The organism is Wenzhouxiangella limi (assembly GCF_010499265.1).
Taxonomy (GTDB): Bacteria; Pseudomonadota; Gammaproteobacteria; order Xanthomonadales; family Wenzhouxiangellaceae; genus Wenzhouxiangella; species Wenzhouxiangella limi.
Map to the genome: position 1 here is coordinate 336,481 of NZ_JAAGSC010000041.1, position 56,732 is coordinate 393,212.

Here is a 56,732-nt window from a genome sequence, read left to right on the forward strand (position 1 = left end):
AGTCCTCGGCGGTCTCAACCTGGCGATCGCCGTCTTCGCTTTCGTTGTCTCGGCCGGATGCATCGTCGAACTCGCGGTCTTCGGGACGCTCAAGCAGTGGGTTGGCGTCAAGGACGTTCTGGATGTGGTCTTTGAGTTCGAGCCGGTTGAGTTGAAGCAGTGCAATCGCCTGGCGCAGCTGCGGGGCCAGCTTGAGTTTCTGTCCGAGCTTGAGCTGCAGGCGAGCGCCGGGTTTCATGCAGCCATTCTAGCCACTTCCGCCGATTCCGGGACCAGTCGGGTGGAAGCGGCGCGACCGACCTGCGCTAGAGACGGAATTCCTGTCCCAGGTAGACCCGACGCACGTTGTCGTCAGCGAGGATTTCGTCGGGCTGGCCGTGGGTGAGTACGCGACCCTCGGAGATGATGTAGGCGCGGTGGCAGATGCCCAATGTTTCGCGCACGTTGTGGTCGGTGATCAGGATGCCGATATTGCGCTCGGTCAGCTGGCGCACGATCTGCTGGATTTCGCCGACCGAAATCGGGTCGACCCCGGCAAAGGGCTCGTCGAGCAGAATGAAGTTGGGGTTGCCGGCCAGGGCGCGGGCAATCTCGACCCGCCGGCGCTCGCCGCCCGACAGCGATATCCCGGTCTGGTCGGCGAGATGGGCAACGTGGAATTCATCCAGCAGTCGGGCCAGTTCGTTGCGCCGGCCCTGTCGGTCCAAGTCCTTGCGCAGCTCGAGTATGGCCATGATGTTGTCGGCCACGCTGAGCTTGCGGAAGATCGAGGCCTCCTGCGGCAGGTAGCCCAGGCCTTTTCGGGCCCGCTGGTGCATATTGGCGCGGGTCAGATCGGCCTCGCCGAGCAGGATGCGGCCGCCGTCGGCCGGGACCAGGCCGACGACCATGTAGAAGGTGGTGGTCTTGCCGGCGCCGTTGGGGCCGAGCAGGCCGACGATCTCGCCGCGCGAGACTTGCAGGGAAACGTCGTGAACCACCGCGCGTCCGCGGTAGCGCTTGACCAGCTGTTCGGCGATCAGCATGGGTGGGTCAGGCCTCGGGGTCCGGCGGCGGTTCGTCGTTCGGGTTGTTTTCGCCGTCGCCGTCTTCATCGGGCGGCGGGGTCGAATCCTGGCGCGTGCGGCGCTCGCCCGGTTCGATCACCAGCTCGACGCCGCCGGCGCCCTCGATGCGCTCCGTGACCAGGTTGTAGGTCAGGGTGGCGCCTGCGAACGTGCCCTGCGCGTCCTGGATGCGGGCGTCATCGATCATGGTGATCTGGTCGCTGGTCAGGTCATAGATGATTTGCTCGGACCGGCCGCGGGTTTCGGTCCCGTCTTCCATGACCATGCGCCAGGTCGTGGGCGCGCCGAACAGTTCGACCCGCTGCCACTGACCGTCGACGTTGTAGGCGCGGCCCTCGTCGGCCTCGACCACCAGCTCGCCCTGGGCGATACGCACGTTGCCGCGCAACTCCTGGATGCCGGTGCGCATGTCGTAATCGCCGCTGTCGGCGTTGATCTGGATGCGTTCCTGGCGCTGATCAGGAACCTGGGCGAACGCGCTCAGGGTCAGGATCAATCCGGCCAGGAAGCAGCTCGCCCTGTACATGGTCGAAAAACTCCACGGTGTCGTCGTCGAGCCGGATCTGAAGACGTCCGGCCCGGATGAAAGTGCCCGGCCGGGTCATTTCCACCGGCCCGGGTGCCTCGATTGTACGCCGGCCGAGATGGTGATGCAGTCGCTCGGTCGTCACCGTGACGGTTCCATCGGGACCGGGATGCTCGAGCACCACGTTGCCTTCGAGCACCATTTCGTCGGCATCGCGCAGCAGCAGGCCGCGGTCTGCGCGGCCGATCCAGTCCGCGCCCTGTGGTTCGACGTGGAACTCCGGCGTCTGGATGGTGGCGATCCGGGTCGCGGCGTCGTGCTCCAGGCGCGGCCCGGAAAGCAGCAGCTCAATGCGCCCCTCCGGATCGCGGAAGCGGGCGTCGAAATCGGTCAGGGCGTAGTCGAAGCGGCTATCGGGCAGGTTGGCCGTTATCCGCTTGCTGCGATCATCGGGAAACTGCCAGCGCACGACAAAGACCAGGACCAGAGCGAGACAGGCCGCGAGCACGACCCGCCGCTTCACTGGTACCCGGCCCGCCAGTCTTCGAGCACGCCGCGCGCGGCCAGCAGCCGCTCGCAGAACTCGCGTACGGCACCGAAGCCGCCGGGTGCCTGGGTCACGATGTCGACCCGCGACCGGATCCAGGCGTCGGCGTCGGCCGGTGCCGCGCTCAACGCACACTCGCGCATGGCCGGCCAGTCGATCAGGTCGTCGCCCATGTAGCTGGCCTGGCTGCCGGGCACGTCGAGTTCGGCCAGCAGCGCGCGCATCGCCAGGCGCTTGTCGGACTGGCCCTGGCGCAGATGTTCGATACCCAGCTCGGCCATGCGTCGTTCGACCACGGATGATTCCCGGGCGGTGATGACGGCCACCGCGATGTCGTGGTGCATCAGCGCTTTCAGGCCCAGACCGTCGCGCACGTGGAAGGCCTTGGTCTGGACGCCGTGGTCGTCGAGAATCAGCCGGCCGTCGGTCAGCACGCCGTCGACGTCGAACACGGCCAGGCGAATCCCTGCCGCGCGCACTTCAAGCTCGCCCGCACTCATACCACGCCGGCCTGGAGCAGGTCCTGGAAGTTCAGGGCCCCGACCAGTCGGTCTTCCTCGTCGGTGACCAGCAGACCCTGGACGCGATGATGCTGCATGATCTCCACGGCCACCGCGGCCAGCTCGTCGGCGTGGACGGTGCGCGGGTCGCGGCTCATGATGCTGGCCACGTGCTGGCTGCGGATGTCGGCCAGGGTCTCGGCGTGCCGGCGCAGGTCGCCGTCGGTGACGATGCCGACCAGGCTGCCTGTGGCCGAGACCACGGCGCACAGGCCCAGCCGTGAGCGGGTCATCTCGAAAATCGCTTCGGCCACCGGGGCGGAATCTTCGACGCGCGGCAGTTCGTCCTCGCCGTGCATGACCTCGCGAATCGTCAGCAGCAGTTGCCGGCCCAGCTTGCCGCCGGGGTGGGAGCGGGCGAAATCCTCCGCGGTGAAGCCGCGCGCTTCCAGCAGCGCGACGGCCAGGGCGTCACCCAGCGCCAGCTGGGCCGAGGTCGAGGCGGTCGGCGCCAGCCCGAGCGGGCAGGCCTCCTGGTCGACGCTGGTATCCAGGTGGCGGTCGGCGTGCCGGGCCAGGGTGGAATCGGGGCGTCCGGTCATGGCGATCAGGTAGATGCCTAAGCGCTTGATGACCGGCAGCAGCCTCAAGACTTCCTCGGTCTCTCCCGAGTTTGACAGCGCCAGCAGCACGTCCTCGCGCCGGATCATGCCGAGATCGCCGTGGCTGGCCTCGGCCGGATGGACGAAGAACGCCGGCGTGCCGGTCGAGGCCAGGGTGGCCGCGATCTTGTGGCCGATGTGGCCGGACTTGCCCATGCCGGTGACGATGACGTGTCCGTCACAGTCGAGAATCCGGCCCACGGTAGCCACGAACGCGCCGTCCAGCCGCGCGGCCAGCGCCTGGATGGCCCGGGCTTCGGTGGTGAGCACGGCGGCGGCGCTGGCGAGGATTTTTTTTCCAGAGATATCCATCTTGGCGAGTGTACCGCTATGCAACGCTTTCAGCCGGCCAAGGCGGTGGTGATGACCACGGCCTGGTAGCTCAAAAAGGCGACAAACAGCAGCACCGCTGCCGGACGCGTGATCAAGCCCGGTCCGCGCCGGCGCCAGATCAACGCAAACAGCGCCAGCGTGATTGCGAACATGACGGCGACGTCGCGATAGAGCAGGATCGGTTCGATGACCAATGGATGAACCAGGGCAGCAATGCCGAGCACGCCGAGCAGATTGAACATGTTCGATCCAAGGATATTGCCGATGGCCAGGTCGTCTTCTTTTTTCAGCGCGCTGGCCGCAGCTGCCGCCAGTTCCGGCAGGCTGGTGCCCAGGGCGACCACGGTCAGTCCGATCACCGCTTCGGAAACCCCGACGATGGTGGCCAGGGTCACCGCCCCGCTGACCAGAATGTGGGCGCTGACCGGCAGCACCAACAGCCCCACCAGCGTCCACAGCGCCGCTCGGCCTGTCGGCATGCTCTCCGGCACGCTGTCGGCCAGCGAACTGGCCAGCGGATCTTTCTCGCCGCGCGCCAAGCCCATCGCCACCATGCCGCCGATCAGCAGCGCCAGTCCGCACGCCAGCACCAGCCCATCCAGGCGGCTCAGGTAGAGATTGCCCATCACGCCCAGGCTCATTAGCATGATGACCGCCAGGATCGGGAACTCGCGTTTGAGGGTCACCCGTTCGACGGTGAGCGGGTAGATCATGCCGGTCAGGCCCAGGATCAGGCCGACGTTGGCGATGTTGGATCCGATGGCGTTGCCGACCGCCAGTGAAGGCTGGCCTTCGAGCGAGGCGATGGCTGAGACCAGCATTTCCGGAGCTGACGTGCCGAAGCCGACGATGGTCAGACCCACGATCAGCGGCGAGACCCCGAAATTACGGGCCAGGGCCGAAGCACCGGCGACCAGCCGGTCGGCGGACCAGATCAGCAGGATGAATCCGGCTGCCAGTTGAAGCAGGGCAATCAGAAGCGAGGTCGACACGTGCGGTGATGGGTCCGATGATGGGGGGGTGTGCGTTAGACTACTGGTTCCACGTCATTACCGTCACGACCGGCTCATGGATCCAGAAAAAATTCAAGGCCTGATTTTACAGGCAATGCCCGAAGCCCGGGTCAGCGTTGATTCTGACGACAACGTCCACTTTACCGCCCGCGTGGTCTGCGAGACTTTCAAAGGCATGTCGCGGCTACAGCGCCACCGGGTGATCCACGATGCGCTGGGGCCCACGCTGGGACGCGAGATACACGCGTTGAGTCTGGTGCTCAAGAGTCCGGACGAAGCCTAGAGCAGGGGAGAGCAGTCGGTGGCGCGTATTCAGGTTACGGGCGGTCGGCCCTTGCACGGTACGGTCGAGATTTCGGGCGCCAAGAACGCCGCGCTGCCCATCCTGATGGCGGCGCTGCTGACGCCCGATCCCTGCCGGCTTGGCGGGGTCCCGCATCTGAAAGATGTGACGACCACGATCGAGCTGCTCGGTCAGATGGGCGTGGACATCGGACTGGGCGAACGCTCGGACGTAGAACTCCACGCTGCTGAGCTGCAGACGGACCTGGCACCGTATGACCTGGTCCGAACCATGCGTGCATCCATTCTCGTGCTCGGGCCGCTGCTGGCGCGCAACGGCTCGGCCCGGGTCTCGCTGCCCGGCGGCTGTGCGATCGGCGCTCGGCCGGTTGACCTGCACCTGAAAGGGCTGGCCGCGATGGGCGCCGACATCAGCGTCGAAGGCGGCTATATCCAGGCCCGGGCCGAGCGCCTGAAGGGCGCACGCGTGGTGTTCGATACGGTCACGGTGACCGGCACCGAGAACCTGCTGATGGCCGCCACCCTGGCAGAAGGCACCAGCGTCATCGAAAATGCCGCCCAGGAGCCCGAAGTGGTTGACCTGGCCGAATGCCTGATCAGCATGGGCGCCGAGATCAGCGGTCACGGCAGCAACAAGATCACGGTCCAGGGTCGTTCAAGCCTGGCCGGTTACGACTACCAGGTGCTGCCCGATCGCATCGAGGCCGGCACTTTTCTGGTGGCGGCGGCGATGACCGGCGGGTGCGTGCGCGCGGCCCGGGTTCGCCCCGGGATCATGGATGCGGTGGTCCAGAAGCTGGAGGAGTGCGGGGCCGAAATCGCTTTGGGCGAGGACCACGTCGAGCTGGATATGGGCGGCCGGCGGCCGCGCGCGGTCAACATCACGACCGCCCCGTATCCGGGATTTCCCACCGATATGCAGGCCCAGTTCACCGCGCTCAACGCCGTTGCCGAAGGCACCGGGGTGGTGCGCGAGACGGTGTTTGAAAATCGTTTCATGCACGTCCACGAGCTGCAGCGGCTCGGTGCGGACATGCAGGTCGAGGGCAATATGGTCGTGACCCGCGGCGTGCCCCGCCTGACCGGTGCGCCGGTCATGGCCACCGACTTGCGCGCCTCGGCCTGCCTGGTGCTGGCCGGATTGGTGGCCGAGGGCGACACCCTCATCGACCGCGTTTACCACATCGATCGCGGCTACGAGAACATCGAGGAAAAGTTCGGCCAGTTGGGCGCCGCCATCCGTCGTCTACCGGCCTGATGGCGCGCCGCCAGCGCCTGCGCTAACGCCCGGCGCCCATCTCGGTCAAAGCCCGGCGCGCTCTTTGCCCGGCGTCGTCTTCGGAGCGGGCAGCGATGCGGTAGTTTTCGATGGCAAGCTCTCGGTTGCCGAGCGCGCGCTCGGCGTTGCCCAGAAAAAGGTGCCCCTGGGCGGTGGGCAGGCGCTCGATGCTGGCCTGAAGGTCGGATCTGGCGCGGGCGTAATCGCCCAGCTGTTCGCGCACCATGCCGCGGCGCAGGTGGTGGTAGAACCAGCCCTGATCCTGCGCCAGCGCCTGGCTGTAGGCCTGCTCGGCTTCTTCGTTCCGGTCCATCGAGGCCAGGGCGTCGCCTTTGAGCGAGTGGAACAGCGCCTCGCCGTCCTCCATCGCGAGCGCTTTCTCGGCCTGCTGCAGGGCGGTCTGGAAATCCCCGTCTGCGAGTGATTCTCGGCCTTCATCATGCGCCTCGTAGGCCGGCTGCAGGGCCTCGAGGCGCGCGATCATGTCGCGGTAGCGTTCGGCGCCGATCTCGCCCTCGCGGCCCAGCTCGTCGGCCAGGCGGCTGTTGTTTTCCACCCGCTCCGGCGACGGCGGATGGGAGGCGAACAAGCCCTCGACAAAGCCGGGGTTGCGGCCTTCTGACAGGCGCACGAAAGAGCGCTGCAGGGAGACTGCGCCCTCCGGGTTGTAGCCGGCGGCGTCCATCCAGCGGGTGCCCCAGAGGTCGGCCTCGCGCTCGGCCTCGCGCGAGTAGCGCTGGCCGATCAGCTGGGCCCCCAGCATGCCGCCGAGCACGGCGACGGTGGCGTAGTCCTCGCGCTCGGTCGCCACGCCCACCGCCACCCCGCCGAGCAGCACCGCGCCCTGGGTGAGCGCTGTACGGGACTGCTGCTGGGCGCTGTGGCGCACGGCCGCGTGGGCGACCTCGTGGCCCAGCACGGCGGCCAGTTCGGCTTCGGATTCCATCTCGGTCAGCAGACCGCGGTTGAGCGAGACCTTGCCGCCGGGCAGCGCCCAGGCGTTGGGCACCGAGCTGTTGATCACGGCGAATTCGTAGGGCAGATCGCGCGGCGCGTGGACTGCGACGCGCTGGCCGACCTGCTGGACGTAGGCGACCAGTTCCGGGTCGAGCACGAAATCGCCGCCCTGCTGCTGGCGCAGCGGCGCGTAGTACTCCTCGCCGGTCGCAACTTCCCAACCCTGGTCGTAGAAGTTGAGCTCTCTTTCCCCCGTCACCGGGTTGACCGCGCAGCCGGCGACGACCATCAGCAACAGGGCGGCAAACAGCAGCCTATCAGTTGGTCTCATCGCAGATCTCCTGTGCGCCATTCGGGAACCGTATTTCAGTATACGGCCCGGGCTCAAGGCGAGTAGCCGTAAAGCGCTACAAGCTGGCGATGGATGTCCGGATGGTGGGCACTGAGCCATCGCGGTGCATCGAAAAAGCACTCGCTGGCCACGGCGAAGAACTCGGCCGGGGATTCGGCCGCATAAGGGTCCAGCCCGGTCTCCTCGCCGCGCTCGAGTTCGGCCAGCAGGCGGTCGTAGGCGGCGCTGAATACCCGGGTCCAGGTGGCTGGCTGCATGCCGTCCGGCAATGGCGGAAAACCATTGGCCTCGCCGTTGCGGTGGTCGATCTGGTGGGCCAGCTCGTGGACGACCACGTTGAAGCCGTCGCCCTGGCCGGAGGCGTGGACATCGCTCATGGCCAGGATCACCGGGCCGCGGCTCCAGGCTTCGCCGACGCGCAGATCCTGGCCGGAGTGGACCAGTCCATCGTCGTCGGTTTCATCGAGTTCGGTCACGAAAGCCTCCGGATAGAGGACGAAGGTATGAAAGTCCTGGTACCAGTCCAGGCCGCGGCGGAGAACGGGCAAGGCCGCGAGCAGGGCGACGCTGAGGCGGTCCTCGCGGCTGGGTTCATAGCCGCTGCCGCCCAGGAAGGTCTTTTGTTGCATGATCTGGGCGGCGCGCTCCTGCAGACGATCAAGCTGTTGCTCGCTTAAAACCTGCAGCGCGGGGAAGTTGTCCAGTGCGGCGTTGAAGGTCCGGCTGTCGCAGCGCGACTCGGCCGGCGCGCGCTTCGGCCGAAAAAAATCCAGTACTCGATTCAGCATTTCCGATCCAGCGCGTACACTTTGCGTCATGACCGGCAAAGCTTACAACGTCAACCCCTCTTCGGACGTCCTGGCCCTGGCCAAGGCGCTGATCGAGCGACCGTCGCTGACACCCGATGATGGCGGCTGCATGGATCTGATCGAACCGCGTCTGGTGGCGGCGGGCATGGCGATGGAGTCTCTGGATTTCGGTGACGTGCGCAATTTGCTCGCCGTGCACGGCGCCGGCCCGCCGCACGTCATGCTGCTCGGCCATACCGACGTGGTGCCGCCGGGGCCCCTTGAGGAATGGACCAGCCCGCCGTTCGAGCCCAGCGTTCGCGATGGCATGCTCTACGGCCGGGGGGCGGCCGACATGAAAGGATCGGTCGCTGCGCTGGTCGTGGCGGTGCAGCGGTTTCTGGCTGAGCGGGCCGATCATGCGGGCACGCTGTCGCTGCTGCTGACTTCGGATGAAGAGGGGCCAGCCGAGCACGGGGTTCGCGCCGTGGTGCCGGTGCTGAAAAAGCGACGACTCTTGCCCGATGCCTGCCTGGTGGGCGAACCTTCCAGCCGCGAGCGCTTGGGTGACGTGATGCGCATCGGCCGTCGCGGCAGCATCCAGGCCCGCTTGATCATTCGCGGCGTGCAGGGCCACACCGCCTATGCCCATCCGGCCGACAATCCGGTTCACCGCGCCGGCCCATTGCTCGCCGAGCTTGGCCAACTGTGCTACGAAGACGGCGATGACGATTTCCCACCGACCAAACTGCAGATCTCCAATTTGCGCGCCGGGACCGGCGCGGAGAACGTCACTCCCGGCCAGCTCGAAATCCGCTTCAATATCCGCAACAACCCGCACAGCCCGGCTGATGTGCTCAAAGACCGCGTCGAGGCCATCATCGAGGCCCATGACCCGGGCCCGTGGTGCCTGGACTGGCGCGTCTCCGGGGAGCCGTTCGGCCCGGCCCGGGGCGCGCTGCCGATGGCGGTTGTCGAGGCCTGTCGCGAGGTGCTGGGGCACTCGCCCGAGGCCGATACCGGCGGCGGCACGTCCGATGGGCGTTTCCTGGGCCCGGCGGGCGTGAGTGTGGTTGAACTGGGGCCGGTCAATCGCACCATTCACCAGGTCGACGAGTGCGTGTCGGTCGCCGACCTGAAGCGCTTGCCGGCTGTTTACCAGGCGGTTATGAACCGTTTGCTGGCCGACTGACCGCCTCGATGCGCATCCTGATCCTGGTGCTGATCGTGCTGCTGGCCGCAGTTCAGCTGCGTTTCTGGCAGGAGTTGTCGCAGGTGCAGGAACTCCAGGCCCAGCTTGAACAGCAGCAAGAAAACAACGCGCGACTGCAGGCGCGAAACGATGCCCTGGCAGCCGAAGTCGACGACCTGCGCCGGGGCCAGGCCGCGATTGAGGAACGCGCCCGATCCGAGCTCGGTCTGATCCGGTCCGGCGAAGAGTTCTTTCTCGTCGTTGATCCGGAAACGGTAGAAGAGGTGCCGCGCCAGACGCGCGAAAATACCGATTCCGACGGCTGAGGGCGGTGACGGTCTATCGCTTTGGTCCCTTCTTGTTCGAGCCGCTAGAGGGTCGGCTTGAACATCGCTTCTCGAGCCGCAGGACCACCCTGCGTCCGCAGGTGGCCCGGCTGCTGCGGGCGCTGGTCGAACGACCGCAAGAGGTGGTCGACCGGGAGAGCTTGTGCCGCGCGATCTGGGACGAGGGGGCCGTGGTCGATTTCGAGGCGGGCCTGGCCGCCGCCCTGCGCGAGCTGCGCTCGGAGATCAAGGCGCTGGACGCGTCTCAACAATGGATCGAGACCGTGCCGCGCCGCGGCGTTCGCCTGGCCGGCGCGGTTGAGGTGGTTGACGCTGGCGGTTCGGGGTCGCCGCGGCGAGTACGGCGCTTCATCGCTGCGACTGTGGTGATTCTGGTGCTGGTTGCGGCGACGGCGATGCTGGCCTGGCAGCAGATGCGGCTTGAGCGGCCGCCAGAGAGCGCATCGGTCACCCTGGCCGTGCTCCCTTTCAGCCAGTTTGGTGAGCCGCCCGCGGGCCGTCCCCGGCTGGATCTGCTGCTCGCCGACCGGCTGCTGGTGGAGCTGTGGAAACGCCGTCCAGAGGGCCTGACCCTGATCGGGCGCGCCTCGCTGGCGCCGTACGCCGAGCGCGACAACATCGCTGTCCTGGTGGCGCGCGATCTGGGCGTCGACCGGCTGATCGAGGGCAGCGTCGTGTTCGAGTCCGATGCCGTGGACGTTTCGGCGCGGCTGCTGGCCATGCCCGACGGGCAGATTCTGTGGTCCGACAGCCGCCGCTACCGGAGCGAGGAGATGGCGCCCCCCGGCGACATCGCTGCCGCGCTGGTCGACTCGCTGGTCCGCGCCTGGCCCCCGCCGCAGCCGTGAAGGGCTCGATTTCAGGCCGATTTCAGGGAAATTTCCGGTCCCTGCCATGGCGCCGACCCGGTCGCGGGAACAGACTGACCGCTCTTGTCGTCAACAAAGGAGTGACTTTCATGAATGCTGCCAGGACGATGTTCGCGATGCTGCTCGCGCTGTTTGTGGCGCTGTCTGCGCCGGCGGGCGCCGCCGGATTGCCCACCACCAACCCAGGACCCGATGCCGCCAAGATCAGCGGCGTGCAGGGCCAGACCCTGCAGGATCGGTTCGGGGTGCGCTTCGTCGGGATCGACGGACGCAATATCTCGCCCCTCAAAGTGATGTGGCTGGAGCCGGGTCGCTACGAGCTGACGGTGCTGGTCGATGCGGCCTATTTCCGGCCGCCGGTGGCCGGCATTCGCGGCAGCCGTCAGCAAAGCGGTGCCAACACCATCGAGGTCGAGGTCGAGGCCGGCAAGACCTACGAGATTCGCGGCTTTCTCAACCGCGAAGAGCCGGTCGAAAACGCGCTTTCGGTCATTCTCTGGAAGGTCGAGGAATGATGCTGCTGTTGAACGTGGCGCTCGGGTGAGCGAGGGTTTCGCCTGGGGCGGGCCGGCCGGGCGCGGCCTGATACGCGCTTGTCCGGATGATTTCGAGGTCGAGGAAGTGCTCGGCCACGAGCCCAGCGGCGAGGGCGAGCACCTGTGGCTGTGGATCGAAAAACGCGAGCACAATACCGTCGATGTGGCCGGCATGCTCGCCCGCGCCGCCGGGCTTCATCCGCGCCAGGTCAGCTTTGCCGGCCTCAAGGACCGCAACGCCGTGACCCGGCAGTATTTCTCGCTGCACCTGGCCGGCCGCGACGACCCCGACTGGCACGCGGCGGATCTGCCGGGGGTGCGGGTGCTGTCCGGTCAGCGTTCGGCGCGCAAGATCCAGCGCGGGCGCCTGCACGGCAACCGCTTCACCCTGGTGGTGCGAGGGCTCGAAGGTGATCGCGATGAGATCGAGCAGCGTCTGCTGTGCCTGCGCGATCACGGCGCGCCCAACGGCTTTGGTGAGCAGCGCTTCGGCGGCAACAACATCGCCCGCGCCCGCGCCCTGTTTGCCGGCCAGCTGCGGCGCAAGCCGTCCAAGCACAAGCGCGGGTTCTACCTTTCGGCGGCGCGCAGCCTGCTGTTTAACCAGGTGCTGCGCCAGCGCATCGATAACGGCAGCTGGAACCGCATCCTCGAAGGCGAGGTCGCCATGCTCGACGGCAGCCGCTCGTTTTTTCTGCCAGATCCCGCCGATCCGGCCATCCGCGAACGCTGCGAGCGGCTCGACGTGCATCCCACCGGCCCGCTGGCCGGCGCCGGCGACAGTCCGCTGTCCGGCGAGGTGGCCGAACTCGAGCAGGCCGTGTTCGCAGCCGAGCCCGATCTGGTGCTCGGGCTGCAGCGCTTCGGGCTGCGCCACGAGCGCCGGCCACTGCGCATGCGCATCGGGGCGCTTGAATGGAGCGAGCCGGAACCCAACACTTTAAAGCTTGCCTTTACCCTGGGCCAGGGCAGCTACGCTACTTCGGTCCTCAGAGAGCTGATCGACTATGACCTTTCGACTGAAAGCCGCCTCGGGTCCGCGCACGGGCGAGGCCTTTGATCTGGACGATGACACGCTGATCGGCAGCGGTCCGAGCAGTCAGATTCGCCTGGACGGCATCGCCGACGAGCACGCCCGGATCCGCTTTGACGGCGACCGGCTGACCCTGGAAGCCGGCGCCGAGACCCACGTCAACGGCGATCCGGTGTCCACCCGGGCGCTGAAATCGGGCGACGAGATTCGCTTGGGCCCCAACCGCTTCGTCCTGCAGGCCCCGGGCCTCAGACCCCCCAGCGTGCTGACCGAAACCGAACGCAGCGGCCTCGGGCCGTGGGCCTGGGTGGCGATTGGCGCGGCCGCCGCCGGCGGACTGGCGGCCGCGGCGTTCGTTTTGATCGGGATTTAAGGTTTCCGGTAACCCGAACCCGTAAACTCCCCTATTCCTCCAGCTCATTGCCCGCCATGACCGACCGCAAGCAAAATCTCGCCACCCGCGCCATCCACGCCGGGCAATCGCCCGATCCTTCGACCGGGGCGATCATGACGCCGATCTACACCACCTCGACCTACGTCCAGGCCAGCCCGGGTGATCACCAGGGCTACGAGTACTCGCGCACCCATAACCCCACGCGCAAGGCCTGGGAGGCCTGTATCGCCGATCTCGAAGACGGTGTGGCCGGCTTCGCCTTCGCCTCGGGCATGGCCGCGGTCGATACCCTGATGCACCTGCTCGAGCCCGGCGACCAGGTGCTGACGGTCGACGATCTTTACGGCGGCACCTGGCGCCTGTTCGAGCGGGTGCGGCGACGGTCTTCGGGGCTGGACTTCGATTTCATCGACATGACCGATCTGGATCGGGTCCGAAACGCGATCATGCCCAAGACCCGGATGATCTGGGTCGAGACCCCGACCAACCCGATGCTCACCGTGATCGATATCGCGGCGCTGGCCGAGATCGCGCGCGCGGCCGGCGCCTGGCTGGTGGTCGACAATACCTTCGCCACGCCCATGCTGCAGCAGCCGCTCAACCTGGGCGCCGACATCGTCTTGCACTCGGTGACCAAGTACTTGAACGGCCATTCCGACATGGTCGGCGGCGCGGTCGTGGTGCGCGATACCGATCTGGCCGAGCAGATCGGCTTTCTGCAGAACTCGGCCGGCGGCATCCAGGGGCCTTTTGATGCGTTTCTGGTCATGCGCGGGGTCAAGACCCTGGCCTTGCGCATGCAGGCCCACTGCGAAAACGCCGGCCGCATCGCCGAGTGGCTGACCCAGCGCCCGGAGGTAAAAAAGGTGATCTATCCCGGCCTGTCCGATCATCCCCAGCACGCGCTCGCCGCTGGCCAGATGAACGGCTTCGGCGGCATGGTCAGCTTCGATATCGGCGGTGACCTGGGCCGCGCACGCCGCTTCCTGGAAAACACCCGCCTGTTCGCCCTGGCCGAATCCTTGGGGGGCGTTGAATCCCTGGTCAATCACCCGGCCATCATGACCCACGGCTCGATCCCGAAAGACCGGCGCGAGGCGCTCGGCATCACCGATACCCTGATCCGGTTGTCGGTGGGCATCGAGGACGTCGACGATCTGATCGCTGACCTGACCGAGGCGCTGGCCAGCGTTTGAGGGACTGGTTTCTCAACGCGGCCCTTAAAACCCGATCGCGAACAGCCCCAGGCAAAGAATCAGCCCGAGCAAGGGGATGATCACGGTCAGCGCGCCCATGGGGGCGTAGGCGGCGGCGTGGGTTTCCTTGCAGATGGCGCGGATGGTGGTGACCACGTAGCCGTTGTGGGGCAGCGAGTCCAGCGCCCCGGACGAGATCGCGACCACCCGGTGCAGCTGGTCGGGATCAACGCCCTGGTCAATGTAGTGCGGGCCGAGGATGGGCAGGGCGATGGCCTGACCGCCCGAGGCCGAGCCGGTCATCGCGGCGATCGCCGAGACCGCCACGGCCGCCGAGACCAGCCCGGAGCCGGGCAGGCCGGTGACCCAGACCACCGCTGCATCGAAGGCGGGCGAGACCTTGGCGACGGTGCCGAAACCAACGACGGCGGCGGTGTTGCCGATGGCGATCAAGGCGCCGGTGCCGCCCTCTGCCAGGGCCTCGCCAGGACGATGGAGATGGCGCAGGTTGATCAGCGCCGCGCCGATGCAGCCGGCCAGCAGGGCCACGATCAGGGCCGAGGTGCCGAGCGCGTCGTGGGTGGTGAAAGAAATCCCCAGCACCAGCAGCAGCGGGATCATGGCCAGGGCCGGATGCGGCAGCTGGTTGCGCCCGGATTGCGGGTCGTCTGAGCGGGCCTCAAAGACTTCTCCGCGCTCAACCGCGCGCCTAAGCATCCAGCGCAGCCAGACATAGCCTGCCGAGGCCATGAAGATCGCCACCACCAGGCTGGCCTGCCAGGCCGCCAGCGGGCTGGTGCCCAGAAACTCGATCGGAATCCAGTTCTGGATTTCCGGTGATCCGGCCGAGGTCATGGTAAAGGTGACCGATCCGAAAGCGAGCGTGGCCGGGATGAAGCGCCGCGGTAGGTTGGCGCCGCGAAACAGCGCCAGGGCCATGGGGTAGACCGAAAACGCGACCACGAACAGGCTGACGCCGCCGTAGGTCAGGACCGCGCAGGCCAGGACCACCGCCAGCGCCGCCTGGCTGGTACCCAGGCGCGTGATGATCCAGCGCGAAACGCTGTCGGCGCCGCCGGAGGACTCCATCAGTTTGCCGAACAGCGAGCCGAGCAGAAACACGAAAAACCACGAGGCGATGAAGCCGGTAAATCCGTCCATGTACTGGGTGATCAGGTTGACGCCATCTTCGCCGGCCAGCGGTGGCAACAGCGGTATGCCGGCGGTCAGGGCAACGATCAGCGCGCACAGCGGTGTCGCGACGAACAGGCTCATGCCGCGCATGGTCAGCACGATAAGCAGGGCCAGGCCGCCGAGCAGGCCAAGCAGGCTAAGGGTCATGGCGATTTCCGGGCCAGGTTTGCACGATCGTCATGGTCGCCCCCTCGACCGGGCCGCGGAACTGTACCAAGGTACAAGTTACAGTTCCTGCCGCCTGCACCAAGCTGTCGACCCTGAGGAGAAGCCCCCACAACGATACAACCCAAGGGAAACGACTGATGAAGACTGCTTATCGATCTGCCCTGAGCCTGGCCATCGCGCTGGCGCTGACCAGCACACTGAGTGCACAGACGACCGAAGTCGACGACGAGAACCGCGAGGAGAGCGTTGAGACGGCCGAAATGGATACCATCCGGGTCACTGCCCGGCGCCGCGAAGAAAGTGAATTGGATGTGCCGATATCGATCACCGCGCTAAGCGGGGAAGCGCTGAACGACGTCGGGGCCCAGGACATCACCTATCTGCAGCAGGCGGTTCCGAACACCACGCTGGAGGTCTCGCGCGGCACCAGCAACACCCTGACTGCCTTCATTCGCGGCGTCGGTCAGCAGGATCCGGTGGCCGGTTTCGAGGCTGGCGTGGGGATCTATATCGACGATGTCTACCTGAACCGTCCCCAGGGCGCGGTGCTTGAGATCTACGACGTCGAGCGTATCGAAGTCCTGCGTGGCCCGCAGGGCACGCTTTATGGACGCAACACCATCGGTGGTGCGGTCAAGTACGTCACCCGCCGGCTTGGTCGTGAACCGGCCGCCAGCGTTCGTGCCAGCGTGGGTAGTTTCTCGCAGCTGGATCTGGTGGTCTCCGGCGAGACCCCGCTTAGCGATACCGTGGCCGTCGGTGGCGCCATCGCGAGCTTCAACCGCGACGGCTTCGGCACCAACCTGACCACCGGCAAGGACAATTACAACAAGGATATCGTGGCCGGACGCGCCAGCCTCGAGTGGACGCCTACGGACAACGCCTTCATCCGGCTGGCCGGCGACTATTTTGACGACAACTCCAATCCTGTTGGCGGCCATCGGCTGATTCCCGGCCTGTTCTCCGGCGCGCCGGTGCTCGACGACGTGCACGACTCGCGCGGCGGCATGGAAGGGCGTAACTTCACCGAGGCCTGGGGTATCAGCCTGCTGGCCGAAGTCGACCTCACTCCGGGGCTTCAGTTCAAGAGCATCACAGCCTACCGAGACAACGAGAATATCCAGCAGATCGATTTTGACGCGCTGCCGCCGGTCGATCTCGACGTCGCCACGATTTACGAAAGCGATCAGCTCAGCCAGGAATTCCAGCTCAACTTCACCGGCGACCGTTACGCGGGCATTGTCGGCGCTTACTATCTCAAGGCCAACTCCTTCGGGCCGTTCGATGTGCGCCTGTTTCAGACCGGCGATCTGATCGGGGCGCCCGGGCTGAATGCGTTCACCCTGGGGGATGTGGATACCGATACCTGGTCGGTGTTTGCCGACGTGAGCTTTGACCTGGCCGCCTACCTCGGGCTTGAGACCGGCCTGGAACTGTCGATCGGCGGACGCTATACCAGCGACGAGCGGTCCTCGCGCGTGCTGCGCCAGACCATGCTGGGCGCGTCTTCTTTCTTCGGCGGTGATCCCGTCATCCTGGCCACCACCTCGGACTTCGACGGCTCGGACACCTTCGAAGAGTTCACGCCGCGCATCAGCCTGGCATGGAAGCCAACGGTGGACCAGAATCTGTACGCGTCCTTCAGCCAGGGCTTCAAGGGTGGCGGCTTCGACCCGCGCGGGCTGACCTCCCTGGCCCCTGATCTCGACGGAGACGGTGAGGTCACCGAGTCCGATGTGTTCCAGTTCATGCGCTTCGGTCCGGAAACCGTCGACACCTACGAAGTGGGCCTGAAATCGCGCTGGGCCGACGGTCGGATCAACACCAGCCTGGCTTTGTTTCACAGCGATTACACCGACATCCAGGTGCCCGGCTCGATCGGAGCTGATACTAATGGAGACGGTGTGTCCGATACCTTTGCCGGGGTCACGACCAATGCTGGCGCGGCGACCGTCAAGGGCGTCGAGTTTGAAATGGACGCCGTCCTGGGCCGCGATCTTGCTGCCGCGGGTGATGCTTTCATGCTCAATACGGCGGTTGGCTATATCGATGCCGGCTACGACGAGTTTGTCACCGCGGTCAGTGATCCAGCGACCGGTTCAACCGCGCTCGAGGACGTCGCCGATCAGCGCGTGATCCAGAACACGCCCGAATGGACGGCACACGCAAGGCTGCGCTATGACCTGCCGGTGAACTGGTTCAGTACCGATGCCACTTTCTCCGCCATCGGCGCCTGGTCGTACCGCAGCAAGACCAATCAGTTCGAGATTCCTTCGTCGTTTCTCGATCAGTCGGCCTACTCGCTCTACGACCTGAGCCTGGTCTGGCGTCGTGCCGACAACCGCTATGAAGTCGCCCTGCACGGACGCAACCTGGCCGACGAGGAGTACAAGGTCTCGGGCTACGTCTTCGCCACACCGGACGGGTCAGCTTCCACGCTGGGCCTGGAAGGGGTGATGAACGCTTTCTACGGCGCGCCGCGCACCGTCACCCTGACCGGACAGATCAATTTCTGACGCCGGCGTCATCGCTCTCCAGCCTTTCCGGGTCCGGGGCTTGAAGCCTCGGGCCCGGTTTTCTTTGTGCAAGGCCAAGGCAATGGCTACCATGCCCCGGTGCTGACTCTATCGACCGCAACCATCGTGCTCGCCGGCCTGGCCTGGCTGGGCCTTCTGTTCGCGGTCGCATTGTATGGTGAGCGCACCCGAGCACTGACACAGCAGGCCTGGCCGGTGATCTACTCGCTATCGCTGGCGGTTTATTGCACGGCCTGGACTTTCTACGGCACGACGACCCAGGCAGCCCGGTCGGGTTGGCTGATGCCGCCGACCTTCATCGGCACGATCGTGTTGTTCGTATTCGCGTTTCCCTTTTTGCTCAAGCTGGTGCGGCTGAGCAAGGCCGAGAACTCGACCAGCATTGCCGATTTCATCGCCAGCCGGTTCGGCAAATCATCGGCGCTGGCGGGTACCGTGACGGCAGTGGCGGTGCTGGGGATGGTGCCTTACATCGCGCTTCAGCTGAAAGCTGTGGCGATGAGTTTTGGCGCTTTGACGCGGGGCACGGTGGCCGAGAGTGAACTGGTGACCTGGCTGGACCTGGCGTTCTACGTGGCCGTGTTCATGGCGGTATTTGCGATGCTGTTCGGAACGCGGCGCGCTTCTTCGACCGAACACAACCAGGGCCTGGTCGTGGCCATGGGTTTCGAGTCGCTGCTCAAGCTCGGGGCCATGCTGGCCCTGGGCGGGTTTGTGGTTTTCGGGCTTTACGATGGCCTGGACGACGTGGCCGCCGGGACGACGCTGCCGCCGTTTGCCAATGCCGACAATTTTTTTACGCTCAGCCTCCTGGGCGCACTGGCGATGTTCACGCTGCCGCACCAGTTCCATATTGGTGTGGTCGAGTGTCGGGACGAAGCCCATCTGCGCGTGGCGCGTTGGCTGTTTCCACTGTTCCTGGTGCTGATCAGCCTGCCGATCGTGCCCCTGGCGCTGGCCGGCAACGCCCTGCTGGCCGCCCAGGGTACGCCGCCTGACCTGTACGTACTGCTTCTGCCGTTGCTGGATGGCCAGAATGGGCTGGCGCTGTTTGCATTCCTGGGCGGGCTGAGTGCCGCGACCGGCATGGTTGTGCTGGCTTCACTGACGCTCTCGATCATGATCGGCAACCACTGGCTGACGCCGGCGCTAGTCAACCGCGGCTGGGCCGAGGTCCGGGAGCGCGGCATTCCGGTGCGGCTTCAGCGAAGGCTGGGGATTGCCGTGGTGCTTTTGCTGGCCTACGTTTACGGTCGCCTGGTCGGGACGGCAGAGCCGCTCGCCGATATCGGCGGCTTGAGTTTCTCGGTTCTGGCGCAGCTGGCCCCGGCGGTGATGCTGGCCGTCTACCGTCCGGGTCTGCCGGCGGCGGCGATTCTGACCGGCGTTCTTGCCGGTGTGCTGGTCTGGGCGTACGTGCTTTTTGTGCCGCTTTTGGCCGGTGCGGCCGCGCCGCCGTGGATCAGCGAGGGACCGCTGGGCCTGAGCCTGCTGGCCCCGGCGCAGCTGTTCGGCCTGGGCGGGTTGGACCCGCTCAGCCGCGCGGTGCTGGTTTCTCTGATGATCAATACGGCAGTGACCCTGCTGCTGGCGCGCTCGCTGCCGGGAACCCGGCAGGGGTCGGATCAGGAACGGCCACTGGAGCCGGCCTTGCTGCGCCAGCTGGCAGCGCGTTTTCTGCCGAGTCGCCGGGTCGAGGTGCTGTTTGCGTCCACGGCCGGGCCTGAGACTCTGGAGTCGCGCCTGGAGCTGGAGCTGGCTGCTGTGGTCGGTTCGGCCTCGGCCAGCCTGCTGCTGGATGCGGCCCGCAAGCGCACGCCGGCGCCGCTGGATACGGTTGCCGAGCTGGTTGGCGAGGCGGCCGCCCAGGCACGGTTCAGCCAGGAAGTGCTGTCTGGCGCCTTGGAGAACATGAGCCAGGGTGTTTGCGTCGTCGATCGACAGATGCGGCTGGTAGCCTGGAATCAGGCTTACCTGGCACTTTTCTCCTATCCCGACGAGCTGATCCGCGTCGGGCGACCGGTTGCCGACTTGCTGCGCTACAACGCCGGCCAGGGCTTGCTCGACGGCAGCGGTGATGTCGAGGCCCGGATCCAGCGCCGCTTGTCGTTCAAGCAACAGGGCTCGCGCCATCGCATCGAGCGGCCGTGGCCGGACGGCCGGATCATCGAAATTCGCGGCAATCCCATGCCCGGCGGCGGCTTTGTGGCCACCTTCAGCGACGTCACCGCCTTCCGCAGGACCGCCGAGGAGCTGCGCCAGGTGAACGAAACCCTGGAGCAGCGGGTGCTGGCCCGGACGGCAGAGCTCGAGCAGGCCAAGGTCGAAGCCGAGCGTGCATCGGAGGCAAAAACCCGTTTCCTCGCTGCCGTGAGCCACGACTTGGTTCAGCCGCTCAACGCCGCGCAATTGCTGACCCATTCGCTCAGGGAGCAGCTCGGCGGTCATTCCGGTCTCGAGCCGCTGGGCCAGATCAGCGGCGCGCTGGCCGCGACCGAGCGGCTGCTGGAGGGCCTGCTCGATATCTCGCGCCTGGACGCCGGCGGGTTGCATCCGCGCATCACCCGTTTTCCACTCGACGAACTGTTTGCCCAGCTCTACGGCGAGTTCTCGGTCCTGGCGCGTCAGCGCGGACTGCGACTGGATTATGTGCCGACCAAGGCGTGGGTCGAGAGCGATCCGCAGCTACTGCGCCGGATTTTGCAGAATTTTCTCTCCAACGCCGTGCGCTACACCCGTAGCGGCCGCATTCTGATTGGCGCGCGCCGCCGCGGATCTCGTGTGCTGGCCGGCGTCTGGGACACCGGTGACGGTATCGCCGAGCATCAGCGAGACGAGATTTTCGAGGAGTTCCGACGCCTGGGCGCTGATCAGCATGCACCGGGACTCGGGCTTGGACTGGCGATTGCCGATCGCATGGCGCGGCTGCTCGATCATGAGCTGATCCTGTCCAGCCAGCCGGGGCGGGGAGCGATGTTCGGCGTGTGCGTAAACACCACGACGCCGGTCACGGCCGCGCCAGGCGTGCGCGATATCGACACTACCCCGGCCACGGCATCGGTGCTGGTGGTCGACAATGATTCATCGATGCTGCAATCGCTGCAGTCGCTGCTGGTCGGCTGGGGTTTCTATGTCAGTACGTCTGCTAGCGCTGAAAAGGCCGAGACGCTTGTCGGCGAAAACGCGTTCGCCCTCCTGCTGCTGGATTATCATCTCGACGGCGGCGATTCGGGCCTGGCCCTGCTGCGGCGCCTGCGCGCCGGCGGCTGCCGCGCCCCGGTGATCCTGATCAGCGCCGATCACACCGCCGATCTGAAAAACGCCGCCGCCGAGGCCGGCTGCGATCTGTTGCACAAACCGCTGCGCCCGCTCGCGCTTAGATCGTTGATCAACCGACTGATCGCCGAGCGCCTATAATGGCGCGATTGATTCGCATATGCCCGACCTCGGGCCTGGAAACCTGCTCATGCTGTATGAAAACGTCGTCATCAAGTCCGTTGCCGCCATCGAGGCGCCGCACACCATCGCCAGCGAGGAGGTCGGCGAGCGTCTGGCGCCAACGCTCAAGCGCCTGGGCGTGCCCGGCAACCCGCTGATCGACCTGGCCGGCATCCACGAGCGACGGCTGTGGGACGTGGGCATGAAGCCCTCCGATGGCGCCACGCTGGCCGCCCGTGAGGCGCTGGCCCGGGCCGATATCGACCCCAAGCAGGTCGGCATTCTCATCAACACCTCGGTGTGCCGCGACTTTCTCGAGCCCTCGACCGCCTGCCTGGTCCACGGCAACCTCGAGCTGTCCGAGACCTGCGAGAGCTTCGATGTCGGCAATGCCTGCCTGGCGTTCGTCAACGGCATGAACATCGCCAGCCAGATGCTCGAGCGCGGCGAGATCGACTACGCCCTGATCGTCAACGGCGAAAACAGTCGCGAGATCAACGAACACACCATCGAACGCCTGCGCCAGCCCGACGTCACCGAAAAGCAGTTCCGGGCCGAGTTCGCCAGCCTGACCCTGGGCTCGGGTTCGGCCGCCATGGTGATGACGCGCGCCGATCTGCATCCCGAAGGCCACCACTACCGCGGTGGCGTGGCGCGCGCTGCCACCCAGTTCAACATGCTCTGCCGCGGCTGGAACCACCAGATGTGGACCGACACCAAGACCCTGCTGATCGAGGGCATGAAGCTGGCCACCGTGACCTTCACCGCGGCCCGCACCGTGCTTGGCTGGGTGGTCCAGGAGCTCGACCACGTGGTTATCCACCAGGTCTCCAAGGCCCACACCGAGTCCGTCATTCGGGCGTTTGGCGCCAAGCCCGAAACCGTCCACCGCATCTTCCCGCGCCTGGGCAACATCGGCCCGGCCTCCATCCCGACGGTGCTGGCCAACATCGTCGACAACGGCAGCGTCAAGCGCGGCGACCGCATCGCGCTGATGGGCATCGGATCGGGCCTGAACTGCGCGATGTCGGAAGTGGTTTGGTGATTGGAACGGGTTACGGGTTACGGCTTACGGGTTACGGCATCAACCGGCTTTTCCGTAAACCGTAAACCGCAAACATGTTCTCTTCCCCCCTGTACCCCTTCGAGCCGAATTTCTTCGAGCTCAATTCGGGTCTGAAGCTGCATTACCTCGACGAAGGCCCGCTGGAAGCGCAGCCGGTGGTCATGGTGCACGGCAACCCGACCTGGTCGTTTTACTACCGCAAGCTGATTCAGGGTCTTTCGGGCGAGCATCGCTGCCTGGCGCCGGACCACATCGGCATGGGCTTGTCGGACCGGCCGGACGACGAGGGGTACAACTACACGCTGCAAAGCCGGGTCGATGATTTCGGGCAGTGGCTGGACGAGGTCGAGCCCGAACGTGAGATCGACCTGGTGGTCCACGACTGGGGTGGAGCGATCGGGCTGAGCTGGGCCGTGCGCAACCCCGAGCGGGTGCGGCGGGTGCTGATCCTCAATACCTGGGCTTTCAATATTCCCAAAGACAAGGCCTTGCCCGGTTCGCTGAAATTCGCCCGCACCGGCCTGGGCGCCTGGCTGATCAACCGCTTCAACGCCTTTGCCGGTCTGGCGACCCGCATGGCCACGGCGAAAAAGCTCGATCGCGACGTCGCCCAGGGCCTGGTTGGGCCTTACCAGGGATCGCCCGAGCAGCGCCTGGCCACGCTGCGCTTCGTCCAGGACATTCCGCTGTCGGAGGCCGACCCGGCCTGGTCGGTGCTGGCCGAGACCGAATCGCGGCTTTCGGTGCTGGCCGCAAAAGAAGTCCAGATCGCCTGGGGCGCGAAGGATTTCGTGTTCAACGACGAGGTGCTCGCGCTGTGGCGCGAAAAACTGCCCGATGCTCCGGTCGAGTACTTCGAAGACGCCGGACACTATGTGCTCGAAGACGCCGCCGATCGCATCGTGCCGTTGGCAAAGCGCTTTTTCGGCTAGGCCGAAGCGGGTTGCCAGTGAATATCGCCCAGGCGCTGACCCGGCAAGCCACCACCCAGCCCGACGGGCTTGCCTTGATCGTTCCGCAAAAGCGCACCCGCCAAGGCTGGAAGGACCGGCGCTACTCTTACCGCCAGCTCGACGAGCTGTCGACCCGGCTGGCCGCCGGCCTGGCCGCCGAAGGCGTGTTCCCGGGCACGCGCGTAGCCTTCATGGTGCCGCCGTCGCCGGCGTTCTTTGCGCTGTTTTTTGCCCTGTTCAAAGCCGGCGCGGTACCGGTGTTGATCGATCCGGGCATCGGCATCAAGCCGCTCAAGACCTGCCTGGACGAAGCGCGCCCGGAGGTCTTTCTCGGCGTCAGCAAGGCGCACCTCGCGCGCCTGGTGCTGGGCTGGGGTCGCGGCCACGTAAAGCGCCTGATCACGGTTGGGCCGCGCCTGCTGTGGGGCGGGGCGCGCTACAAGGACCTGGCGGGCAGCTCGACGGCCGTATTCCAGGCACCGGAAGTCCAGCCCGACGATCCGGCCGCGATCCTGTTCACCTCCGGCTCGACCGGCATCCCGAAGGGCGTGGTCTACCGCCAGCGCCATTTCGCCGCCCAGGTCGACCTGGTCCGCGACAGCTACGGCATCCGCCCCGGCGAGGTGGATCTGCCGACCTTCCCGCCGTTTGCGCTGTTCGATCCGGCGCTGGGCATGACCACGGTCATTCCGCCGATGGATTTCACGCGTCCGGCCAAAGTCGATCCGGCCATGCTGGTCAGCCTGATCAAGGAATACTCGGTGACCAATCTGTTCGGTTCGCCGGCGCTGATGAATACGCTGACCCGCCATCTCGACGCGCACAACATCCGCCTGCCGGGCCTCAAGCGGGTTCTGTCGGCCGGCGCGCCGGTCCACCCCAGGGTCATCGAGCGCATTCACCGTGCGCTGGGTGAGCATGCCGATATCCACACGCCCTACGGGGCCACCGAGTGTCTGCCGGTCGCGACCATCGCCGGGCGCGAGCTCAGCGGCAGTTTGTCGGCCGGCAACCGCGCCGGCAAGGGCATCTGCGTGGGGCGGGCGCTGGCGGCCAACGAGGTGCGCGTGATCGCGATCAGCGACCGCGCCATCGACCTGGCCGAGCAGGCGGTCGATGTCGGCCCCGGCCAGGTTGGCGAGATTTGCGTGTACGGCCCGACCGTAACCGACACCTACTGGGAGCGCGAGCGCCAGACCCGCGAGGCCAAGATGACCGACGCCCAGGGCCGCGTCTGGCACCGCATGGGCGACCTGGGCTGGCAGGACGAGCAGGGCCGGCTGTGGTTTTGCGGGCGCAAGTCCGAACGCGTGCAGACCGCTGAGGGCGAGTTGTATACCGAGTGCGTGGAGGGGCCGGTCAACGCCGTGGCGGGCGTCTACCGGAGCGCGCTGGTCGGACTGGGGGAGCCGGATGCCCAGATTGCGGCGATCGTCGTCGAGCCCGAGCCCGACGCCGATCGGGAGCGGATTCGTCTCGAGCTGCGCGACGTTCTGAGCCGTTTCGGCATCGAGCGGATCGAGTTCAGCAACGACTTTCCGGTCGACATTCGCCACAACGCCAAGATCCGCCGACGCGAGCTGGCCGCGCGGCTGGCTTGATCACGCTGCCGGCAGATTAAAGCCGACCGCTTTGCGGGACGGCGAATCGCGTGCGCAGCAGGCCGTCGGCGTCGGCCGCGCGTTGTATTAAAGCCGCTCGGAGATGTTGAGGCGCGCGCCCGGGGCTTCGAGGATCGAGATCGCGCCGGTCTGGCCCTGGAGATCCCCGGGCCGGGCCTGGACATCGCCGCTCATTGAGACGCGGGCGGTGATGACGATTTCCGGGAACGCCGAGAGATTCATGCCGTCGACCATGGCGTCGCTGTCGCTCAGGCCGATTCGCGTCGGCAGATCGGCGACGGTCATGCGTCGTACGGCCAGCGGGGTTGGCGGGCCGTCGGCGGCTCGGGCGACCACGAACACCGTTTCACTGCCGCTCAGGCCTTCAGACAGTTCCGGCGTGATCGCCAGTTCCACGCCGAAGCTGGGCTCGGCCGAGCGCTCGGCCGGGGCGGGCTCCTGAGCCTCGGGCCGATTGTCCGCCGTCGCCTCGTCGCCAGACGCCGTCGGCGGGTGTCCGGGTGGCAGGGGGCTGGCGGGATCGACGGGTCCGGGCCGATTCTCGGGCTCTTCGGTGGTCGGATGACCGGGCGGCATGGACGTGACCCCAGGCGGCAGCGGCCCGGCCATGCGCCGCTGCTCGCGGGGCTGGTCGGTGGTCGGGTGGCCGGGCGGCATGGTGTCCTGGCCGGGCTGCAGCGGCGGCGCCTGGCGCGGCGGCGGCAGTTCGCCCGGGTCCTGGCCAAGCTCGGCCCGGGCCTGGGCGATCTGGCCTGCGACCGAGTTGTAGACCGATGAGTTTGGATCGAGCAGCGGAATCAGGCGTTCCCACCAGACAATGGCGCGCTCGAAATTGCCGCTCTGGAAGGCGCCGATGCCCATCAGCCACATGGCTTTCTGGTTTTCCGGCTCGTTGGTCAGCGCCTGGGTCAGCAGCCGCCTCGACTCGGCGGGCAGCCCGTTCCGCTCGCCCATGAACATCAGCGTTTCGGCCAGCTCCACCTGGACAAAGGCATTGTCGTTGTCGATGTAGAGCGCGCGCCGCAGGGCGTGCTGTGCCGACGTGAATTCCTCGATGTTCTTGTACGCCAGGCCCAGCTCGGCCCAGCCTTCGGCGTTGTCGGGGTTGCGCTCGAGGCTGTGGGCCAGTTCGATCAGGTCGCTGCGCAGTTCGGTGACCGGGTCGTCGGCTTCGGTCAGGCCTTCCGGTGTGCCGACCAACTGGTAAAGCAGAAAGGTGGCGACGGGGACCGCGACTGCAAGCCCGGCCAGGATGCTCGTGGGCACGGGGCTTGCGCCCCCGACGGCATTAAGCTCCTGACGCAGTTTCCGGCGCCGCTGGGCGTAGTCGTTGGGATCGAGTTCATCGATCAGGTCATCAAGCGCGTCCAGCCGGCGCTGGACGGCAGCGCGTTCGGGGTTGCGGCCCAGCAGCGGGCGGAGCACGAAATAGCCGGCGAATACGACCGCCAGGGCGGCAATCAGAACAAAACTCAGGGAAGTCACAATGCTTGACGTCTCTTTTTGATCACGAACAAGGCGCCGATCAGGCCACCGATGAGGAGCAGCAGGGGGCCGCCCCACAGCAAGATAGTATGGCTGGCCAGCGGCGGCCGGTACAGCACGAAATCACCGTAGCGATCAACCATGAAATTGCGGATTTCAAAATCCGAGCGCCCTTCCTGCAGCATGGAAAAGACTTCCATGCGGATATCGCGGGCCAGCGGCGCGGTGGACTCCGACAGCGACTCGTTCTGGCAGACGGTGCAGCGCAGTTCCCCGGTCAGCGCCTTGAATCGCTGCCGCTCCAGATCGCTGCGAAACGGCAGCGGTTCGATCGGGCTGACCATGCTGCCCATCTGGCCCCGCTGCATGGGCGATGCGGCCGAGTCCGGCTGCTGCTGGCCGGGGGATTGGGTTCCCGGCGCAGGATCGCTTTGCGCCCATACCGGGATGATGAGAGCAAACGCCAGCACCAGGGACGCGCCCGTGGCCCGGGCAAATTGTGGCAATCGATGGCTCACGTTCCTGCCTCCACTCGCATTTGTTCGATTCGCTCAATCAGGTCGGCGTAGATTTCCTCGTCGACCGGACCGATGTGCTTGTGCCGGATAATGCCCCGGTGGTCGATCAGGAAGGTTTCGGGGGCGCCGTAGACGCCAAGGTCGATTGCGGCCCGCCCTTCCACGTCGACCATATGAACCGTCCAGGCATCACCGAACTGGTCCAGCCATTCCAGCGCATCTTCACGCTCGTCGCGCCAGTTGAAGCCGACCAGCGGCACGCCGGCCTCGCGGCCCAGGCGCTCGATATAGGGGTGCTCGACCCGGCAGGAAAAACACCAGCTGCCCCAGACGTTGAGAATGAACGGCTGGCCGCGGAAGTCGACCGTCGAACGGGAGACTCCCGGGTCGTGCAGGCCGGGCAGGCTGAAGGTCGGCACCTCGCGGCCGACCAGCGGCGAGGACACCTGGCGGCGCTGTTCGGCCGTCGGCAGGCTGATCAGGAGAAGCACGACGAGGCCGACGAAAACGCCCAGCGGCACGAGCATCTTGATCATGCAGGCGCTTCTCCGGTGTTCTTGGCCGCCTCACGGGCCTCGGCGCGATAGCGTTTCCAGTAGCGTCGATCCGAGGCCGCGATCAGACCGCCGAGGGCCAGCAGCACCGCGCCGCCCCAGATCCAGCGGATATAGGGCTTGATGTGGACCCGGATGCTCCAGGCACCGGTGCCGTCGCGCATCGGTTCGCCCAGGGCAATATACAGGTCGTGGAACAGACCGGGTCGAAGTGCAACCTCGGTCATGACCTGCTGGCCGCGGTGGTGCAGTCGCTTCTGCGGCCGCATCTGGGCCACCTCTCGATCACCGCGGTAGACCGTGAAGCGGCCCTCTTCAGCGATCCAGTTCGGGCCCTTGACCTGCGCGACTTCGTGCAGGTGGAAGGTGTAGCCGGCCACTTCCAGGCGATCGCCGGGCTCGAAGCGCATGTCGCGTTCGTAGGTCATGGATTCAACCATGCCGACCCCGATCACAAAAACACCGACGCCGGCGTGAGCCATGATCATCCCGACCTGGCCGCGCGGCAGCGAGAAGCGCCTGACCTGATCCTTCTGGCGCATCAGGTAGCTCAGCGAGCCGAGGATCAGCCACAGTCCGCCAATCCAGCCGGTGATGGCGCGCAGATTGAACGCACCCAGGGCCGCGGCGATGATCAGGCCACCGACGACGGCGACCGCCATGGAGATCAGCAGGGGTGCGACGACGCGCTTGAGGTTGTCCTGGCCCCAGCGGCTGAGCGGGCCCAGCGGGATAAGCATCACCACCGGTGTCATCAGCAGCACGAACATGGCGCCGAAGTAGGGCGGTCCGACCGAGATCTGGCCCCAGCCCATGAAGTCGATCACCAGCGGGTAGAGCGTACCGATCAGGACCATACCGGCCGAAACGGTGAAGAACACGTTGTTGAGCAGCAGCGCGGTCTCCCGGCTTACAAAGTCAAAGCCCTTGCCGACCATGATGCGCGGCGCGCGGAAGGCGTACAGGGTCAGGGCCGAGCCGGTGACGATGGCCATGAAGGCCAGGATGAAAATACCGCGCTCGGGGTCGGTGGCAAATGCGTGGACCGAGGTGAGGACGCCGGAGCGAACCAGGAAAGTCCCCAGCAGCGAGGTCGAAAACGCGGCAATCGCCAGCAGCACGGTCCAGGCCGGGAAGGCGCCGCGTTTTTCGGTGACCGCCTGCGAATGGATCAGCGCGGTGCCGAGAAGCCACGGCACGAACGAGGCGTTTTCGACCGGATCCCAGAACCACCAGCCGCCCCAGCCCAGCTCGTAGTAGGCCCACCACGAGCCCAGCGTGATGCCACCGGTCAGGAACGCCCAGGCCATCAGCGTCCAGGGTCGCGACCAGCGCACCCAGTCCCGCTCGACCCGCCCGCCCAGCAGGCCGGCGATAGCGAAGCCGAAAGCCACCGAAAAGCCGACGTAGCCCATATACAGCAGCGGCGGGTGGAAGATCATGCCCGCATCCTGAAGCAGCGGGTTGAGGTCCTGTCCGTCCGGCGGTCCGGGCAGAATGCGATCAAAGGGGTTGGAGGTCAGCAGGGTGAACAGCAAAAAGCCGATCGAGATCGCGCCCATGACCGCCAGCACGCGGGTCAGGAACGGCTTGGGCAGACTGCTGCGCGACAGCAGCGAAACGGCCAGCATCCAGCCGGCCAGCATCAGGACCCACAGCAGCAGCGAACCCTCGTGGCTGCCCCAGGTCGCGGCAAAGCGGTAAAACCAGGGCAGCAGCAGGTTGGAGTTGATGGCGACGTTGACCACCGTGAAGTCATGGGTCAGAAACAGCGTGGCCAGGGAAGCGAAAGCGGCCAGGGTGAATACGAAGTGCCCGGTGACCAGCGATGGCGCAAGGTTCATCAGCGCCTCGTTGTTTCGGTAGGCCCCATACAGCGGCACGGTGGCCAGCAGGGTGGCCAGAACCAGGGCGAGAATCAGCGAAATCTGTCCAAACTCAGCGATCATGCGCGGGCACCTCGTTGCAGTTTCAGGGCGCGACAATCCGTCGACCCAAAAGTAAAGCCGTATCTCAAATACCGATTATGGCACGCCGCGAATCGCGCGGCGATTTAAATTGAAATCAGCGGGTTGTGGGCATATCCACGGTATGTGGCGTGCCCGCTTTTTCCAGTGCGTCGGCCACTTCGTTAGGCATGTAGGTTTCGTCATGCCGCGCCAGTACCTCGCGGGCGTGAAACACGCCGTCTTCGCCGATGTGCCCGTGGGCGATCACGCCCTGGCCTTCTCGGAACAGGTCGGGCAGGATGCCCTGAAAAGTGACCGGCACTTCGTGAGCGCCATCGTTGACCGCGAAGCTGACCATCAGGCTTTGGTTGTCGCGCGATACGCTGCCTTCGGTCACCAGGCCGCCGAGGCGGAAGTTGCGATCACCGGGCAGGGTCTGGGCGTGCACGTCCGACGGGCTGATGAAGAACAGCATGTTCTCCTGCAGGGCGGTGAAGGCCACGGTGGCGGCCGCGCTCACGCTGAGTACGATCAGGCCGACCACGGCCAGTCTCTTTTTACGTCTGGGCGTCATGTGAATAGTCTCCTTCCTCCAGGGCCTGCTCCTCGCGGAGCTCGGCTTTCAGGCGTCGCCGCTTCAATAACGGCTGGATTACCTGCCAGGCCACAATGATGGCAAAAATTCCGTAGCTCGTCCAGACATACGGGGCATATTCGAACTCTGGAATCATGCACTTGCTCCCAGTTTCTGTCTCACCCAGCCCTTGCGTCGATCCTGCTCGATCAACTCGTTGCGGGACCGGTCCAGCAGGGCGGCGCCAAACATCAGCTTGGTGGCGATCACCATCCAGATCAGTGGCGGCATCATGCTCGAGTCCATGCTCGACTCGCCGAAAAAGCTGATCGTGGAGCCCTGGTGCAGCGTCGTCCACCACTCGACCGAGAAATGGATGATCGGAATATTGACCAGCCCGACCAGGATCAGGATGCAGGCCACGCGCGCACCTTTGCGCTTGTCCTCGAAGGCCGCGTAAAGACCCATGATGCCGAGGTAGACGAACAGCAGCACCAGCATCGAGGTCAGGCGCGCGTCCCAGGCCCACCAGGTACCCCACATCGGGCGACCCCAGATCGATCCGGTGGCCAGGCAAATGAGGGTGAATGCCGCGCCGATGGGTGCACCCATCATGGCCATGATTTCGGTGGTCCGGATGCGCCAGACCAGGGCGATGACGGCCAGCACGGACATCACCAGGTAGCCGGCCATGGCCTGCCAGGCTGCGGGCACGTGGACGTAGAGAATGCGGAAGCTGTCGCTTTGCTGGTAATCGGGCGGCACCAGGTAAAGGGCCTTGTATAACCCGAAGGCGGCACAAATCGCCGCGCCTGCCCATAACCAGGGCGCCACCACCCGGCAGAGACGATGAAAAACCGGGGGCGAGCCCAGCCGATGAAAACCGACCTTGATGTTGTGCCAGATCATTCGATATTGAGCCTGAGAGCAGCAGTGGTAGCCAGTGGAATCAGGGTGACGGCCAGAATCAGCAAGGCGCTGAGCAGGCCCAGATGTGCCCGCGCAGAAAGCCCGTCGGCGGCCGCCGAAACCGCACCAGTGGCAAAGATTAGCACGGGAACCACCAGCGGAAAAATTAGAATAGACAGAAGTACGCTGCCGCGATTGGTGCCCAGCGTCAGGGCCGATGCCAGGCCGCCGATCAGCGACAGCAGCGGCGTGCCAATCAGCAGGCTTACCACCAGCGTGGACAAAGCCCGGTCCGGTAAATAAAGCATCTGGGCGGCCACCGGGGCAAATACGATCACCGGCAGGCCGGTGATCAGCCAGTGGCTGAACAGCCGGGTCATCACCAGCAGGCCAACCGGCGTTTCTCCGGTCCACCATTGCTCCAGCGTTCCATCGTCCAGATCCGGTCGAAACAGATGCTCGAGCGCCAGCAGGCTGGCCAGCAGTGCTGCGACCCAGACCATGCCGGGGGCGATGGCCGACAGCAGGTTGGGCCCCGGACCCACGCCCAGAGGCACCAGAATGAGTACCGCAAACAAAAAAACCAGCGGCATCAGCGATTCGCCACCGTGGCGCACCGCCAGGCGCAGATCGCGCCGAAGCAGGGCCAGCATGGCGCGCGTCATCGAACCGACTCCCGCAGGGCGGCCCGAATCACCAGGCGGTCGGGATCGGTCTGCAGGCGGGGCTGGCGCTGATGGGTCGAAAGGGCCGCGGTGCCGCCGCCGGCCAGGTGCTCGTCGAGCAGCTGGTCGACCAGCTCGCCGCCGGCGTCGTCGAGGCTGGCGTAGGGCTCGTCGAGCAGCCAGATGTCGCGCCGGGCCACCAGCAATCCGGCCAGACCCAGGCGGCGCTTCTGTCCGGCCGACAGCGCGCGTGCCGGCCGCAGCCCAAGCCCGGCCAGTCCGACCCGCGCCATGGCGCGATTGACCGCCATGCCGGGCTGTCCGCTGAAGCGGGTGCTGAATTCAAGGTTTTCGCGGCAGCTCAGATCGCCCTTGACCGCGGCAAGATGTCCGAGAAAGGCCAGGCTGGCAGAGCGCGAGAGCTTTCCGGTGGCCGGCTCGAGAATGCCGGCAAGCACGCGCAGCAAGGTGGTTTTGCCGCTGCCGTTGGGGCCGGAGATGACCAGCGCCTGGCCGGCGTTCAGACAAACATCGGCCGGCTCGAACACCAGTTCACCGGAACGGGTGAAGCCCACCTGATCGGCCTGCAGCAGTGCTTTCATCGGCAGGCAGTGACGCCGCGCACGCGGCCGCGAGAAATAATCATCAGGTAGACGGAACATGCAGATGGTTTGCTTGTTCGAATATCGTACCATCGGCATCCCGAAATGATTTGCGCCAGATCAAGCCAAGAGTTTTTGAATGACAAAGTATGACTATGACCTTTTCGTCATCGGCGCCGGTTCCGGCGGCGTTCGCGCGTCTCGCATCGCCGCCGGTCACGGCGCGCGTGTCGGCATCTGCGAGGAATCGCGGGTCGGCGGGACCTGCGTCATCCGCGGCTGCGTGCCGAAGAAGCTGCTGGTCTATGCCTCGCAGTTCGCCGAGGGCTTCAATGATGCCAGCGGCTACGGCTGGGAGGTGCCGCCGGCGCAGTTCTCCTGGCCCGAGCTGATCGAGACCAAGGATCGCGAGATCGATCGCCTCAACCAGGTCTACCTGGGCCTTCTCGAGGCGGCCGGCGTGACCCTGCACATGGGGCGCGGGCGTCTGATCGACGAACATACCGTGGAGGTCAGTGAGCAGCGCTTTACGGCCGAAAAAATCCTGATCGCGGTGGGCGGGCGGCCTTGGGTACCCGAGATTCCCGGCGCCTCGCTGGGCTTTACCTCCGATGAGGCGTTTCATCTGGAGCAGCTTCCAAAGCGAATCCTGGTCGCCGGGGCCGGTTATATCGCGGCCGAGTTTGCCGGCATCTTCAATGGGCTGGGCGCGGATGTGACGCTGGCCTACCGGCGCGAACGCATCCTGCGCGGTTTCGATGAGGACGTGCGCGAAGCGGTCGAGGCGGGCATGGCCGGGCGCGGCATCGAGTTCATGTACCACGCCGCGCCGGCCCGGCTCGAGCAGCAAGGCGACGGCATTCATGTGACCTTTTCCGACGACCAGACCCAGGTGTTCGACGGGGTGATGTTCGCCACCGGTCGCGCGCCCTACACCTGGGACCTGGGGCTGGAAGCCGTCGGCGTCCACACCGGGCCCGGCAACCGCATCGAGGTCGACAGCTACAGCCGCACATCGGTCGACAATATCTTTGCCGTGGGCGATGTCACCGACCGGCTCAACCTGACCCCGATCGCGCTCATGGAAGGCCACGCTTTTGCCGATACCCAGTTTGGCGGCATGGATCGACCGATCGAACACGACGATACCCCGGCGGCGGTGTTTTCGCAGCCGCCAGTGGGCACGGTCGGGCTCTCCGAGGCCGAGGCCCGCGCCGACGGCCTGGCGGTAAAGGTCTATCGCTCCCGCTTTACGCCGATGAAATACACTCTTGCCGGTCGGCAAGAGAAAGGCCTGATGAAACTGGTCGTTGACGCCGACTCGGATCGTGTACTGGGCTGCCACGTGGTCGGGCCGGATGCGCCGGAGATGCTGCAGGGCTTTGCGGTTGCCGTTCGGGCGGGTCTGACCAAGGCCGACTTCGATCGCACGGTCGGCATTCATCCGACGGCCGCAGAGGAGCTCGTGACCTTGCGGCAGCCGGTCTGACGGATCAACAGCGGCCGTCGATTCGGTCAATGCACAGGACTCTTGATATGCGCTTAATGCTCTCTTTTCTTCTCCTATCCGTGTTGGTCCTTGCGGGCATCGAATCCAGCCAGGCGGTCGGTCAGCCAGACGCGTTCGGCAGCCGCTGGATCGTGGAGCTTGAAGAGGCGCCGACGCTGGAGTTTGCCGGTCAGGGCGCCGCGTTGGAGCAGGGCGCCGGTCCGACCTTGCCGATGCTCGAGGCGACCGCGCCGGCGGTGACTGGACGCTCGTTCGATGCGCTCGATCCTTCGGTGCAGGTCTATGAGGGTTTTCTCCAGCAGCGCCAGGCCGAGTTCATGGAACAGGCCCAGATTATGCTGGGACGCAAGCTCGCCAAGGCGGGCAGTACCCAGCACGTCGCCAATGCCGTCATCCTGCAAGGCATCAGTGGCGCCGAGGCACAGCGACTGGCCGAGCTGCCGGGCGTGCGCTCAATCGAGCGCGAGTCCCTGTATCGTCTGCAGCTTTCCGATGGACCGGCGCTGATCGGCGCGCGGGCGCTGGCCGAGGGCGTCGCCCAGTTGCCGCCGGCGCGTGGTGAAGGCACCGTGGTTGGCATCATCGACAGCGGCATCAACTGGAATCATCGCGCCTTTTCTGCCAACCCGACCTACTCCGGCGGCTACGAATACAGCAACCCTTTTGCCGAGTTTCTGGGGCTGTGCGATCGCGCCAATGTGCCTTGCAACGACAAGCTGGTGGGCGTGTACGACTTCACATCCGAGTCGACCGACGGCGAAGATACCGACGGCCACGGCACCCACGTTGCTGCCATTGCGGCCGGCAATGAATGGCTGCCTGATGAGGGCGGTGTGGCGCCGCGGGCCCATATCGTGTCCTACCGGGTCTGCACCGAGCAGGATCCAGACGACGACGAATCAGGCACCTGCCAGGGCAGTGCGATCCTGCAGGCCCTCGACCAGGCCGTGCGCGACGGCGTCGACGTGGTCAATTACTCCATCGGCGGCGACCCGTTCGATCCCTGGCGCGATGGCGCGACACGGCGGGGGCTGAACCTGCTCGATGCGGGGATCGCTTTCGCCACCTCGGCCGGAAACTCCGGCCCGGATCAGGAGACGGTGGGATCGCCGGCCGAGGCACCTTGGATTTTTGCCGTGGGCAGCAGCACCCATCGCGAGCGCAACGGCCGCCGGGTGACGATCAGCGGCGTCGGTGAGTGGTTCATCCTCTACGGCACCGGTCCCGATCTGCCGGTGCCCTCGTTGAGCAATGAGCCGCTGCGCGCCGGCGATGCCGTCGGCGGCACGCTGGAAGCCTGCGAGGCTTTTCCGGCCAAGGCCTTCAACGGCGCCGTGGCGCTGCTCCAGCGCGGCAACTGCCTGTTTGCCGACAAGGTCGACAACGCGGCTGCTGCTGGTGCGATCGCGGTCATTATGATCAACAACGTCGGCGGCGGCCCGATTGGCATGGCCGGGCTGGAGGACAGCACGATTCCGGCCGGGATGGTGTCACTGGCCGACGGCGAGGAAATCCTGCTCGCCCTGCAGGCGGCCGGCGGTGAATTGCCGGTCAGCCTTCCTACGGCCAGGATCACGATCTTCAGCGAAAGCCTGGGCGACCAGATCTCGGGCTTCTCCGCGCGCGGTCCGGCGACCAATGTGCCCAACGTGATGAAGCCCAACGTGGTCGCTCCGGGTGACGGCATCCGGGCGGCCTACGTGCCGGACAGCACGTCGATATCGCGCATCAGTGGTACCTCCATGGCCAGCCCCCACGCCGCCGGCTCCATGGCGCTGCTGCGTCAGCTGGAGCCGGATTGGACGCCGGCCATGCTGTACTCGGCGCTGGAAACGACGGCCGAGACCGAGTCGGTTCTTGCTTTCGGGGAGCCCGCGGATATCTTCGATCGCGGCGCCGGGCGCATTCGCGTGGACCGGGCGGCCCGGGCGGGGCTGTATCTGCCCGTTACCCGCTCTGAATTCCAGGCCGCGAATCCGGAGTTTGGCGGCGACCCCGGCGCGCTCAACCTGGCCGGTCTGATCAACGAAAACTGCGGTCAATCGTGCAGCTTTACCCGCACGGTGACGGCCATGCGAGCCGGGACGTGGTCGGCCAGTGGTGAGGGCGAGGTCGGCGTTTCGGTCACGCCGAGCGATTTCACGCTGGAGCCGGGTGAGTCGCAGGAGCTGAGTATTACGGTGACGCCAGCGTTCTTCGGCAGCAACGAGCTTCAGCAGGGCGCGGTCGTCCTCACGCCGCCGAGTTTGAGTCCGCCGCCGCCCGGCGGCAATCTGGCCACCCAGCGTCTGCAGGTCGGCGTCAGGGCCAGTACCGGAGAAGTCGATCTGCCCGCGCTGCTGCGCATCGACGCCGAGTCCAACGAGGGCCGAACGAACCTGGATCTGGGCTTCATCGACGATCTGCCCGAAGCGGTGCTGCAGACCAGCGCGCTGGTCCGACCCGAGGTCGAGCAGTTTAACCTGCCCGAGGATCCCGACAACGGCGATCCTTATGACGGCAGCGCAGGCACGCGCACTTTCCTGGTCGAGGTGGGCGAGGACGCGCTGGCGCTGTGGGCCGAAACGGTCGCTTCGTCGGCGACGGATATCGATCTTTACGTCGGCCGGGACGCCAACCGCGACGGCCAGGCGCAGGCGCGCGAAGAGCAGTGTTTTTCGATCACGCCCGATGAGTTGGAGCGCTGCATTGTCGAAAACCCCGCCCCGGGCACGTGGTGGATCGTGGTGCAGAACTGGGACGCTTCGGCTGCCCAAGACAGCATCACGCTGGAGACGGCGGTGATCGATGCCGTACACAGCGATGACCTGGTTGTCTACGGTCCGGGCAGTCATGAGGCCGGGCTGCTGGCGGTGGGTTTGTCGTGGAGCAAGCCGGAAATGCGCCGCAATGAGCGCCATCTCGGCCTGGTCTCGATTGCCGGCGGTGACGGCCCTGCCGATCGGGTGGGCTCGGTGCCCGTGGTGCTCGAGCGCAGCCGCGCGCTGGTGCCCGAGACCACGGTGCTGGTGCCCGGCAAGACCCAGCCGGTGGTGGCGCCGGCCCGTGGACGCCACGAGGCGGTTTTTGTCGACGTACCTGAAACCGCCGAGCGCCTGACGATTGAAACCAAGGGTGATGCTGCGGTCGACGTTTCGGTTCGACGGGTCGGGTTCGACGCCGTTCGCGCCAGCGCGCCGGAAACGCCCGCGCCCGCCGGCGCGGTGCTTGCGTCGGGCGCGGCGGGCGGTGCGCCGCTGGTCTTGTCAGCGTCTGCTCTGACGCCGGGCCGCTACTTTGTCGAACTCGACAATGCCCTGAGCGAGGAGCAGGTGGTGGAAATCACCGCCAGCCTGCAAGAGACCGGCACCATTGCCCGCCAGATCGGGCTGTGGAGCCCGGTCGGCACTCCGCAAAATCGCCGCGACGAGATTGCCCAGGGGATCACCTGGCAAACGGCGGGCGACGGCTTCATCGTCTGGTACAGCTACGACGAGGACGGTCTGCCCCTGTTTTATCTGGGCGCGGCCCCGGTCGATGAGACCTCGTCGGTCTGGTCGGCCGATATCGACACCTACGTGGCCGCCGACGGCGAGCAGACCGCGGTGCGTGCCGGGCACGTCGTCGTGACCATGATCGACGAGGACAACATGGTCTTTTCCTGGTCGGTCAACGGCGGGCAGGGTTCGGACATCAAGCAGCCGGTGGCACCGCCGACCTGCCCGGAAGTCAACGGCAGTTCGGTTAGCTACACCGGGCATTGGTATACGCCGGGTCGGTTCGAAGGTGGCACCTCGGTTGTTGTGTCAGCCAACTCCCAAGCCCAGATCCGTTATTACTATGATCTCGAGGGAGTAGGTCGATGGTTCCTGGCCGATGATCTGCAGTCGACCGATCCGCTGGCCGAGGAGCTCGATGTTTATGATTTCCGCGGCTTTTGCCCCAGCTGCCCGCCGGCGCCGGTCAGCTCGGAGATTGTTGGCGCCTACGCGCGCATGTTCGAAAGCGAGAATCGCGGCATGGAGACCATGGAGTTCGTCTCGCGAGACCCGCTGAATCACCGCATTCAGCTTGAGTTGCCGATCGTGAAGCTCTCGGCGCCGGCCGTTTGTCGGGCGGATTAGTGCGCCTGGCGCTTACGCAGGTGGTGCTGTAGCAGGCGGGCAGCGGCCAGCAGCATCAGCAGCGCCAGAAGTGGCAAGCCGATCCGGGGCTCCAGCAACAGCCCGGGCCCGATCAGCTCGCGGCTCTCGGCCAGGGTCTCCAGCCCACTGCCGACGCTGACGTAGACCACGGTGGTCGGCACCAAGCCGACCGCGGTCACGAGCACGTAGTGCACGATGCCGATGCCGGTCAGCCCGGCCGCAGCGTTGATCAGGAAAAACGGCGCGACCGGGATGATGCGCAGCACGATCAGATACCAGGTGACATCGTCTTCGAGCAGCGTCAGCCAGCGCCGGAACCGGCCTTCACGCAGTCTTAGGCGGAGGCGCTGGCCGCCGACCGCCCGGACGATGACAAAGGTCAGGGTCGCGCCGGCGGTGCCGGCCAGCAGCGCAAAACCGATACCGATGCTCGCTCCGAACAGGTACCCGGCGGCCAGGCAGAACACCGTCACTACCGGCAGCGTGGTCAGCGACAGACCCACAAACGCCAGCATGAAGATGGCCAGCGCCCAGCCCAGGTCCTGCTCGGCCCGGCTTTCCAGCCACTCCAGCGCGGCGAAGACCGGGTCCAGGCCCAGCCAGAGGGCGGCAGCGAACGCACCGACGACGCCTAGAGCGAGAAAGATCTCGGCGGTGGGCCGCCGGTAGCGGCGAGGTGGGACGCTCAACGGGTGCGCGCCGAGCTCAACTGGTCGATCAGGTCAACCAGGCGCTCGATATCGTCTAGCGTGTTGTACAAGGGCACCGGTGCAGCGCGGATGATGTCCGGTTCGCGCCAGTCGCAAATCACGCCGTGCGCTTCCAGGCGTTCGAACAACTGGCGTCCGGCGTCTCTTCCGGCGCGGACCTGCAAGGAAAGCTGGCAACCGCGGCGATGGGGTTCCAGCGGCGTGATGATGTTGATCCGGTCAGCCAGTCGTTCGTGGATGAGATGCGCCAGGTGACCCGTCATCTCCAGCGACAGCTTGCGCAGCACCGGCAAGCCGCCGGCCTCGGCAAACAGATCCAGTGACGCCCATAGCGGCGCCAGCGTCAGGATGGGGGGCTCGGAGATCTGCCAGCCCTCCGCGCCGCGCATGGGCTTGAAGTCCGGACCCATGTGAAATCGGCTGTGCTCGTCGTGGCCCCACCAGCCGGCCAGGCGCGGCCCGTCGAAGTCGCGGTGGCGCTCGTGAACGAAGCAGCCGGCGACCGCGGCCGGGCCGGAGTTGAGGTACTTGTAGCTGCACCAAACGGCAAAGTCGGCGCCGATTTCGTGCAGGTCCAGCGGCACGTTGCCGACGGCGTGGGCCAGGTCCAGGCCGAGCACGGTGCCGGCCTTCCGGCAGGCCCGGGCGATGCGGGCCAGATCGAAAACCTGGCCGGTGGCGTACTGCACGCCCGGCCACAGCACCATCGCGACCTGGTCGCCATAGCGCTCAAGGTAGTCCTCCAGGTCTTCTTCGTGCAGCAGCCGGTCGCGGCGCGGCGCCAGTTCGGCCAGGTCGCGGTCCGGGTCCAGGCCATGCCATTGCAGCTGCGAGACCACCGCGTAGCGGTCGGAGGGAAAGGCGCCGCGCTCCATCAGCAGCCGCCGTCGCTGGCCCTGGGGCCGGAAGAAGCTGGTCATCATCAGGTGCAGGTTGATGGTCAGGGTGTTCATCACCACGACCTCGTGGACCCTGGCGCCGACCAGTTCAGCCAGCGTGTCCAGGCCCAGGCGGTGGAATTCCAGCCACGGGGTCGGACCGTCGAAGTGGCCGATCACGCCCATCTGCGCCCAGCGCTCGAGCTGGGCGTTGACCGCATCGGCGGCCGCCTTGGGCTGGGCACCCAGCGAGTTGCCGACCAGATAAAGGCAGTCACCGCCGCCGGGCGCGTGCGGAATGCGGAAGCGGTCGCGGAACTGGCCGGGCGCGCTGTCGGTCTGGATCACGGTCATGGTTTGGTTCTCGCGGGCAAGTCGATTGGCTGCCTCAGGCGCCGATTTGAGATTAACATTCCAGCAGTAACGGTTTCGGGTTTCCGGTTTCCGGAACAGTCTGGCGTATGCCATTTTCGTAGCCCGTGAACCGGAATCCGTAAACCCGAAACCTGATTTCAATGAAACCCTCCGATTTCGAATTCGATCTGCCCGATCACCTGATTGCCCAGCACCCGCTACCCGAACGCTCGGCCAGCCGCCTTCTGACGCTGGACCGGCGCAGCGGTCAGACCGCCGACCGGCGGTTTGCCGAGCTGCCCGACCTGCTGCGCGCCGAGGACCTGCTGGTGTTCAACAACACCCGGGTGATTCCCGCACGGCTATGGGCGGCCAAGGAAACCGGGGGGCGGGTCGAGATTCTGATCGAGCGGCTGATCGACGCGCGTTCGGCCACCGTCCAGCTGCGGGCCAACCGCAAGCCGCAGCCCGACAGCGAGCTGGTCATCGACAGCGTCGCCCGGCTGCGCATTGTTGGGCGCGAGGGCGAGTTCTGGCGCCTGGAGATCGAGCGCGGCCCCGACTGGCCGGCGCTGCTGGAGGCGGTCGGCCACATGCCGCTGCCGCCCTATATCGAGCGGGCCGACGAGGCCCAGGATCGCGAGCGCTACCAGACCGTTTACGGCCAGGTGCCCGGGGCGGTGGCCGCACCGACCGCCGGGCTGCACTTCGACGAGGAGTTGCTGGCGCGGATCGACGCGCTGGGCGTGCGCCGGGCCTTCTGCACGCTGCACGTCGGCGCCGGCACTTTTCAGCCGGTGCGCGCGGAGCGGATCGAGGACCACGTCATGCACGCCGAGTGGCTGCAGGTCGACCAGGCGCTGGTCGATGCGGTTGCCGCAACCCGCGCGCGCGGCGGGCGGGTCATCGCGGTCGGCACCACGGCCGTGCGCTCGCTGGAAACCGCGGCGGCCTCCGGCCGGCTGCAGCCCTGCACCGGCGACAGCCGCCTGTTCATCTATCCCGGCTACGAGTTCCGCGTGGTCGATGCCCTGATCACCAATTTTCACCTGCCCGGATCGACCCTGATCATGCTGGTCTCGGCGCTGGCCGGGCGGGAAAATATTCTGGGCGCCTACCGCCATGCCGTTGAACAGGAATACCGTTTCTTCAGCTACGGCGATGCGATGCTGATCTCGTAGGCTTCGTCTGGTCGAGGTTAGGGTGGCTTCGAGGCCTGCCGGGGTGGGGATGACATCCTTCAGTTCGACGCGTGGCGAGGCCTTCAGGATGTCATCCCCACCCCGGCAGGCTGGCCGCTGGTGGAGGGAGGACCCCCTTCAGTTTGACGCGTGGCGAGGCCTTCAGGATGTCATCCCCACCCCGGCAGGCTGGCCGCTGGTGGCGGGAGGGCCCCCTTCAGTTCGACGCGTGGCGAGGCCTTCAGGGGGTCCTCCCCACCCCGACAGGCTGGCCGCTGGTGGCGCCGAGGGGGTGGGGCCGTTGTCGAAGTCGCGATGCTTGAGCTGGCGACGCACCCTGGCGAGCTGACGGGGAGGCGTCGCTGAAGGCCTCGCCACGCGTCGAACTGAAGCGGCGCCTCCCCGTCAGCTCGACGTCGAAGCCGCCTTGCCGAAGCGGTGGCCAGATACTTTTTCCGGCCGGCCTGCTGTAGGATGCGCCGACCCATGCTGATAGCCTGCTGACATGAATTTCGACCTCCTCTCCACGGCCGCCGACGCCCGCCGCGGCCGCCTGAGTTTCGGCCGCGGCACCGTCGAGACGCCGGCCTTCATGCCGGTGGGCACCTACGGCACGGTCAAGGCGATGACGCCGGAGGAACTGCGCGCGACGGGCGCCCAGATCATCCTGGGCAATACCTTTCACCTGATGCTCAGACCCGGCACCGACGTGATCGCCGCCCACGGCGACCTGCACGATTTCATGGCCTGGTCCGGGCCCATCCTGACCGATTCCGGCGGTTTCCAGGTCTGGAGCCTGGCCGAGCTGCGCCAGATGGACGAGCGCGGGGTGACCTTTGCCTCGCCGGTCGACGGCTCGCCCGTATTCCTGGGCCCGGAAGAGTCGATGGCGGTGCAGCGCGTGCTGGGTTCGGACATCGTCATGATCTTTGATGAATGCACGCCGTATCCTGCAACCGAGGAACAGGCCGCGCAGTCCATGCGCCGCTCTCTGCGCTGGGCGGCGCGCTCGAAAGCCGCCCACGGCGACAGCCGGTCGGCCCTGTTCGGCATCGTCCAGGGCGGCATGCACGCCGGGCTTCGGGCCGAGTCGGCCGCGGGGCTGGTGGAGATCGGCTTCGACGGCTACGCCATCGGCGGGCTGTCGGTGGGCGAGCCCGAAGACGAGCGCAACGCCGTGCTCGAGGCCACCGTGCCGCATCTGCCCGCCGATCGGCCGCGCTACCTGATGGGGGTGGGCCGGCCGGAGGACCTGGTCGCCGGGGTGCTGCGCGGGGTCGACATGTTTGACTGCGTCATGCCCACGCGCAACGCCCGCAATGGCCACCTGTTTACATCAGCCGGCGTGCTCAAGATCCGCAACGCCCGCTATCGGACCGACACCCGGCCGATCGACGAGCGCTGCGACTGCTACACCTGCCGGAACTACTCGCGTGCCTATATAAAGCACCTTAACAAGTGCAACGAAATCCTCGGCCATCGCCTGGCCACGATCCACAATTTGCACTACTACCAGCACCTGATGGGCACGCTGCGCGCCGGGATCGAGTCGGGCAATCTGGATGAGGCGGTGGCCGAGCTTCGTGCCGGCTGGGGTGGCGGCGTTCCTGATTGAGGTTGTTCCGGGTTAATCCCTGTGCCCATGGCTGTTGGCGCGGGGGTATGCGATAATGACAGGTTCGGATCGGGGCTCGATGCCCCCATCTCAACCATCCAAGCATTGATCAGTCGAGGACAACCCTATGGATTTTCTGATCGCCAGCGCCATGGCCCAGACTGCCGGCGCTCCGCAACAGCCCAGCGTCTGGGGCAGCCTGATTCCGCTGATTCTGATCGTGGTGATTTTCTGGTTTTTGTTGATTCGCCCGCAGATGAAGCGCAACAAGGAGCACCGGGAACTGATTGCCGGCCTGTCGGTCGGTGACGAGGTGGTGTCGGCCGGCGGGCTGCTCGGCAAGATCACCGAGGTCGGCGACAGCTTTGTGTCGGTTCAACTGTCCGACGGCGTGACCGTCAAGCTGCAGCGCCACTCCGTGGCCCAGGTCGTGCCGAAAGGAACGATCGATTCTTCCAGCTAGTTTTTTAATCATCGTTTGACCCGGGACTTCCCTTCATGAATCGTTTTCCGCCCTGGAAATACGCCCTGCTGATCATCGCGCTGGGCTTTGGCATTCTCTACGCGCTGCCGAACCTGTTCGGCGACGATCCGGCGGTTCAGGTGTCTTCAATCCGCGGCTTCGAGCTCGAGCCGGACCTGGTAAACCGGGTCGAGACGCTGCTGGACTCAGCCGAGATCGAATACGACGCGATCGAATTCCAGCCGCAGCGCCTGCTGGTGCGCCTGGACGACACCGACCGCCAGACCCGCGCGGCCGATCTGTTGCGCGAATCCTTAAACGATGAGGACTATGTGGTCGCGCTCAACCTGGCGCCGTCCACGCCCGAGTGGCTGCGGGCGCTGCAGGCCGAGCCGATGGTGCTGGGGCTGGACCTTCAGGGGGGCGTGCACTTCCTGATGCAGGTGGATATGGATGCCGCGCGCACTCAGCAGCTTGAGCGCTTCGTCGGCGATATCCGCACCGTGCTGCGGCAGGGCAACATCCGCTACCGCTCGGTCCGACTGGACCGCAATGAAATCATCGCCGAGTTGCGCTCGGCCGAGGATCGAGACCGTGCCATCCGCCTGATCGAGCGTGAGCTGGAGGAACTGGTTCTGGAACCCCGCGACGGCGGCGAGACCTTCAACCTGCGCGCCTCGATCGATGAAGAAATCCTGCAGGAACTGCAGCAGACCGCGCTGCGCCAGAACATCACCACGCTGCGCAACCGCGTCAACGAGCTCGGGGTGTCGGAGCCCATCATCCAGCAGCAGGGCGCCGAGCGCATCGTCGTCCAGCTGCCGGGCGTCCAGGACACCGCCGAGGCCAAGCGCGTGCTTGGCTCCACCGCGACCATCGAGTACCGCGGGGTCGACGAACAGAATGATCCTTTCGAGGCCAATCGCACCGGCCGGATCCCGCCGCAGTCGCGGCTGTACTTCATGCGCGACGGCTCCCCCATCCTGCTCTCGCGCACGGTCATCGCCTCGGGCGACAACCTGGTCGGCGCGGCAGCCGGCTTTGACCAGCAAAGCGGTCAGCCCAACGTGGTCGTGACCCTCGACGGCGTTGGTGCCCGGCGCATGCTCGAGCACACCAGCGAGAACGTCGGCAACCGCATGGCGGTGGTGTTCATCGAGCACCGGCCCGACACCCGGGAGGTCGACGGCGAAGAGGTCCAGACCACGCGCCGGGTCGAAGAGGTGATCTCGGCGGCGGTGACCCGCGAGCCGTTCGGGCGGCGCTTCCAGACCACGGGCCTGGGCTCGGCCACCGAGGCCACCCAGCTGGCCATGCTGCTGCGCGCCGGTGCGCTGGCCGCGCCGATGCAGATCATCGAAGAGCGCACCGTCGGACCCAGCCTGGGCCAGGACAACATCGACCAGGGCTTCCGCTCGGTGATCATCGGCTTTGCCCTGGTGCTGGTGCTGATGGCGGTGTACTACAAGGTCTTCGGCCTGGTTGCCAACATCGCCCTGACCGCCAACCTGGTGCTGATCGTGGCCCTGCTGTCGCTGCTGGGCGCTACCCTGACCCTGCCCGGCATCGCCGGGATCGTGCTGACGGTCGGTATGGCGGTGGACGCCAACGTGCTGATTTTCGAACGCATCAAGGAAGAGTTACGCAACGGCAACACGCCGCAGGCGGCGATCCGGGCCGGCTACGAAAAGGCCTTCTCGACCATTGCCGACGCGAATGTGACCACGCTGATCGCGGCCATCGTGCTGTTCATGTTCGGTACCGGACCCATCAAGGGCTTTGCCGTGACCTTAAGCCTCGGCATCGCGACCTCGATGTTTACCGCCATCGTCGGCACCCGCGGCGTCGTCAGCCTGATCTATGGCCGACGCAAGCGGGTCCAGGCGCTGGCGATCTGAAGGACTGATAAGTCATGGACATCATCAAGACCGATACCCACATCAACTTCATGGGCCAGCGCAAGCTGGCGCTGGTGATCTCGGCCATCATCCTGGCCATCGGCATCGCCTCGCTGTTTGTTCGCGGCGTCAACTTTGGCCTGGATTTCACCGGCGGCACGCTGATCGAGGTGACCTATCCGGCCGCTCCAGACCTGACCGAGTTGCGCGATACCCTGACCGGCGCGGGCTTCGACGACTTCACCGTCCAGACCTTCGGCACGGCCACCGATATCGTCGTGCGCATGCCGGCCGATCAGGGCGATGCGTCCGGCGCGGATCTGTCGACCCAGGTGCTCGAGGCCCTGTCCGAGACCACCCCGGACATCGACCTGCGCCGGGTCGAGTTCGTCGGCCCGCAGGTCGGTCAGGAACTGGCCGAGCAGGGCGGGCTGGCGTTGCTTTACGCCATTATCGGCATCCTGCTCTACGTCTCGTTCCGCTTCCAGTGGCGGTTTGCGGTCGGCGCGGTGGCCGCGCTGATCCACGACGTATTGGTGGTCGTGGGCATCCTGTCGCTGTTCCAGGTCAACTTCGATCTGACCGTGGTCGCCGCCATCCTGGCCGTGATCGGCTACTCGCTCAATGACACCATCGTGGTCTACGACCGCCTGCGCGAGAACTTCCGGGTCAAGCGCAAGGGCACGCCGCTGGAGCTGTGCAACCTGTCGATCAACCAGATGCTCGGGCGTACGGTGATGACCTCGCTGACCACGCTGCTGGTGCTGATCGCGCTGTTCTACTTCGGCGGCGAGATCATCCACGCCTTTGCCTTCACCCTGATCGCCGGCGTGATCGTCGGAACCTATTCCTCGATCTTCATTGCCGGTACCGCCGCGATCATGCTGGGAATCTCCAAGCAAGACCTCATGCCGGTGGCCAAGGAAGGCGCCGACCAGCCGGACCAGGAAACCGAGGTCCTGCCCGAGCGCTTCCGGCGCGGCGGAGCCTGACGGCGATGCGCTGGCCACTCGCTTTCGCCGGCTTTATTTTGCTTGGCCTGGCGGCCGTGCCGCCGGCTGCCGCCGAGTCGTCCTTCCTGGTCGAGGGGGAACTGTGGCTGGACGGCGTCCAGCGCGGAACCCCCACCCTGCAGGTCAGACCCAACTCACCGGCCAGTATCGAGGTCGGCGACGAAGAGCAGGCCTGGCGCCTGGAGGTCGAGGTCGAGCCGGTCGACGATACCTACGCCCCGGCCGATACCCTCTGGATTCACGTTGCCGTGGATCAGAAAGTTGACGGTGATTGGCAGCGCATGGCCGACTCCATGCTGGGTGTCCCGGAAGGTGAGCCCGCGATCTTCAGCATTGTCGATGACGATGCGGCGGCCACGCGGGAAACCGCCACGGTTTACCTGCAGATCCGGACCACCCGGGCTGCAGATGCACCCTAGGCCAGGCCTGTCGGCTGCGACCGGCTTGATGCGCGCTTGACAACCTTGCCGCCAGAATCAAAGGCATGAACACACTGGTGCTCGGGCGTACACCCTATGCTCTGATCGTCCTGGCTTGCGCCGGGCTGCTGGGCTATGCCTACTATGCTGAGTTCGTGCTGGGACTGGAGCCTTGCCCGCTGTGCATGCTGCAGCGCCTTGGTTTCATGATCATGGGGGCAACCGCGCTGGTCGCGGCCCTGCACGGGCCGAAATCCTGGGGACGGTGGCTGTACGCCATTCCCTTCCTGGGCGGCGCCGGCTGGGGCCTGGCCACCGCCGGTCGCCACGTCTGGCTGCAGAACCTGCCCGAAGACCAGGTGCCCGACTGTGGTCCGGGCCTGTATTTCATGCGTGAATTTGACTTTCCCTTCAGCGAGATCGTGCGCGAGGCCTTCACCGGGGCCGGCGAGTGCGCGGAAATCGACTGGAGTTTTCTGGGTTTGACGTTTCCGGGCTGGGCCTTGCTCTGGTATGTTGCCCTGACAGTGTTTATGCTGTGGGCCTCAAGTACCCGTTCAGCTGCAGGATCAACATCAGGATAGCGATATGAGCGAAGCACTCAAGACCATCACCCCGGCCAAGGACTGGGCGCCGGATTCCTGGCAGCGCAAGACCGCCGGCCAGCAGGCGACCTATCCGGATCCCAAGGCGCTCGATGGCGCGGTCTATCACTTGAGCCAGATGCCGCCGCTGGTGACGTCCTGGGAAATCCTGACGCTCAAGGAGCAGATCGCCGAGGCCCAGGCCGGCAAGCGGTTTTTCCTGCAAGGCGGCGACTGCGCCGAAGTGTTCGGCGAGTGCGAGCCGTCGATCATCGCCAACCGCCTCAAGGTGCTGCTGCAGATGTCGCTGGTGCTGCTGCACGGGCTGGAAATGCCGGTGGTGCGGATTGGCCGATTCGCCGGCCAGTACGCCAAGCCGCGCTCGGAGGACACCGAAACCCGCGATGGGCTGACCCTGCCGAGCTACCGTGGCGATATCGTCAATTCACCGGAATTCACGCCCGAGGCCCGCACCCCGGATCCATCGCGCCTGCTGACCGCGTTTTCGTGCTCGGCCATGACCATGAATTTCGTTCGCGCCCTGGTTGACGGTGGTTTCGCCGACCTCCACCACCCGGAATACTGGGACCTGGGCTGGGTCGAGCACTCGCCGCTGGCCGATGAGTTTCACCGCATCGCCGACAGCATCGGCCAGTCGGTGCGGTTCATGGAAACCATTACCGGGCAGCAGCCGGGCAGCCTGCGCCGGGTGGATTTCTTTACCTCGCATGAGGCGCTGCACCTGCACTACGAGCAGGCCATGGCCCGGCGCGTGCCGCGACAGTGGGGCTATTTCAACCTGTCGACGCACTTCCCGTGGATCGGCATGCGCACCGCCGAGCTGGACGGTGCCCACGTCGAGCTGTTCCGCGGCCTGCGCAACCCGCTGGGCATCAAGATCGGCGCCGGCATGTCGAGCGACTGGCTCAAGGGCCTGCTGCGCACGCTGAACCCGGACAACGAGGCCGGCCGCATCGTTCTCATCCATCGCATGGGCGCCAACAAGGTCGGCGATCATCTGCCAGCTCTGATCGAGGCGGTCAAGGCCACCGGCTCGCCGGTGCTGTGGGTGTGCGACCCGATGCACGGCAACACCGAAAAGACCGCCAGCGGCTACAAGACCCGGCGCTTTTCCAATATCCAGGCCGAGGTCGAGCAGGCCTTCGACGTCCACGCCGCCTGCGGCTCGCGCCTTGGTGGGGTCCACCTGGAGCTGACCGGCGAAAACGTGACCGAATGCATCGGCGGTGCCCGCGAGTTGGCCGAGCAGGACCTGCAGCGCTGCTACAAGACCACGGTCGATCCGCGCCTGAACTACGAGCAGGCCATCGAAATGGCGATGCTGGTGGTGCGCAAGCGGCGCAGTTTGGGGCAGTAACAGACGGGTTACGGTTTACGGGCTACGGTTTACGGAATGACTTGCTTACGCAGCTATCCGTAACCCGTAACCCGTCAGAGCAACGCTTCCACCGCCGCGCGCTCCTCGCGCAATTCCTTGTCGGTGGCCTCCATCCGCGCGCGCGAGAATTCGTTGATTTCCAGTCCCTGCACGATCTTCCACTGACCGTCGCTGCAGGTGCACGGGAAGGAATAAATCACGCCGGGCTCGATGCCGTAGCTGCCGTCGGCCGGTACCGCCATTGAAACCCAGTCATCGCCGTCGGTCCCCAGGGCCCAGTCGCGAATGTGGTCGATGGCCGCCGAAGCCGCCGAGGCGGCGCTTGAGGCGCCCCGTGCCTTGATAATGGCGGCACCGCGCTGCTGCACGGTGGGGATGAAATCGTTTTCGTACCAGCCCTGGCCAATCAGGTCCAGAGTCGGCTTGCCGCCCACCAGGGTCTGGTGGACGTCCGGGTACTGGGTCGAAGAGTGATTGCCCCAGATGGTCATCTGGCGAATCATGGTGTGATGGACACCGGTTTTTTCGGCCAGCTGGGCCAGCGCACGGTTGTGGTCCAGGCGGGTCATGGCGGTGAAGTTTTCCGGCGGCAGGTCCGGCGCGTTGGCCTGCGCGATCAGGGCATTGGTGTTGGCCGGGTTGCCCACCACCAGCACCTTGACGTCGCGGCTGGCCACGTTATTGAGGGCCTTGCCCTGCGGTCCGAAGATCTTGCCGTTCTCGCTGAGCAGGTCGGCCCGCTCCATGCCTGGTCCCCTGGGCTTGGCGCCGACCAGGATGGCGTAGTCGGTATCGGCGAAGCCTTCGTCCAGATCGGTGGTGGCAACCACGTCCTGAAGCAGCGGAAAGGCCGCGTCCTGGAGTTCCATGACCACGCCCCGAAGCATGTCCAGCGCCGGCGGAATCTCGATGAGCTGAAGAATGACCGGCTGGGTGGGGCCGAGCAGGTCGCCGGAGGCGATGCGAAAGCACAGCTGGTAGCCGATCTGGCCGGCTGCGCCGGTGATGGCGATGCGCTTGGGTTGGGTCATGAAGGTTCTCCGCGTTAGTGGAACGATGAAATCCCACCTATTCTAGCGCGTTGGCCGCCGCGGGTTGCTTCAGGTCGTCTCCAGCCAGTGCATGCTGAACAGGCCGTCGGGATCTTTCCAGACCTTGGCCGACTTCAGTCCAGCGCGCGCGGCCAGGGCCCGAAAGTCCTTGACCGAATACTTGTGGCTGCTTTCGGTGTGGATCGTGTCACCGCCTGCGAAATCAAACGACTGACCGCCGACTTCGATCCGCGTGGGTCGGCGGGCGACCAGGTGCATCTCGATGCGGGATTCCTCGGGATTGAAGCGCGCTTCGTGGGCGAAGGCATCAAGCTCGATGCTGGCGTCCAGGTCGCGCTGCATGCGCGCCAGCAGATTCTGGTTGAAGGCGGCGGTGATGCCCTGGGCGTCGTCGTAGGCCGCGATCAGCTGGCGTTCGGGTTTCATCAGATCCACGCCGATCAGAACCGCCCCACCGCTGCGCGCGATGCGAGCCATGCGCTTCAGAAAAGCCAGCGCCTCGGGGTGATCGAAATTGCCGATGGTCGATCCGGGGAAGTAAATGACGCGGCGGCGCGAGGGCGGGTCCAGGTTGAGCCGATCAGCGTCGATGTCCAACGTGTAGTCGGCTTTCAGGGGGCGGATCTCGATGTCTGGAAAGGCGGTTTCCAGGTCCCGGGCCGAGGCGGCCAGCGCCGAGGCCGAGATCTCGATCGGGGTATAGGCGCGCGGCCGTTCCAGGGCCGCCAATAGCTTGCGGGTCTTGACGCCTGCGCCAGAGCCAAACTCGATGACATGGGCACCCGGTCCGATCATCGCGCTGATCTCGCTCAAATGGGCCTCGTGCAGCGCCAGGTCGGCCCGCGTGACATAGTATTCCGGGCACTCGCAGATGGCTTCGAAAAGCTCCGATCCGCGGGCATCGTAGAAGTACTTGCACGGCAGGGATTTCGGGCTCGACGAGAGCCCGGCCAGAACATCCCTCAAAAACTCTTCGCGCCCCGGGCTGCGCGCCATCAGGCTGTATCTCGGGCCAGCCGCAAGCCGGAAAACTGCCAGCGATCGGCCGGGTAGAAGAAGTTGCGGTAGGTGGCCCGAACATGGCCCGGCTGGGTCGCGCAGCTGCCGCCGCGGAGCACCATCTGGTTGGCCATGAACTTGCCGTTGTATTCGCCCACCGCGCCGGCGGCGGGGCGAAAGCCCGGGTAGGAGGCGTAGCTGGAGGCGGTCCATTCCCAAACGTCTCCGAACAACTGCACCAGCCGACCCGAATCCGCGCAGCTGGCCGGGTGATAGCGCTCGCTATCGGCAAACTGACCTTCGACGGGCTCGCCGCGCGCGGCGATTTCCCACTCGACCTCGGTCGGCAGACGGGCTCCCGCCCACTGCGCATAGGCGAAGGCTTCGTAGAAACTGATATGGCAGATCGGTTCGTGCGGATCCATCTCGCGCCAGCAGCCTGCCGTGTGCAGCATCCAGCCATCCTCGCTTCGTTGCCAGTACAGCGGTGCTTCGATCCCGTGATTCTGCACCCACGCCCAGCCGTCGGCGAGCCAGAGATCAGGGCGCTCGTAGCCGCCGTCATCCATGAAGGCGGCGAATTCGCCACAGGTGACCGGTCTGCGGGCGAGCTGAAAATCGCCCAGCATGACTTCGTGGCGTGGCGTTTCGTTGTCGAAGGCAAAGGTCCTGCCTTCGTGGCCGACCGTAACCACGCCGCCGCTGAAGTCCACCCATCCCTGCTCGGCGGCCGGGCCCTGCGGGTCGGGCCTGCGCGTCCAGGCCGGTGCCATCGGGTTGAAGCTCAGCGCGTGCTTGAGGTCGGTCACCATCAATTCCTGGTGCTGCTGTTCGTGGTTGAGACCGAGCACAACCGTGGCCGCGATCTCGGCCAACTTGTTGACCGGCGCCGACTCGAGCAGCCGGATAACGGCGTCGTTGACCTGTTCTCGATAGCTGCCGACTTCGTCGCTGTCGGGTCGCGACATCAGGCTCCGGTGGGCCCGCGGGTACTGTTGGCCGATGCCGTTGTAGTAGGAGTTGAAAAGGTAGGCGTAATGTTCGTTGACCGGCTGATAGCCGGGGTCATGGGGCTTGAGCAGAAAGGTCTCGAAAAACCAGGTCGTGTGCGCTCGGTGCCATTTCAGGGGACTGGCGTCAGGCATCGACTGAAGATTCTGATCTTCCGGGCTGAGGCCGGCCACCATGCGCTCGGTGGTCTGACGAACCTGGCAGAACTGGCGAACCAGATGCTCGGGGTCAAAGCGGTCCGGAACAATCGTGTTGAAGTCCAGACGGGTGGAATCAGCTGTTTCGAAGAGCGGGCGTACGCTGCTCATGAGAAAATCCAGAGGGTGTGAGACGAGAAAACGACCTTTGCCATTTTTATTCTGGCACAGGCGAATGAACTTTTCTCGACAGGCTGGCAGATCAATCGATGCCGTACTTCTTCAGCTTGTAGCGCAGGGAACGGAAGGTGATGCCGAGTTGCCGTGCGGTCTCGGTCTTGTTGTAGCGAGCCTCTTTCAAGGCGTGCTCGAGGACCTGCCGTTCGACGTCTTCGATGTAGTCATCCAGGTTGCGGTCTTCCGGCCGAACCGGCGCGGCGGCCTCTTGCTGCGGACTCTCGTCCATGCTCAGGTCCCGGGACTGGATAGTCTGGCCATCGGCCAGCGTGATTGCTCGCTGCAGGATGTTGATCAACTCACGGACGTTGCCCGAAAAAGCATGCCGGGTCAGGCTTTCGAGAGCCGCTCCGTCCAGCTCGCGGGCCGGTTCGCCCCATTGCTCGGCGATGGAGTCGAGAAAATGCCGGGCCAGCAGCGGGATGTCTTCCGGGCGCTCACCGAGCGTCGGCATGTGCAGCTCGATGACGTTGAGACGGTAGTAGAGATCGTGGCGAAAGTCCCCGGCTTCGACCAGCGGCTTGAGCGTCTTGTGGCTGGCAGAGAGGATTCGGACATCAATGCGCTGCTCGCTGCGACCGCCGATGGGGCGAACCGTTTTCTCCTGGATGACGCGCAGCAGTTTGACCTGCATGTTCAGCGGCAGGTCGGCGACTTCGTCCAGGAACAGTGTGCCGCCGTTGGCGGCTTCGAACAGGCCTTCCTTGTCGCTATCGGCGCCGGTGAAACTGCCCTTGACGTGACCGAAGAACTCGCTTTCCATCAGTTCCGAGGGAATGGCGCCGCAGTTGACGGCAACAAAGGGCTGTTCGGCGCGCGGACCCAGATCGTGGATCAGGCGAGCCGCCAGTTCCTTGCCGGTGCCCGAGGCGCCGGTGATCATGACCGGCGCCTGTGACCGGGCCAGCTTGCTGATGGTGCGGCGGACTTTCTGGATCGCTTCGGAAGTGCCGATCAGGCGTTCGGTCAGCAGCCGGGTCTCGCGATCGCTGACCGGCGTTCGATCCGGACCGGACCGGCCCGAGGGCTTTTCTTCGTCGTCGCTGGGCGCAGCCGCCTCGGCGCGTTCAAGGTCATCCTGATGGATCTGCAGCGCTGTGCGAACCAGATTGCGCAGCGCCTCCAGATCGACCGGCTTGGAGACGAAGTCGAAGGCGCCGTACTTCAGGGCGGTGACGGCATCTTCGACCTTGCCGTAGGCGGTGATCATGGCAACAGGGAGATCGGGATGGTCGCGGCTGATCTCCTTGATAAGGCTCAAGCCGTTGCCGTCGGGCAGGCGCATGTCGGTCAGGCAAAGCGCAAACGGGCCGCTGCCGGCCAGCAGGCGGCGAGCCGATGCAAGGTCTTCTGCGGTCTCCACCGCCAATCCCATGCGGCTGAGCGTGATATCGAGCAGTTCGCGCAGATCCGGCTCATCGTCGATGACCAGGGCGCGGGGTAGGGGGGAGTCGGTATTCATAACGATATCGATCAGACCTCAGGCGTTGTCAATCTTTGGTTTGCTGACATCGGAACGACGCAGCAGGATGCGGAAGCAGGCGCCAGCCGTCGGAATCTGGACGTATTCCAGTGGCGCCTGGTTGGCGTCGCAGAGCTGTCGAGCCAGGTACAGGCCGAGCCCTGAACCCTGGTTGTGGGTGGTAAAAAAGGGCTCAAAGACCTGTGAGCGCTTGTCCAGCGGGATGCCCGGGCCATCGTCGATGATGTCGAGCGCCACTTCGCGCTGCCCGCGAATCGGACTGACGCGCACCGTGATGACCGGCAGTTGCTTGTTGGTTCTTGCGTGCTTGATCGAGTTTTCCAGCAGGTTCCACACGGCCTGGTAGAGCTGGCCGGGGTCGATCAGGACAATGATTGATGCCGAGGGAATCTCCAGGCGCAGATTGGATTCCGCCAGTTCATGGTACTCGGCGAACTCTCTTGCCACGTTGCGCGTCCAGGTGACCAGATTGACTGATTCGATCCGGGCCCGCTCCCGACGCGACAGTTTCAGAACGCTCTCGACGATATCGTTCATCCGCGCGCTGTGGTCAAGAATCATGCGAACCAGCTTGCGATCCATTTCCGGCAGCGCCTCAGACTCTTTCAGCAGCTGGGCGGCGTGACTCAGGGCGCCGAGCGGGTTGCGGATCTCGTGGGCGATGCTGGCCGAAAGCCTGGCCAGCGATTCCTGGGCCAGGTCGCGCGCGCGCCGGCTGACCACCGAGGTGTCTTCCAGGAAGATCAGCGTGGCGGGACGATTCAGGCCGGGCATGTCCATCATTCTTGGCACCACGGCGACCTGGGTGGCTTGCAGCAGCAAGCCTTCATCGACGATTTCGCCGCTTTCTCGCCACTTCTGCAGACGCTGGTGAATGGCCGGGGCGACCGCCTTCAGGCTGCGCTCTCGCATCGGCGGATTGCCGAGCAGGTATTGCGCTGACTCGTTCATCTGACGGATCTGATCGTTTTCGTCGACCACCATCACGCCGGAGCGCATGCGGTGAATGATCAGCTCGTTGACCCGCTCGAGGTTGGCCAGGTCGTTGCCCCGGCGCTCGGCCAGCAGCTGGTATTTCCGACCCCAGTTGCCGAGCAGCGCCGAGGCCAGCGCGATGACGAACGTGGCGATGCCGTAGAGGGCAGCCTGCACGCCCGGTGTGCCGGCAAATTCTCCGCCCGTGGCCAGCAGGGTGTCGATGATCAGGCCGATGGTGACCAGCGCGGCGAACAGCAGCGTGGTGCGGATGGGCAGCAGCAGCCCGGCAATGCCGATGCTGAACAGCAACAGCACGGCCAGCCCGCTTTCCAGGCCGCCGAAGCAGTGCAGAATGATGCCGACCAGAAGAAGGTCGGTGGCCAGGGAAAACGAGGCGAGTTCGGACGGCCGTATCCGGTGGCGCAGGTGCAGGCTCAGAAAAACCAGCGCAGCGCCGGCGTAGGTCAGTGCCGAAGCCTGGGCCAGAAAGGTCTTGTAGCCTGGGGGCAGCGTTTCGATCAGGGGGCTGAAAACGACCACCACCAGCGCCGGCGCAACCACCAGGCGGAAGCCATTGAGATAGTGCAGTGCCCGACGAACAAGTTTTTCGTCAGCCGCTGTTGCCATCGTTACTGCCACTCGCTTTCGTCCCCCGGCGTGGGTATCAGGCTGTTCGCTGCCGCACAGCCTGTTCGGCAGTATAGCGTCCGTGCTGTTGATAATCAGCCCTGCGGCATTACAATACGGCGTTCGGCGTTTTTTTCCGTCTCAATCCCCAAGGATCAAACATGAATTTTCACGAGTATCAGGCCAAGGCCCTGTTCGCCGAGTACGGCATTCCGGTGCCTCGTGGCGAACTGGCCACCACGGCCGACGAAGCGGTCGAGGCCGCCCGGCTGGTGGGCGGCGAGAGCTGGGTCGTCAAGGCCCAGGTGCACGCCGGCGGGCGCGGCAAGGCCGGCGGGGTCAAGCTGGTCAGCAGCCTGGATGAAGTCCGGACAGAAGCCGGGCGCATGCTGGGCATGAAGATCGAGACCTATCAGACCGGCGGTCTGGCGCTGCCGGTCGACAGCGTTTTGATTGCCGAAGCCACCCAGATCAAGCAGGAGCTCTACCTGGGTGCACTGATTGATCGGGCGCACAAGGCGGTGGTGTTCATGGGATCGGCGGCCGGCGGCGTCGACATCGAGCAAGTCGCCTCGGAGACCCCGGAAAAAATCGTCACCGCGGTCGTTGACACCGCGGCCGGTTTCATGCCCTACCAGGCTCGCCAGATCGGCTTTGCCATGGGCCTGAACCCCAAGCAGGTCGGCCAGTTGACCAAGATCATGTCGGGTCTGTATCGACTGTTCTTGGAAAAAGACATCAGCCTGATCGAAGTCAATCCGCTGATCATCGACGATAAAGGCGATCTCAGCGCGCTCGACGCCAAACTCAACGCCGACGACAACGCGCTGTTTCGCCATCCCGAGCTGGCCGCGCTGCGCGACGAGGCCCAGGAAGATCCCACCGAACTGGCGGCCAGCAAGCACGATCTGAACTACGTCACCCTCGACGGCAACATCGCCTGCATGGTCAACGGCGCTGGTCTGGCCATGGCGACCATGGACGTGGTCAAGCTCGCCGGCGGCGAGCCGGCCAACTTCCTCGACGTTGGCGGCGGTACCAACGCCGAACGGGTCAAGGAAGCCTTCAAGCTGATCCTGTCCGACGACAAGGTCAAGGCCATCCTGGTCAACATCTTCGGCGGCATCGTGCGCTGCGACCTGATCGCCGAGGGCATCATCAACGCGGTCGGCGAGATCGACGTCAGCGTGCCGGTGGTGGTGCGTCTGGAAGGCACCAACGTCGATGAAGGCAAGAAACTGCTGGCCGACAGCGGTTTTGCCATCATCCCCGCCGATGATCTCAACGACGGCGCGCGCAAGGCCGTCGAAGCCGCAGCCGCCTGAAGGAATTCCAAGTCAATGAGCGTATTAATCAACAAGGACACCAAGGTCATCACCCAGGGCTTCACCGGCGCCCAGGGGACTTTTCACTCCGAACAGGCGATTGCCTACGGCACCCCGCTGGTCGGTGGCGTCACGCCGGGCAAGGGCGGCCAGCAGCACCTGGACCGGCCGGTTTTCGACACGGTCGAGCAGGCGGTCGACGAAACCGGGGCCGACGCCTCGATGATTTTCGTGCCGCCACCGTTTGCCGCCGACGCGATTCTCGAAGCGGCCGATGCCGGCATCCGCGTCATCGTGTGCATCACCGAAGGCATTCCCGTGCTGGACATGATGAAAGTCAAGGCCGCACTGGCGGCGTACGATGACGTCACCCTGATCGGCCCCAACTGTCCCGGCATCATCACCCCGGGCGAGTGCAAGATCGGCATCATGCCGGGTCGCATCCACAAGCCCGGCAAGGTCGGGATCGTGTCGCGTTCCGGCACCCTGACTTACGAGGCGGTTTTCCAGACCACCAACGCGGGCCTGGGTCAGACCACCTGCATCGGCATCGGCGGTGATCCCATTCACGGCATGAGCTTCGTCGACTGTTTGTCGCTGTTCCAGG

52 protein-coding genes (2 of these 52 only partly in view) are annotated in these 56,732 nt (G+C 65.5%); 26 read left to right on the forward strand and 26 right to left on the reverse strand.

What is annotated here, in order from left to right:
* The 7 genes from G3I74_RS10230 to G3I74_RS10260 form a co-directional block, all read right to left on the reverse strand.
* Positions 1-238 carry the start of an RNA polymerase factor sigma-54 gene (locus tag G3I74_RS10230; RefSeq protein WP_164211480.1) on the reverse strand. It extends 1,178 nt beyond the left edge of the window, so the window shows 238 of its 1,416 coding nt (coding positions 1-238); its start codon is at positions 236-238; its stop codon lies beyond the left edge, outside the window.
* A 67-nt stretch (positions 239-305) separates the two neighbouring features.
* On the reverse strand, positions 306-1,025 hold the full coding sequence (gene lptB, locus G3I74_RS10235; protein ID WP_164211481.1) for an LPS export ABC transporter ATP-binding protein: 720 nt from the start codon (positions 1,023-1,025) through the stop codon (positions 306-308).
* A 7-nt stretch (positions 1,026-1,032) separates the two neighbouring features.
* On the reverse strand, positions 1,033-1,593 hold the full coding sequence (gene lptA, locus G3I74_RS10240; RefSeq protein WP_164211482.1) for a lipopolysaccharide transport periplasmic protein LptA: 561 nt from the start codon (positions 1,591-1,593) through the stop codon (positions 1,033-1,035).
* Positions 1,526-2,116: an LPS export ABC transporter periplasmic protein LptC gene (gene lptC, locus G3I74_RS10245; RefSeq protein ID WP_164211483.1), complete on the reverse strand. Its 591-nt coding sequence runs from the start codon at positions 2,114-2,116 to the stop codon at positions 1,526-1,528. The genes lptA and lptC overlap by 68 nt, the downstream gene beginning before the upstream one ends.
* Positions 2,113-2,640 carry a KdsC family phosphatase gene (locus G3I74_RS10250; RefSeq protein WP_164211484.1) on the reverse strand — a complete coding sequence of 176 codons (528 nt, stop codon included), beginning with the start codon at positions 2,638-2,640 and terminating at the stop codon, positions 2,113-2,115. Before G3I74_RS10250 ends, lptC begins: the two co-directional genes overlap by 4 nt.
* A complete protein-coding gene (locus G3I74_RS10255; RefSeq protein ID WP_164211485.1) occupies positions 2,637-3,614 on the reverse strand; it encodes a KpsF/GutQ family sugar-phosphate isomerase in 978 nt (325 codons plus the stop codon). The genes G3I74_RS10250 and G3I74_RS10255 overlap by 4 nt, the downstream gene beginning before the upstream one ends.
* A 29-nt stretch (positions 3,615-3,643) precedes the next feature.
* Positions 3,644-4,627 (reverse strand): calcium/sodium antiporter, encoded by a 984-nt coding sequence (locus G3I74_RS10260; protein WP_164211486.1) that lies wholly within the window; start codon positions 4,625-4,627, stop codon positions 3,644-3,646.
* Positions 4,628-4,703: 76 nt separating this feature from the next.
* Here G3I74_RS10260 and G3I74_RS10265 point away from each other — a divergent pair, with 76 nt between their 5' ends.
* Together G3I74_RS10265 and murA are read left to right on the forward strand one after the other, a co-directional pair.
* Positions 4,704-4,931, forward strand: a complete 228-nt coding sequence (locus tag G3I74_RS10265) for a BolA/IbaG family iron-sulfur metabolism protein (protein WP_164211487.1) — start codon at positions 4,704-4,706, stop codon at positions 4,929-4,931.
* Between the two features lie 18 nt (positions 4,932-4,949).
* Positions 4,950-6,209, forward strand: coding sequence for a UDP-N-acetylglucosamine 1-carboxyvinyltransferase (gene murA, locus G3I74_RS10270; protein WP_164211488.1), 1,260 nt, complete (start codon positions 4,950-4,952; stop codon positions 6,207-6,209).
* A gap of 22 nt (positions 6,210-6,231) precedes the next feature.
* Here the strand turns inward: murA and G3I74_RS10275 are convergent, their stop codons facing one another.
* Both G3I74_RS10275 and G3I74_RS10280 read right to left on the reverse strand, forming a co-directional pair.
* The gene (locus G3I74_RS10275; RefSeq protein ID WP_164211489.1) at positions 6,232-7,518 is read right to left on the reverse strand and encodes a M48 family metalloprotease; all 1,287 of its coding nucleotides are present in this window, start codon (positions 7,516-7,518) and stop codon (positions 6,232-6,234) included.
* Between the two features lie 53 nt (positions 7,519-7,571).
* Positions 7,572-8,327, reverse strand: a complete 756-nt coding sequence (locus G3I74_RS10280; RefSeq protein WP_164211490.1) for a M90 family metallopeptidase — start codon at positions 8,325-8,327, stop codon at positions 7,572-7,574.
* Between the two features lie 28 nt (positions 8,328-8,355).
* Between G3I74_RS10280 and dapE the strand changes: the two genes are divergently transcribed.
* The 7 genes from dapE to G3I74_RS10310 all read left to right on the forward strand — a co-directional run bounded on the left by dapE (position 8,356) and on the right by G3I74_RS10310 (position 13,894).
* Positions 8,356-9,519 (forward strand): succinyl-diaminopimelate desuccinylase, encoded by a 1,164-nt coding sequence (gene dapE, locus G3I74_RS10285; RefSeq protein WP_164211491.1) that lies wholly within the window; start codon positions 8,356-8,358, stop codon positions 9,517-9,519.
* Between the two features lie 8 nt (positions 9,520-9,527).
* On the forward strand, positions 9,528-9,845 hold the full coding sequence (gene ftsB, locus G3I74_RS10290; RefSeq protein ID WP_164211492.1) for a cell division protein FtsB: 318 nt from the start codon (positions 9,528-9,530) through the stop codon (positions 9,843-9,845).
* 5 nt (positions 9,846-9,850) lie between these two features.
* Entirely contained in the window at positions 9,851-10,714 is an 864-nt protein-coding gene (locus tag G3I74_RS10295; protein ID WP_164211493.1) for a winged helix-turn-helix domain-containing protein, read from the forward strand.
* 110 nt (positions 10,715-10,824) lie between these two features.
* On the forward strand, positions 10,825-11,250 hold the full coding sequence (locus tag G3I74_RS15950) for a hypothetical protein (protein ID WP_239056830.1): 426 nt from the start codon (positions 10,825-10,827) through the stop codon (positions 11,248-11,250).
* 25 nt (positions 11,251-11,275) lie between these two features.
* The gene (truD, locus tag G3I74_RS10300) at positions 11,276-12,331 is read left to right on the forward strand and encodes a tRNA pseudouridine(13) synthase TruD (protein ID WP_338063094.1); all 1,056 of its coding nucleotides are present in this window, start codon (positions 11,276-11,278) and stop codon (positions 12,329-12,331) included.
* Positions 12,279-12,677, forward strand: a complete 399-nt coding sequence (locus G3I74_RS10305) for an FHA domain-containing protein (protein WP_164211495.1) — start codon at positions 12,279-12,281, stop codon at positions 12,675-12,677. Before truD ends, G3I74_RS10305 begins: the two co-directional genes overlap by 53 nt.
* Before the next feature lie 56 nt (positions 12,678-12,733).
* Positions 12,734-13,894, forward strand: a complete 1,161-nt coding sequence (locus G3I74_RS10310; RefSeq protein WP_164211496.1) for a cystathionine gamma-synthase — start codon at positions 12,734-12,736, stop codon at positions 13,892-13,894.
* Positions 13,895-13,918: 24 nt separating this feature from the next.
* Here G3I74_RS10310 and G3I74_RS10315 read toward each other — a convergent pair whose 3' ends face one another.
* The gene (locus G3I74_RS10315; protein ID WP_164211497.1) at positions 13,919-15,235 is read right to left on the reverse strand and encodes a GntP family permease; all 1,317 of its coding nucleotides are present in this window, start codon (positions 15,233-15,235) and stop codon (positions 13,919-13,921) included.
* Positions 15,236-15,393: 158 nt separating this feature from the next.
* On the opposite strand from G3I74_RS10315, the gene G3I74_RS10320 reads away from it, so the two are divergent.
* The 5 genes from G3I74_RS10320 to G3I74_RS10340 all read left to right on the forward strand — a co-directional run bounded on the left by G3I74_RS10320 (position 15,394) and on the right by G3I74_RS10340 (position 24,851).
* Complete coding sequence (locus G3I74_RS10320; RefSeq protein ID WP_164211498.1) at positions 15,394-17,772, forward strand: TonB-dependent receptor; 2,379 nt, start codon at positions 15,394-15,396, stop codon at positions 17,770-17,772.
* 99 nt (positions 17,773-17,871) lie between these two features.
* Positions 17,872-21,210, forward strand: a complete 3,339-nt coding sequence (locus tag G3I74_RS10325) for a PAS-domain containing protein (protein ID WP_203594667.1) — start codon at positions 17,872-17,874, stop codon at positions 21,208-21,210.
* Between the two features lie 49 nt (positions 21,211-21,259).
* Entirely contained in the window at positions 21,260-22,276 is a 1,017-nt protein-coding gene (locus tag G3I74_RS10330) for a 3-oxoacyl-ACP synthase III (RefSeq protein ID WP_164211499.1), read from the forward strand.
* A 74-nt stretch (positions 22,277-22,350) separates the two neighbouring features.
* Positions 22,351-23,229 (forward strand): alpha/beta fold hydrolase, encoded by an 879-nt coding sequence (locus G3I74_RS10335; protein ID WP_164211500.1) that lies wholly within the window; start codon positions 22,351-22,353, stop codon positions 23,227-23,229.
* 17 nt (positions 23,230-23,246) lie between these two features.
* Entirely contained in the window at positions 23,247-24,851 is a 1,605-nt protein-coding gene (locus G3I74_RS10340; protein ID WP_338063095.1) for a fatty acid CoA ligase family protein, read from the forward strand.
* Between the two features lie 87 nt (positions 24,852-24,938).
* On the opposite strand, the gene G3I74_RS10345 is transcribed toward G3I74_RS10340, so the two are convergent.
* The 9 genes from G3I74_RS10345 to ccmA form a co-directional block, all read right to left on the reverse strand.
* On the reverse strand, positions 24,939-26,357 hold the full coding sequence (locus G3I74_RS10345; protein WP_164211502.1) for a c-type cytochrome biogenesis protein CcmI/CycH: 1,419 nt from the start codon (positions 26,355-26,357) through the stop codon (positions 24,939-24,941).
* Complete coding sequence (locus tag G3I74_RS10350; RefSeq protein WP_203594668.1) at positions 26,354-26,875, reverse strand: cytochrome c-type biogenesis protein CcmH; 522 nt, start codon at positions 26,873-26,875, stop codon at positions 26,354-26,356. Before G3I74_RS10350 ends, G3I74_RS10345 begins: the two co-directional genes overlap by 4 nt.
* Positions 26,872-27,411 carry a DsbE family thiol:disulfide interchange protein gene (locus tag G3I74_RS10355; RefSeq protein WP_164211503.1) on the reverse strand — a complete coding sequence of 180 codons (540 nt, stop codon included), beginning with the start codon at positions 27,409-27,411 and terminating at the stop codon, positions 26,872-26,874. Before G3I74_RS10355 ends, G3I74_RS10350 begins: the two co-directional genes overlap by 4 nt.
* Positions 27,408-29,378 (reverse strand): heme lyase CcmF/NrfE family subunit, encoded by a 1,971-nt coding sequence (locus G3I74_RS10360; RefSeq protein WP_164211504.1) that lies wholly within the window; start codon positions 29,376-29,378, stop codon positions 27,408-27,410. Before G3I74_RS10360 ends, G3I74_RS10355 begins: the two co-directional genes overlap by 4 nt.
* A gap of 115 nt (positions 29,379-29,493) precedes the next feature.
* Entirely contained in the window at positions 29,494-29,952 is a 459-nt protein-coding gene (gene ccmE / locus G3I74_RS10365; RefSeq protein ID WP_164211505.1) for a cytochrome c maturation protein CcmE, read from the reverse strand.
* Positions 29,936-30,109: a heme exporter protein CcmD gene (gene ccmD / locus G3I74_RS10370; protein ID WP_164211506.1), complete on the reverse strand. Its 174-nt coding sequence runs from the start codon at positions 30,107-30,109 to the stop codon at positions 29,936-29,938. The genes ccmE and ccmD overlap by 17 nt, the downstream gene beginning before the upstream one ends.
* Entirely contained in the window at positions 30,106-30,861 is a 756-nt protein-coding gene (locus G3I74_RS10375; RefSeq protein ID WP_164211507.1) for a heme ABC transporter permease, read from the reverse strand. Before G3I74_RS10375 ends, ccmD begins: the two co-directional genes overlap by 4 nt.
* Positions 30,858-31,526, reverse strand: a complete 669-nt coding sequence (gene ccmB / locus G3I74_RS10380; protein ID WP_164211508.1) for a heme exporter protein CcmB — start codon at positions 31,524-31,526, stop codon at positions 30,858-30,860. The genes G3I74_RS10375 and ccmB overlap by 4 nt, the downstream gene beginning before the upstream one ends.
* Positions 31,523-32,188 (reverse strand): heme ABC exporter ATP-binding protein CcmA, encoded by a 666-nt coding sequence (ccmA, locus tag G3I74_RS10385; RefSeq protein WP_164211509.1) that lies wholly within the window; start codon positions 32,186-32,188, stop codon positions 31,523-31,525. The genes ccmB and ccmA overlap by 4 nt, the downstream gene beginning before the upstream one ends.
* A gap of 79 nt (positions 32,189-32,267) precedes the next feature.
* Between ccmA and gor the strand changes: the two genes are divergently transcribed.
* Both gor and G3I74_RS10395 read left to right on the forward strand, forming a co-directional pair.
* Complete coding sequence (gor, locus tag G3I74_RS10390; protein WP_164211510.1) at positions 32,268-33,617, forward strand: glutathione-disulfide reductase; 1,350 nt, start codon at positions 32,268-32,270, stop codon at positions 33,615-33,617.
* Between the two features lie 83 nt (positions 33,618-33,700).
* Positions 33,701-37,741, forward strand: a complete 4,041-nt coding sequence (locus G3I74_RS10395) for a S8 family serine peptidase (protein WP_203594669.1) — start codon at positions 33,701-33,703, stop codon at positions 37,739-37,741.
* On the opposite strand, the gene G3I74_RS10400 is transcribed toward G3I74_RS10395, so the two are convergent.
* Together G3I74_RS10400 and kynU are read right to left on the reverse strand one after the other, a co-directional pair.
* Positions 37,738-38,451 (reverse strand): TVP38/TMEM64 family protein, encoded by a 714-nt coding sequence (locus tag G3I74_RS10400; protein WP_164211512.1) that lies wholly within the window; start codon positions 38,449-38,451, stop codon positions 37,738-37,740. The genes G3I74_RS10395 and G3I74_RS10400 overlap by 4 nt on opposite strands.
* Positions 38,448-39,704 carry a kynureninase gene (kynU, locus tag G3I74_RS10405; protein ID WP_164211513.1) on the reverse strand — a complete coding sequence of 419 codons (1,257 nt, stop codon included), beginning with the start codon at positions 39,702-39,704 and terminating at the stop codon, positions 38,448-38,450. Before kynU ends, G3I74_RS10400 begins: the two co-directional genes overlap by 4 nt.
* 161 nt (positions 39,705-39,865) lie before the next feature.
* Between kynU and queA the strand changes: the two genes are divergently transcribed.
* From queA to G3I74_RS10445, 8 genes are all read left to right on the forward strand, one after another.
* The gene (queA, locus tag G3I74_RS10410; protein WP_164211514.1) at positions 39,866-40,885 is read left to right on the forward strand and encodes a tRNA preQ1(34) S-adenosylmethionine ribosyltransferase-isomerase QueA; all 1,020 of its coding nucleotides are present in this window, start codon (positions 39,866-39,868) and stop codon (positions 40,883-40,885) included.
* 505 nt (positions 40,886-41,390) lie between these two features.
* Positions 41,391-42,500 (forward strand): tRNA guanosine(34) transglycosylase Tgt, encoded by a 1,110-nt coding sequence (tgt, locus tag G3I74_RS10415; RefSeq protein ID WP_164211515.1) that lies wholly within the window; start codon positions 41,391-41,393, stop codon positions 42,498-42,500.
* Between the two features lie 127 nt (positions 42,501-42,627).
* The gene (gene yajC, locus G3I74_RS10420) at positions 42,628-42,963 is read left to right on the forward strand and encodes a preprotein translocase subunit YajC (protein WP_164211516.1); all 336 of its coding nucleotides are present in this window, start codon (positions 42,628-42,630) and stop codon (positions 42,961-42,963) included.
* A gap of 35 nt (positions 42,964-42,998) precedes the next feature.
* Complete coding sequence (gene secD, locus G3I74_RS10425) at positions 42,999-44,861, forward strand: protein translocase subunit SecD (protein WP_164211517.1); 1,863 nt, start codon at positions 42,999-43,001, stop codon at positions 44,859-44,861.
* 14 nt (positions 44,862-44,875) lie between these two features.
* A complete protein-coding gene (secF, locus tag G3I74_RS10430; protein ID WP_164211518.1) occupies positions 44,876-45,853 on the forward strand; it encodes a protein translocase subunit SecF in 978 nt (325 codons plus the stop codon).
* Positions 45,854-45,858: 5 nt separating this feature from the next.
* On the forward strand, positions 45,859-46,293 hold the full coding sequence (locus G3I74_RS10435; RefSeq protein WP_164211519.1) for a hypothetical protein: 435 nt from the start codon (positions 45,859-45,861) through the stop codon (positions 46,291-46,293).
* 65 nt (positions 46,294-46,358) lie between these two features.
* Positions 46,359-46,877, forward strand: coding sequence for a disulfide bond formation protein B (locus G3I74_RS10440; protein ID WP_164211520.1), 519 nt, complete (start codon positions 46,359-46,361; stop codon positions 46,875-46,877).
* A gap of 4 nt (positions 46,878-46,881) precedes the next feature.
* Positions 46,882-48,255 carry a class II 3-deoxy-7-phosphoheptulonate synthase gene (locus tag G3I74_RS10445; RefSeq protein WP_164211521.1) on the forward strand — a complete coding sequence of 458 codons (1,374 nt, stop codon included), beginning with the start codon at positions 46,882-46,884 and terminating at the stop codon, positions 48,253-48,255.
* Between the two features lie 74 nt (positions 48,256-48,329).
* On the opposite strand, the gene G3I74_RS10450 is transcribed toward G3I74_RS10445, so the two are convergent.
* From G3I74_RS10450 to G3I74_RS10470, 5 genes are all read right to left on the reverse strand, one after another.
* Positions 48,330-49,307: a malate dehydrogenase gene (locus G3I74_RS10450; protein WP_164211522.1), complete on the reverse strand. Its 978-nt coding sequence runs from the start codon at positions 49,305-49,307 to the stop codon at positions 48,330-48,332.
* 69 nt (positions 49,308-49,376) lie between these two features.
* The gene (gene egtD, locus G3I74_RS10455; RefSeq protein ID WP_164211523.1) at positions 49,377-50,324 is read right to left on the reverse strand and encodes an L-histidine N(alpha)-methyltransferase; all 948 of its coding nucleotides are present in this window, start codon (positions 50,322-50,324) and stop codon (positions 49,377-49,379) included.
* Positions 50,324-51,646: an ergothioneine biosynthesis protein EgtB gene (egtB, locus tag G3I74_RS10460; RefSeq protein WP_164211524.1), complete on the reverse strand. Its 1,323-nt coding sequence runs from the start codon at positions 51,644-51,646 to the stop codon at positions 50,324-50,326. Before egtB ends, egtD begins: the two co-directional genes overlap by 1 nt.
* A gap of 91 nt (positions 51,647-51,737) precedes the next feature.
* Positions 51,738-53,174 carry a sigma-54-dependent transcriptional regulator gene (locus G3I74_RS10465; RefSeq protein WP_164211525.1) on the reverse strand — a complete coding sequence of 479 codons (1,437 nt, stop codon included), beginning with the start codon at positions 53,172-53,174 and terminating at the stop codon, positions 51,738-51,740.
* A gap of 18 nt (positions 53,175-53,192) precedes the next feature.
* Positions 53,193-54,800, reverse strand: coding sequence for a two-component system sensor histidine kinase NtrB (locus G3I74_RS10470; RefSeq protein ID WP_164211526.1), 1,608 nt, complete (start codon positions 54,798-54,800; stop codon positions 53,193-53,195).
* A gap of 161 nt (positions 54,801-54,961) precedes the next feature.
* On the opposite strand from G3I74_RS10470, the gene sucC reads away from it, so the two are divergent.
* Positions 54,962-56,125 carry an ADP-forming succinate--CoA ligase subunit beta gene (sucC, locus tag G3I74_RS10475; protein ID WP_164211527.1) on the forward strand — a complete coding sequence of 388 codons (1,164 nt, stop codon included), beginning with the start codon at positions 54,962-54,964 and terminating at the stop codon, positions 56,123-56,125.
* Positions 56,126-56,140: 15 nt separating this feature from the next.
* A protein-coding gene (gene sucD / locus G3I74_RS10480) for a succinate--CoA ligase subunit alpha (protein WP_164211528.1) crosses the window boundary here: on the forward strand, positions 56,141-56,732 show its 5' portion. 281 nt of this gene lie beyond the right edge of the window; the window shows 592 of its 873 coding nt (coding positions 1-592); its start codon is at positions 56,141-56,143; its stop codon lies beyond the right edge, outside the window.

Excerpts from the sequence above, each read along its gene's own strand:
- G3I74_RS10275 (WP_164211489.1), bottom strand. The coding sequence starts at position 7,518 with ATGAGACCAACTGATAGGCTGCTGTTTGCCGCCCTGTTGCTGATGGTC.
- ccmA (WP_164211509.1), bottom strand. The coding sequence starts at position 32,188 with ATGTTCCGTCTACCTGATGATTATTTCTCGCGGCCGCGTGCGCGGCGT.
- queA (WP_164211514.1), top strand. The coding sequence starts at position 39,866 with ATGAAACCCTCCGATTTCGAATTCGATCTGCCCGATCACCTGATTGCC.
- G3I74_RS10315 (WP_164211497.1), bottom strand. The coding sequence starts at position 15,235 with ATGACCCTTAGCCTGCTTGGCCTGCTCGGCGGCCTGGCCCTGCTTATC.
- lptA (WP_164211482.1), bottom strand. The coding sequence starts at position 1,593 with ATGTACAGGGCGAGCTGCTTCCTGGCCGGATTGATCCTGACCCTGAGC.
- G3I74_RS10435 (WP_164211519.1), top strand. The coding sequence starts at position 45,859 with ATGCGCTGGCCACTCGCTTTCGCCGGCTTTATTTTGCTTGGCCTGGCG.
- sucC (WP_164211527.1), top strand. The coding sequence starts at position 54,962 with ATGAATTTTCACGAGTATCAGGCCAAGGCCCTGTTCGCCGAGTACGGC.
- G3I74_RS10355 (WP_164211503.1), bottom strand. The coding sequence starts at position 27,411 with ATGATCAAGATGCTCGTGCCGCTGGGCGTTTTCGTCGGCCTCGTCGTG.
- G3I74_RS10440 (WP_164211520.1), top strand. The coding sequence starts at position 46,359 with ATGAACACACTGGTGCTCGGGCGTACACCCTATGCTCTGATCGTCCTG.
- ftsB (WP_164211492.1), top strand. The coding sequence starts at position 9,528 with ATGCGCATCCTGATCCTGGTGCTGATCGTGCTGCTGGCCGCAGTTCAG.
- ccmE (WP_164211505.1), bottom strand. The coding sequence starts at position 29,952 with ATGACGCCCAGACGTAAAAAGAGACTGGCCGTGGTCGGCCTGATCGTA.
- gor (WP_164211510.1), top strand. The coding sequence starts at position 32,268 with ATGACAAAGTATGACTATGACCTTTTCGTCATCGGCGCCGGTTCCGGC.
- G3I74_RS10265 (WP_164211487.1), top strand. The coding sequence starts at position 4,704 with ATGGATCCAGAAAAAATTCAAGGCCTGATTTTACAGGCAATGCCCGAA.
- G3I74_RS10310 (WP_164211496.1), top strand. The coding sequence starts at position 12,734 with ATGACCGACCGCAAGCAAAATCTCGCCACCCGCGCCATCCACGCCGGG.
- G3I74_RS10305 (WP_164211495.1), top strand. The coding sequence starts at position 12,279 with ATGACCTTTCGACTGAAAGCCGCCTCGGGTCCGCGCACGGGCGAGGCC.
- G3I74_RS10470 (WP_164211526.1), bottom strand. The coding sequence starts at position 54,800 with ATGGCAACAGCGGCTGACGAAAAACTTGTTCGTCGGGCACTGCACTAT.
- secD (WP_164211517.1), top strand. The coding sequence starts at position 42,999 with ATGAATCGTTTTCCGCCCTGGAAATACGCCCTGCTGATCATCGCGCTG.
- secF (WP_164211518.1), top strand. The coding sequence starts at position 44,876 with ATGGACATCATCAAGACCGATACCCACATCAACTTCATGGGCCAGCGC.
- kynU (WP_164211513.1), bottom strand. The coding sequence starts at position 39,704 with ATGACCGTGATCCAGACCGACAGCGCGCCCGGCCAGTTCCGCGACCGC.
- yajC (WP_164211516.1), top strand. The coding sequence starts at position 42,628 with ATGGATTTTCTGATCGCCAGCGCCATGGCCCAGACTGCCGGCGCTCCG.
- egtB (WP_164211524.1), bottom strand. The coding sequence starts at position 51,646 with ATGAGCAGCGTACGCCCGCTCTTCGAAACAGCTGATTCCACCCGTCTG.
- dapE (WP_164211491.1), top strand. The coding sequence starts at position 8,356 with ATGACCGGCAAAGCTTACAACGTCAACCCCTCTTCGGACGTCCTGGCC.
- G3I74_RS15950 (WP_239056830.1), top strand. The coding sequence starts at position 10,825 with ATGAATGCTGCCAGGACGATGTTCGCGATGCTGCTCGCGCTGTTTGTG.
- G3I74_RS10450 (WP_164211522.1), bottom strand. The coding sequence starts at position 49,307 with ATGACCCAACCCAAGCGCATCGCCATCACCGGCGCAGCCGGCCAGATC.
- G3I74_RS10250 (WP_164211484.1), bottom strand. The coding sequence starts at position 2,640 with ATGAGTGCGGGCGAGCTTGAAGTGCGCGCGGCAGGGATTCGCCTGGCC.
- ccmD (WP_164211506.1), bottom strand. The coding sequence starts at position 30,109 with ATGATTCCAGAGTTCGAATATGCCCCGTATGTCTGGACGAGCTACGGA.
- G3I74_RS10330 (WP_164211499.1), top strand. The coding sequence starts at position 21,260 with ATGCTGTATGAAAACGTCGTCATCAAGTCCGTTGCCGCCATCGAGGCG.
- G3I74_RS10445 (WP_164211521.1), top strand. The coding sequence starts at position 46,882 with ATGAGCGAAGCACTCAAGACCATCACCCCGGCCAAGGACTGGGCGCCG.
- ccmB (WP_164211508.1), bottom strand. The coding sequence starts at position 31,526 with ATGACGCGCGCCATGCTGGCCCTGCTTCGGCGCGATCTGCGCCTGGCG.
- G3I74_RS10465 (WP_164211525.1), bottom strand. The coding sequence starts at position 53,174 with ATGAATACCGACTCCCCCCTACCCCGCGCCCTGGTCATCGACGATGAG.
- G3I74_RS10335 (WP_164211500.1), top strand. The coding sequence starts at position 22,351 with ATGTTCTCTTCCCCCCTGTACCCCTTCGAGCCGAATTTCTTCGAGCTC.
- tgt (WP_164211515.1), top strand. The coding sequence starts at position 41,391 with ATGAATTTCGACCTCCTCTCCACGGCCGCCGACGCCCGCCGCGGCCGC.
- G3I74_RS10280 (WP_164211490.1), bottom strand. The coding sequence starts at position 8,327 with ATGCTGAATCGAGTACTGGATTTTTTTCGGCCGAAGCGCGCGCCGGCC.
- G3I74_RS10375 (WP_164211507.1), bottom strand. The coding sequence starts at position 30,861 with ATGATCTGGCACAACATCAAGGTCGGTTTTCATCGGCTGGGCTCGCCC.
- G3I74_RS10320 (WP_164211498.1), top strand. The coding sequence starts at position 15,394 with ATGAAGACTGCTTATCGATCTGCCCTGAGCCTGGCCATCGCGCTGGCG.
- lptB (WP_164211481.1), bottom strand. The coding sequence starts at position 1,025 with ATGCTGATCGCCGAACAGCTGGTCAAGCGCTACCGCGGACGCGCGGTG.
- G3I74_RS10255 (WP_164211485.1), bottom strand. The coding sequence starts at position 3,614 with ATGGATATCTCTGGAAAAAAAATCCTCGCCAGCGCCGCCGCCGTGCTC.
- G3I74_RS10360 (WP_164211504.1), bottom strand. The coding sequence starts at position 29,378 with ATGATCGCTGAGTTTGGACAGATTTCGCTGATTCTCGCCCTGGTTCTG.
- egtD (WP_164211523.1), bottom strand. The coding sequence starts at position 50,324 with ATGGCGCGCAGCCCGGGGCGCGAAGAGTTTTTGAGGGATGTTCTGGCC.